36 protein-coding genes and 1 CRISPR repeat array are annotated in these 56,868 nt (G+C 65.5%); of the genes, 17 read left to right on the top strand and 19 right to left on the bottom strand.

What is annotated here, in order from left to right:
* Positions 1–251: 251 nt before the first annotated feature.
* Positions 252–1,508, bottom strand: a complete 1,257-nt coding sequence (locus HMPREF9006_RS03550; RefSeq protein WP_009212168.1) for an Nramp family divalent metal transporter — start codon at positions 1,506–1,508, stop codon at positions 252–254.
* 167 nt (positions 1,509–1,675) lie between these two features.
* Here HMPREF9006_RS03550 and argS point away from each other — a divergent pair, with 167 nt between their 5' ends.
* The 5 genes from argS (at position 1,676) to HMPREF9006_RS03520 (ending at position 12,509) form a co-directional block, all read left to right on the top strand.
* Positions 1,676–3,355: an arginine--tRNA ligase gene (gene argS, locus HMPREF9006_RS03545; protein ID WP_009212167.1), complete on the top strand. Its 1,680-nt coding sequence runs from the start codon at positions 1,676–1,678 to the stop codon at positions 3,353–3,355.
* Position 3,356: 1 nt separating this feature from the next.
* Positions 3,357–4,757 (top strand): diaminopimelate decarboxylase, encoded by a 1,401-nt coding sequence (lysA, locus tag HMPREF9006_RS03540; protein ID WP_009212166.1) that lies wholly within the window; start codon positions 3,357–3,359, stop codon positions 4,755–4,757.
* Between the two features lie 146 nt (positions 4,758–4,903).
* Complete coding sequence (locus HMPREF9006_RS03535; protein ID WP_034230999.1) at positions 4,904–7,285, top strand: S8 family serine peptidase; 2,382 nt, start codon at positions 4,904–4,906, stop codon at positions 7,283–7,285.
* Between the two features lie 167 nt (positions 7,286–7,452).
* Positions 7,453–11,805: a S8 family serine peptidase gene (locus tag HMPREF9006_RS03530; RefSeq protein WP_009212164.1), complete on the top strand. Its 4,353-nt coding sequence runs from the start codon at positions 7,453–7,455 to the stop codon at positions 11,803–11,805.
* Between the two features lie 434 nt (positions 11,806–12,239).
* Complete coding sequence (locus HMPREF9006_RS03520; RefSeq protein WP_009212162.1) at positions 12,240–12,509, top strand: CopG family transcriptional regulator; 270 nt, start codon at positions 12,240–12,242, stop codon at positions 12,507–12,509.
* Between the two features lie 129 nt (positions 12,510–12,638).
* Here the strand turns inward: HMPREF9006_RS03520 and HMPREF9006_RS03515 are convergent, their stop codons facing one another.
* Positions 12,639–13,673, bottom strand: a complete 1,035-nt coding sequence (locus HMPREF9006_RS03515) for a DUF5692 family protein (RefSeq protein WP_009212161.1) — start codon at positions 13,671–13,673, stop codon at positions 12,639–12,641.
* Complete coding sequence (locus HMPREF9006_RS03510) at positions 13,673–14,716, bottom strand: hypothetical protein (RefSeq protein ID WP_009212160.1); 1,044 nt, start codon at positions 14,714–14,716, stop codon at positions 13,673–13,675. Before HMPREF9006_RS03510 ends, HMPREF9006_RS03515 begins: the two co-directional genes overlap by 1 nt.
* A 164-nt stretch (positions 14,717–14,880) precedes the next feature.
* On the opposite strand from HMPREF9006_RS03510, the gene HMPREF9006_RS03505 reads away from it, so the two are divergent.
* The 5 genes from HMPREF9006_RS03505 to cas2 all read left to right on the top strand — a co-directional run bounded on the left by HMPREF9006_RS03505 (position 14,881) and on the right by cas2 (position 24,927).
* Positions 14,881–16,167: a DUF5692 family protein gene (locus HMPREF9006_RS03505; RefSeq protein ID WP_009212159.1), complete on the top strand. Its 1,287-nt coding sequence runs from the start codon at positions 14,881–14,883 to the stop codon at positions 16,165–16,167.
* A gap of 184 nt (positions 16,168–16,351) precedes the next feature.
* Positions 16,352–17,293 carry a DUF6318 family protein gene (locus HMPREF9006_RS03500; protein ID WP_009212158.1) on the top strand — a complete coding sequence of 314 codons (942 nt, stop codon included), beginning with the start codon at positions 16,352–16,354 and terminating at the stop codon, positions 17,291–17,293.
* Positions 17,294–17,351: 58 nt separating this feature from the next.
* Positions 17,352–18,209 (top strand): hypothetical protein, encoded by an 858-nt coding sequence (locus tag HMPREF9006_RS11065; RefSeq protein WP_009212157.1) that lies wholly within the window; start codon positions 17,352–17,354, stop codon positions 18,207–18,209.
* 336 nt (positions 18,210–18,545) lie between these two features.
* Positions 18,546–22,613: a CRISPR direct-repeat array (repeat unit 37 nt; unit sequence GTCTTAATGCACCTTATGGCGCTAGGTGCTTTCTGAC).
* A 254-nt stretch (positions 22,614–22,867) separates the two neighbouring features.
* Positions 22,868–24,649, top strand: coding sequence for a CRISPR-associated endonuclease Cas1 (cas1, locus tag HMPREF9006_RS03490; protein ID WP_232209816.1), 1,782 nt, complete (start codon positions 22,868–22,870; stop codon positions 24,647–24,649).
* Positions 24,646–24,927, top strand: a complete 282-nt coding sequence (gene cas2, locus HMPREF9006_RS03485; protein ID WP_009212155.1) for a CRISPR-associated endonuclease Cas2 — start codon at positions 24,646–24,648, stop codon at positions 24,925–24,927. The genes cas1 and cas2 overlap by 4 nt, the downstream gene beginning before the upstream one ends.
* 3 nt (positions 24,928–24,930) lie before the next feature.
* On the opposite strand, the gene HMPREF9006_RS10255 is transcribed toward cas2, so the two are convergent.
* From HMPREF9006_RS10255 to cas6, 8 genes are read right to left on the bottom strand one after another with little or no spacing between them, the layout of a single operon-like run.
* Positions 24,931–27,375, bottom strand: a complete 2,445-nt coding sequence (locus HMPREF9006_RS10255) for an RAMP superfamily CRISPR-associated protein (RefSeq protein WP_009212154.1) — start codon at positions 27,373–27,375, stop codon at positions 24,931–24,933.
* The gene (locus tag HMPREF9006_RS03480; RefSeq protein ID WP_009212153.1) at positions 27,372–27,956 is read right to left on the bottom strand and encodes a hypothetical protein; all 585 of its coding nucleotides are present in this window, start codon (positions 27,954–27,956) and stop codon (positions 27,372–27,374) included. The genes HMPREF9006_RS10255 and HMPREF9006_RS03480 overlap by 4 nt, the downstream gene beginning before the upstream one ends.
* Positions 27,953–30,742, bottom strand: a complete 2,790-nt coding sequence (locus HMPREF9006_RS03475; RefSeq protein WP_009212152.1) for an RAMP superfamily CRISPR-associated protein — start codon at positions 30,740–30,742, stop codon at positions 27,953–27,955. Before HMPREF9006_RS03475 ends, HMPREF9006_RS03480 begins: the two co-directional genes overlap by 4 nt.
* A complete protein-coding gene (locus HMPREF9006_RS03470; RefSeq protein WP_009212151.1) occupies positions 30,739–33,024 on the bottom strand; it encodes a CRISPR-associated protein in 2,286 nt (761 codons plus the stop codon). Before HMPREF9006_RS03470 ends, HMPREF9006_RS03475 begins: the two co-directional genes overlap by 4 nt.
* Positions 33,021–35,204, bottom strand: a complete 2,184-nt coding sequence (locus HMPREF9006_RS03465; RefSeq protein ID WP_009212150.1) for a hypothetical protein — start codon at positions 35,202–35,204, stop codon at positions 33,021–33,023. Before HMPREF9006_RS03465 ends, HMPREF9006_RS03470 begins: the two co-directional genes overlap by 4 nt.
* Positions 35,205–35,217: 13 nt before the next feature.
* Positions 35,218–35,871, bottom strand: a complete 654-nt coding sequence (locus tag HMPREF9006_RS03460; RefSeq protein WP_009212149.1) for a hypothetical protein — start codon at positions 35,869–35,871, stop codon at positions 35,218–35,220.
* Positions 35,868–36,176, bottom strand: a complete 309-nt coding sequence (locus tag HMPREF9006_RS10530; protein WP_156794385.1) for a hypothetical protein — start codon at positions 36,174–36,176, stop codon at positions 35,868–35,870. Before HMPREF9006_RS10530 ends, HMPREF9006_RS03460 begins: the two co-directional genes overlap by 4 nt.
* Before the next feature lie 18 nt (positions 36,177–36,194).
* Positions 36,195–36,998 carry a CRISPR system precrRNA processing endoribonuclease RAMP protein Cas6 gene (cas6, locus tag HMPREF9006_RS03455; RefSeq protein WP_009212148.1) on the bottom strand — a complete coding sequence of 268 codons (804 nt, stop codon included), beginning with the start codon at positions 36,996–36,998 and terminating at the stop codon, positions 36,195–36,197.
* A 460-nt stretch (positions 36,999–37,458) separates the two neighbouring features.
* Here cas6 and HMPREF9006_RS03450 point away from each other — a divergent pair, with 460 nt between their 5' ends.
* On the top strand, positions 37,459–39,888 hold the full coding sequence (locus HMPREF9006_RS03450; protein WP_009212147.1) for a S8 family serine peptidase: 2,430 nt from the start codon (positions 37,459–37,461) through the stop codon (positions 39,886–39,888).
* Positions 39,889–40,004: 116 nt separating this feature from the next.
* On the opposite strand, the gene HMPREF9006_RS03445 is transcribed toward HMPREF9006_RS03450, so the two are convergent.
* Entirely contained in the window at positions 40,005–41,405 is a 1,401-nt protein-coding gene (locus HMPREF9006_RS03445; RefSeq protein ID WP_009212146.1) for a dihydrolipoyl dehydrogenase family protein, read from the bottom strand.
* 199 nt (positions 41,406–41,604) lie between these two features.
* Here HMPREF9006_RS03445 and HMPREF9006_RS03440 point away from each other — a divergent pair, with 199 nt between their 5' ends.
* Positions 41,605–41,859, top strand: coding sequence for a type II toxin-antitoxin system Phd/YefM family antitoxin (locus HMPREF9006_RS03440; protein ID WP_009212145.1), 255 nt, complete (start codon positions 41,605–41,607; stop codon positions 41,857–41,859).
* A gap of 107 nt (positions 41,860–41,966) precedes the next feature.
* Here the strand turns inward: HMPREF9006_RS03440 and hrpB are convergent, their stop codons facing one another.
* The gene (gene hrpB / locus HMPREF9006_RS03435; RefSeq protein ID WP_034230990.1) at positions 41,967–44,561 is read right to left on the bottom strand and encodes an ATP-dependent helicase HrpB; all 2,595 of its coding nucleotides are present in this window, start codon (positions 44,559–44,561) and stop codon (positions 41,967–41,969) included.
* Between the two features lie 135 nt (positions 44,562–44,696).
* Here hrpB and HMPREF9006_RS03430 point away from each other — a divergent pair, with 135 nt between their 5' ends.
* From HMPREF9006_RS03430 to HMPREF9006_RS03410, 5 genes are read left to right on the top strand one after another with little or no spacing between them, the layout of a single operon-like run.
* A complete protein-coding gene (locus HMPREF9006_RS03430) occupies positions 44,697–45,749 on the top strand; it encodes a PhoH family protein (protein WP_009212143.1) in 1,053 nt (350 codons plus the stop codon).
* Positions 45,746–46,195: an rRNA maturation RNase YbeY gene (gene ybeY, locus HMPREF9006_RS03425; RefSeq protein WP_009212142.1), complete on the top strand. Its 450-nt coding sequence runs from the start codon at positions 45,746–45,748 to the stop codon at positions 46,193–46,195. Before HMPREF9006_RS03430 ends, ybeY begins: the two co-directional genes overlap by 4 nt.
* Positions 46,192–47,547 carry a hemolysin family protein gene (locus tag HMPREF9006_RS03420; protein WP_009212141.1) on the top strand — a complete coding sequence of 452 codons (1,356 nt, stop codon included), beginning with the start codon at positions 46,192–46,194 and terminating at the stop codon, positions 47,545–47,547. The genes ybeY and HMPREF9006_RS03420 overlap by 4 nt, the downstream gene beginning before the upstream one ends.
* 1 nt (position 47,548) lies before the next feature.
* On the top strand, positions 47,549–48,757 hold the full coding sequence (era, locus tag HMPREF9006_RS03415) for a GTPase Era (RefSeq protein ID WP_009212140.1): 1,209 nt from the start codon (positions 47,549–47,551) through the stop codon (positions 48,755–48,757).
* Between the two features lies 1 nt (position 48,758).
* Positions 48,759–51,224, top strand: a complete 2,466-nt coding sequence (locus tag HMPREF9006_RS03410) for an excinuclease ABC subunit UvrA (protein ID WP_009212139.1) — start codon at positions 48,759–48,761, stop codon at positions 51,222–51,224.
* Positions 51,225–51,651: 427 nt separating this feature from the next.
* Here HMPREF9006_RS03410 and HMPREF9006_RS03405 read toward each other — a convergent pair whose 3' ends face one another.
* From HMPREF9006_RS03405 to HMPREF9006_RS03380, 6 genes are all read right to left on the bottom strand, one after another.
* Complete coding sequence (locus HMPREF9006_RS03405; RefSeq protein ID WP_009212138.1) at positions 51,652–52,326, bottom strand: LutC/YkgG family protein; 675 nt, start codon at positions 52,324–52,326, stop codon at positions 51,652–51,654.
* A 1-nt stretch (position 52,327) separates the two neighbouring features.
* Positions 52,328–53,932 (bottom strand): LutB/LldF family L-lactate oxidation iron-sulfur protein, encoded by a 1,605-nt coding sequence (locus tag HMPREF9006_RS03400; RefSeq protein WP_009212137.1) that lies wholly within the window; start codon positions 53,930–53,932, stop codon positions 52,328–52,330.
* A 1-nt stretch (position 53,933) separates the two neighbouring features.
* Positions 53,934–54,731, bottom strand: a complete 798-nt coding sequence (locus HMPREF9006_RS03395; RefSeq protein ID WP_034230985.1) for a (Fe-S)-binding protein — start codon at positions 54,729–54,731, stop codon at positions 53,934–53,936.
* Positions 54,732–55,027: 296 nt separating this feature from the next.
* The gene (locus tag HMPREF9006_RS03390; RefSeq protein ID WP_009212135.1) at positions 55,028–55,507 is read right to left on the bottom strand and encodes a hypothetical protein; all 480 of its coding nucleotides are present in this window, start codon (positions 55,505–55,507) and stop codon (positions 55,028–55,030) included.
* The gene (locus HMPREF9006_RS03385; protein ID WP_009212134.1) at positions 55,504–55,797 is read right to left on the bottom strand and encodes a hypothetical protein; all 294 of its coding nucleotides are present in this window, start codon (positions 55,795–55,797) and stop codon (positions 55,504–55,506) included. The genes HMPREF9006_RS03390 and HMPREF9006_RS03385 overlap by 4 nt, the downstream gene beginning before the upstream one ends.
* A 296-nt stretch (positions 55,798–56,093) precedes the next feature.
* Positions 56,094–56,654: a hypothetical protein gene (locus HMPREF9006_RS03380; RefSeq protein WP_009212133.1), complete on the bottom strand. Its 561-nt coding sequence runs from the start codon at positions 56,652–56,654 to the stop codon at positions 56,094–56,096.
* Between the last annotated feature and the right edge of the window lie 214 nt (positions 56,655–56,868).

The raw sequence follows: 56,868 nt of genomic DNA, 5'->3' as shown, positions 1-56,868 counted from the left end.
GGTTATGAGCATGTGGATAGGTTATGAGCATGCGGATAGGCAAATAACCTATCCGCGAACGACCTAGCCTATCCACGAGTGGCTAACCTATCCGTGAACGTGCGGCTACGGACAGCAATTTCGACGAGCTCAAACGAGCCGTCGAAACCTATCCGCGAATGCGCGGCCATGGCGTTTCGTCCCCGAGTGCTCACCGTCATGCCGCGCCCGAAGGATGGCAGCGATGACGTCCCGGCCTCGTCCCCGAGTGCCTACCCCTGGCCGGTTAGGGTCAGGTAGACCAGGAAGAGGTTGAGGGCCACGATGACCGCGGCGATGAGGAAGCCGCACACCCGCAGGGCGGTGGTGTTTGCGTACTCGCCCATGACCTCGCGCTTCGCGGTCAGCGACATGAGGGGAATGATCGCGAAAGGAATGCCGAAGGAGAGAGCCACCTGCGAGACGACGAGGGACCACGTGGGTTCGGCGCCCGCCCCGAGGATGACGAGCGCGGGGATCAGGGAGACGAGCCGACGCACCAGGAGCGGCACCCTGACGTGGAGCAGGCCGCTCATGATCTCGCTTCCCGCGTAGGCTCCCACTGACGTGGAGGCCAGGCCCGAGGCCAGCAGCCCGACTGCGAAGACCGTGCCGACGAGGGGACCGAGGGTCGCGGAGATCGCGGCGTGCGCCCCCTCGATCGTGTCGGTGCCGCTCTGCCCGGCCAGGGCCGCCGCGGCCAGGAGCAACAGGCCGATGTTGACCAGCCCCGCGACGCCGAGCGCCCAGTAGATGTCGATGCGGGTCGCGCGCAGCAGGCGTGCGAGGTGCCCGTGGGAATGCCGGGCGTCGGAGGTGGAGGGGAGTGCGGGGCCCGCCTCGTGGTCGTTGACCAGCGACGAGTGCAGGTAGACCGCGTGGGGCATGACCGTGGCGCCCAGCATCGACGCGGCAACCAGCACGGAATCGGTGCCGCGGAAGCGGGGGAGGAGGCCCGAGGCGACCCCCGCGCCGCTCGGAGGAGCGACGACCAGTCCCGCCAGGAACCCCAGCGTGATGATGGCGAGCAGCGCGACGATGATGGCCTCGAAGCGGCGTTGGCGCCCACCACCTTGGACGAGGAGGAGCCCCATCGATACGACGCCGATGATGACCCCGCCCCACAGGAGGGGCAGGCCGAAGAGGAGGTGGAGGGCGAGGGCACCCCCGATGACCTCGGCGAGATCGGTCGCCGCGGCCACGATCTCGGCCTGCAGCCAGAAGGCGATGCGCCCGGGGGGTGTCATGCGTTCTCCGAGCAGGGTGGGCAGGGACTTGCCGGTGACCAGGCCGAGCTTGGCGGAGAGATACTGGATCACCATCGCGAAGATGTTGGAGGCGAGGAGCACCCAGACTAGGAGGTAGCCGTAGCGTGCGCCGGCCGTGATGTTGGCGGCGACGTTTCCGGGGTCGACGTAGGCGACGGCTGCGACGAATGCGGGGCCGAGGAGGGGGATGAGTGTGCGGTGGTGGGTGTCCGAGGTGGTCATGGGTTCCTCGCAGACGACGGATGCGATTCGGCTACCCGAAATTCTACGCGCGTCGCGGGAGATCCGGGTGCTTCCCGGGTGCGATTGTGGCCACGTGTGGCCAGGTTTTCATTCCCGCGCGGGACAAGAGCTCGCGGTCACAAGCCAAAACCCCGTAGTCTTGGGGTGTGACTCCTGAAGAACTTGCTTGCCTCATCCGCTCGACGCTGCTGGACGCTGCCGCCGCCGGGCGCATCTCCATCGACCCCGCGCTGGTTCCCGACCCCGTGACCGTGGAGCGCCCCCGCATTCGCGAGCACGGCGACTGGGCCACCAACGTCGCCATGCAGCTGGGCAAGAAGGCCGGGATGGCCCCGCGCGACTTCGCCCAGATCCTCGCCGAAGACCTGAGCGGAGCCGAGGATATCGACTCCGTCGAGGTCGCGGGCCCCGGCTTCATCAACATCCGACTGGGAGCGGGGGCCGCGGGCGAGCTGGCCCGCACCATCGTCGAGGCCGGTGCCGCCTACGGCCGCAACGAGACCCTGGCGGGCCGCTCGATCAACCTCGAGTACGTCTCCGCCAACCCGACCGGCCCCGTGCACCTGGGTAGCGTCCGCTGGGCGGCCGTCGGCGACTCTCTGGCCCGCCTCATGGCGGCCTCCGGCGCCGCCGTGACCCGCGAGTACTACTTCAACGACCACGGCTCGCAGATCGACCACTTCTCCCACTCCCTCTACGCGCGCGCCATGGGCCGGGAGGTGCCCGAGGACGGCTACGGCGGCCAGTACATCGCCGACATCGCCGAACAGGTGCGCGCCGACGCGCGCGCCGCGGGAGAGCCGGACCCGATCACCCTGCCCGAGGAGGAGGCCATCGAGGTCTTCCGCGCTCGCGGCGTGGAGCTGATGTTTGCGGAGATCAAGGAGCGCCTGCACTCCTTCCGCGTGGACTTCGACGTGTTCTTCCACGAGGACTCGCTGCACTCCTCCGGCGCGGTGGCCGACGCCATCGCTCGCCTGCGCGAGCGCGGGGAGATCTTCGACGAGGGGGGTGCGGTGTGGTTGCGCACCACCACCTACGGCGACGACAAGGATCGCGTCCTCATCAAGTCCGACGGCCAGGCCGCCTACTTCGCGGGAGACGTCGCCTACTACCTGAACAAGCGTGAGCGCGGCGCCGATGCGGCCATCTACCTGCTGGGCGCGGACCACCACGGCTACATCGGACGCATGATGGCCATGTGCGCGGCCTTCGGGGATAAGCCGGGCGTCAACCTGCAGATCCTCATCGGCCAGCTGGTCAACCTCGTCAAGGACGGCGAGCCCGTGCGCATGTCCAAGCGCGCTGGCACGATCGTCACGCTCGACGACCTGGTCGACGCGGTGGGCGTGGACGCCGCCCGTTACGCCCTCGTGCGCGTGTCGATGGACACCCAGGTCGACATCGACCTGGACCTGCTCTCGCAGCACTCCAACGATAACCCGGTGTATTACGTGCAGTACGCGCACGTGCGCACCTGCAACGTTGCGCGCAACGCCGCCGCCCACGGGGTGAGCCGCGACGCCGGATTCGACCCCGCCGCCCTGGACACCGAGGCCGACTCGGCCCTGCTGGGTGCCCTCGCCCAGTTCCCCGCACAGGTCGCCCAGGCCACGGAGTTGCGCGAGCCGCACCGCATCGCCCGCTACCTGGAATCCCTGGCCGCCACCTACCACGCCTGGTACGGCCAGTGCCGCGTCACCCCCCGCAGTGACGACCCGGTCGAGGCCGGTCACGTCGCCCGCCTGTGGCTCAACGATGCGGTCACCCAGGTTCTGCGCACGGGCCTTGGCCTGCTGGGCGTGAGCGCCCCCGAGAGGATGTGACATGAACGAGGCCGACTCCGTCCCGGTTGGCTCCCTCGTCTGCCCCGGCCCCGAGGAGCGCCCCGACCTGTGGCCGTGGAGCGCCGCGCGCACGGGCGGCGTGCTACACGTGGGCGGCGTCGACCTGACGCGGATCGCCTCGGACTATGGCACTCCCACCTTCGTCCTTGACGTCGCCTCGCTGCGGGGGCGCGCCCGCGTGTGGGCCTCGGCGATGGCCGAGGAGTTCTGGGAGGGCTACGGCATGAGCGGCGGCGACGCCTTCTACGCGGGCAAGGCCTTCCTGAGCGCCGACGTCGCCCGCATCGTGGCGGAGGAGGGGCTGGGCGTCGACACCGCCTCCCTGGGGGAGCTCACGCTCGCGCTGCGCGCCGGCGTGGACCCCTCGCGCATCGGCCTGCACGGCAACAACAAGTCGGACCGTGAGATCCGTCTGGCCTTGGAGGCAGGCATCCACCGGATCTTCATCGACTCGATGGACGAGGTTCGCCAGGTTGAGCGCATCGCCGCCGACATGGGGGTCAGCGCCCCCGTCATGGTGCGCCTGAAGTCCGGCATCCACGCCGGCGGCAACGAGTACATCGCCACCGCCCACGAGGATCAGAAGTTCGGCCTGTCCCTGGCCAGCGGCCAGGCCCTTGAGGCCGTGAGGGCCATCCAGCGCGCCCCCCACCTGGACCTTCGCGGCCTGCACAGCCACATCGGCTCGCAGATCTTCGGCACGGCTGCCTTTGTCGAGGCCGCGCGAAAGGTCATCGACTTCGCCGCCCTCGTGCGCGAGCGCCTTGGCCTGGAGGTGTCCGCGATCGACCTGGGTGGGGGAGTGGGCATCGCCTACACCGCCCAGGACCCGGTGCCGACCTCGCCGGTGGAGGTGGCTCGCGCTCTGGCGGGCGTCGTGCGCGAGCGCTGCGCCCATCACGGCCTGCCCATCCCGCGCGTGACGGTCGAGCCCGGGCGCTCGATCGCCGGGCCGTCGATGGTGATGCTCTACCGCGTGGGCGTCGTCAAGGACGTGTCGCTTGAGGGCGGGGGAGTGCGCCGCTACGTGGCGATCGACGGGGGGATGTCGGATAACATTCGGCCGGTCCTGTACGGCGCTGCCTACACGGCGACCCTGGCCAACCGCGACGGGTCCACCGCGCTCGCCCGCTGTCGTGTCGTGGGCAAGCACTGCGAGAGTGGGGACATCGTCGTCCGTGACGTTGACCTTCCGGCCGACATTGCGGGCGGTGACCTGCTGGCGGTGCCCGCGGTGGGCGCCTACGGGTATTCCATGGCGTCGAACTACAATATGGCGACCAAGCCGGGCGTCCTGGCCGTCGAGGACGGCGAGGCCCACTGGTTCCTGCGCCCCCAGAGCGTCGATCACCTGCTCGCCCTCGACGCGGGCCTGGAGTAGCGGGCGCGTCGGGGGTGGAGGGGCAGATCTTGAGGAGTGAGCTTAGGTAAGCCTTGGTTTTGTTGTTACTGACAAAGTCTTGGATGATGGGCTGGGCTGCGAAAGCCGCCGACATCCTGACAGTGACACACGAAAGCCGAGGAATCATGCGCCGCACCGCCGCACGCATCGGGATCATCGCCGCTCTCGCCCTGTCCATGGGCGTGGCCACGGCGACCGCTCCTCCCACCCACGCCGACGCCCCCGCCCCCCTCGTCTCCGCGCCTCGCGCCAATGACGACGAGATGAACTACGCGATCAACCTCGCGAGCGCCGCCAGCGCCGAGGATTTTGAGCGCGCGCTCGCCCTCGTTCCCTCCGTCGGCGGGGCAGCGCTCGCCTCCTACCCCGAGATCGGCACGTTCTTCGCCCAGAGCGCCACGCCTTCCTTCGCCCCCGACCTGGCGGCCGCCCTGAAGAAGGCGGGGGTGGGCGTCCATTCCATTGGCCCGACCCGCGTGGCCCCGGTCCTCTACTACGAGCGCGTCCAGCTGCCCGCCCCGGCAGGCGCCCAGCCGCCGACCCAGGGCACCGAACCCGCGACGGCGAGCGGCGCGACTCCCGCCCAGGCGAGCGGCGCGGGCTCGGCCCAGACGAGCGGCGCGGCTCCCGCCGGCGGCCTGAGCACGGTTGGAGATGAAACCGTCACCGAGGCCGACTCCGGCACCGGGGAGGCCATCTTCAACTGGGGGGCCACGGAGATGAAGGCCGCCGAGGCCGCGGCGGTGGACGTGAGGCGCGCGCCCGTGAGCGTGGCCGTCGTGGACTCCGGCGTCGAGGACACCCACCCGGACCTGGAAGGGCGCGTCGACACGACTCGTTCCGTGAAGTGCTCGGTCAATGGCATGGCCACGCAGGAGGTCAACGGGTGGCGCGACGAGTTCTACCACGGCACGCACGTCGCCGGCATCATCGCCGCCAACCACAACGGCGTCGGCATCGATGGGATCGCCCCCAACGCGAGCATCGTGGCCATTCAGGCGACCAACGACAACCGCCTCATCTACCCCGAATACGTGGCCTGCGCGTTCATGTGGGCGGCCAGCCACGGCGTGGACATCGTCAACAACTCCTACTCGATGGACCCCTGGGTGTACTGGAACCCGACCGACCCCGAGCAGGCGGCCGGCCTGGAGGGCGCGACGCGGGCCATCAGATACGCCCAGGGCAAGGGGCTGGCGGTCATCGCCGCCGCCGGCAACGAGGGCGTCGACATCGACAACCCGAGCATCGACAACGCGTCTCCGACGGATGTCCCCGCTCCCATCAAGAACCGTCCGGTGGCCGGTTCCATCCGCGTTCCCTCCATGCTCGACGGGGTCGCCCAGGTCAGCGCCGTCAAGCAGGCCTACGGGGTCGTGCCCGGGCGCGTGTCCCTGATGCGCGCCGACTTCTCCAACTACGGAACGACCATCGACTTCGCCGCCCCGGGCGACCAGATCTACTCGACCGCTCCGCTGCTCTTCTACCGCAGCGGGTACGCCGTCGCGGATGGAACGTCCATGGCGACCCCGCACGTGTCCGGCGTCGCCGCCCTCATCAAGTCGATCCACCCCGAGTACACGGGCGCACAGGTCATCGACCTAATGCGCAAGCAGGCGGCCGCCAACTACGGCCTCCTCAACGCCCCGACCGACTCCCACGAATACCGGGGCGCCGGCCTGCCGATCGCCCTGGACGCGGTCCTGAAGGACCAGCCTCAGCCAGTCATCGGCCCGCTCGAGTATTCAAGCGACGGCCGCACCTGGCGCAGCCTCGACGGCGCTACGCTCGCCGGAACCGTGTCCGTTCGCGCCACCGTATCCGGCCCCGTGACCGCAGCCCGCATGGTGGCGGGGGAGCGCGAGCTCGCCTCCGCGCAGGGGGACGGGGCTGCGTCTGACACATCGGTGACGCTGCAGGCCGACGGCGTGGACGCGGCCAGTCTGCGCTCCCCACTGGAGGAGGGGCCGTTGAGCGTGCGGGTCGAGGCATCGGGCCGCAACAACGACCCTCGCGCGGACGACGACACCTCCGCTCAGGTGTCCTTCACGGTCGCCTCCGACGAGGACCAGGCCGGGCGCTGGGTGCGCGACGCGCTCGGCTGGTGGTGGCGCTTCGAGGACGGAACATACCCCGTCTCCACCGTGAGGCGCATCGACGGGCAGCTCTACCGATTCGACGCGCGTGGCTACATGGTGACCGGATGGGTGAAGAACGGGGGTTCGTGGTACTACCACGGTGTCGGCGGAGCCCAGGCGACCGGATGGGTGCAGGACGCGGGTTCCTGGTACTACCTGGACGACTCGGGCGCCATGGTCACGGGCTGGCTCCCCTACGCGGGCTCCTGGTACTACCTGGACGGCTCGGGCGCCATGGTCACGGGCTGGCTCCCCTACGCGGGCTCCTGGTACTACCTGGACGGCTCGGGCGCGATGGTGACGGGCACCCGCGTGATCGAGGGACGCGAGTACTCCTTCGACGCCGCCGGGCGCCTGCGCGAGCGGTAGGGTGACGAGGCGGGCCGCGCTCCTTCGGGTGCGCGGCCCGCGCCGAGCCAGCTGAACGTCCGCTTAAGCGACGCTGAATTTGTGCTTGGTGACAAACTCTAGGATCATGATCACACGCATGCACGCCGCAGTGCACGCACCAGTGAGTACCCGAAAGTTGAGGAATCATGCGCCGCACCGCCGCACGCATCGGAACTGTCGCGGCTCTCGCCCTGTCCATGGGCGTGGCCGCCGCGAGCGCCCCGCCAGCCTGGGCCGACAACCCCGGCCCCCTCGTCTCATCCACCCGCGCCACCGACGGCGTCATGAACTACGCCGTCAATCTCGCTGGCACCGCCGACGCCGAGGATGTTGAGCGTGCGCTCGCGCTCGTTCCCTCCCTCGGTGGGGCTGCGCTCGCCTCCTACCCGGAGATCGGCACGTTCTTCGCCCAAAGCTCCTCGGCCTCGTTCGCCCCCGACCTGGCCGCGGCGCTGTCCAAGGCCGGGGTGGGTGTCCATTCCATTGGCCCGACCCGCGTGGCCCCCGTCCCCGATTCCGAGCGCGTCGACCTGCCCGCCCCGGCGCCGCAGACGAATCCGGCCCACGCCACCAATCCGGAGGTCCAGGCGGACCCTGCGGAGAGCGAGGGGCAGGGCGGCGATCCTGAGACCTCTCCCGCAGGCGGCGGCACGGAGTCGGTGCGCGACGAGGACGCTGCCGAGGCCAGCGCCGAGGAGGCGGTCTCCAACTGGGGAGCGCAGGCCATGAGCGCGTCGGATGCCGCGGCCGTGCCGATGGCGCACGCCCCCGTGCGCGTCGGGGTCATCGACTCCGGTATCGATGACACCCACCCCGACCTCGTGGGCCGCGTGGATCAGTCGAGCTCCGTGTCCTGCAGTGTCAACGGCATCGCCTCCCAGGCCTACGGCTCCTGGAGGGACCCCTACTTCCACGGTACGCACGTCGCAGGCGTCATCGCCGCCAACCACAACGGCATCGGCATCGACGGCATCGCGCCCACGGCGACCCTCGTGTCCATCAAGGCCGCGGGCGCCGAAGGGCTCATCTACCCCGAGTACGTGACGTGCGCGTTCATGTGGGCCTCCAGCCACGACATCGACATCGTCAACAACTCCTACTCCATGGACCCGTGGCTGTACTGGAGCGCCACCGACCCGGAGCAGGCCGCCGGACTGGAGGGGGCGACCCGCGCCATCAAGCACGCCCAGGCCAAGGGCCTGGCGGTCATCGCCTCGGCGGGAAACAACGCGGCCGACAACGACAACCCCACAGTCGATAGCTCCTCGCCGACCGACACGGACAACCCCATCAAGGACCGTCCCGTCAAGGGCTCCATCCGGGTCCCCGGCATGGTCGCCGGGGTCAGCCAGGTCAGCGCCCTCCGCCAGGTCGGCTCCGGGGAGAACCCCGCGTGGTCGACCCTGGAGCGCGCCGCCTTCTCCAACTACGGCACGACCATTGACTTCGCGGCCCCCGGCGACGGCATCTACTCCACGGTGCCCACCTCCCTCTACGCCTCGGGCTACGCCAAGGCCAGCGGGACATCCATGGCGACCCCGCACGTGACGGGCATCGCCGCCCTGATCAAGTCCATCCACCCGACTTACACGGGCGCCCAGGTGATCGGCCTCATGCGTAAGCAGGCCGCCATGGAGTACACGCGCCTGGCCGCGCCCGAGGACGGCAAGGAGTACCGCGGCTACGGCTTCATCAACGCCCTGACCGTCATGCGCCGCGACCAGCCCCAGCCGACCGTGACCTCCATCCAGTACCGGGTGGGCAAGGGCGAGTGGAAGGACCTCGACGGGGCGACCCTGCCCGCCGGCCCCGTTTCCTTCTACGCGCAGGCCGACGCTCCGATCAGCCACCTCCACATGGACGTGGCCGGGCTGGCCAGCGTGGACCGCCCCGGCTCCGGCAAGTACGTGGACGAGCCGCTGGGCGTCTCCGCGGAGAACGTGGACCTGTCCTCGCTGATCCCGTCGGGCGCTGAGGCCGCGACCGCGCGCGTCCAGGTCAGCGCCAGCGGCATCAACCTCGACCGCCAGGCCGACGACGACACGGGCCGCGAGGCGGTCTTCACGCTCACCCGCGACCCGCAGGCCGTTCCCCAGCCCGACCCCGCGCCCGGCGAGGACAACCCCGCCCCGGGCGGCACGCCGATCGCCGGGATCACCGCACCGGCTCGCAGCGCCGACCAGCTTCCCGCCAACTACGCGGTCAACCTGCCCAAGGGGACGGATCGGGCCACCTTCCAGCGGGCCGTCGCCCAGGCCTCGTACCTGAGCGGCCTCGTGCTGGCCCAGTACCCGGCGTTCGGGACGTTCTTCGTCCAGGCGGCATCCCCGACCTTCTCACCCGACCTGGGCGCCGCGCTGGTCAAGGAGGGCATCAGCTACGACTCCATCGGCCCGACCCGCCAGGCCCCGGTCGGCGGCAACGAGGCCGTGGTTCCCATCGACTACGCGACCCGAGCCGCCGCGAATGCCGCGCTGGCGGCCGCGCCCACGTCGGACGCCGCCCAGGGCGAACAGGACGTGACTCCGGATCCGCAGACCGGCAACGGCTGGCACCTCCAGGCACTGCACGCCCTGGAGGCTCAGGGCGTGGACGTGATGCGCGAGCCGGTCACGGTGGGCGTCATGGACCAGTCCGTCGACGACACGGTGCCGGACCTGGCCGGACAGGTGGATCACTCCAAGTCGGTGTCCTGCTCGGTCAACGGCATCCCGAACCGGGACCCCGAGGCGTGGCGCTGGGACGACGCGACCCACGGCACGCACGTCGCCGGGTCGATCGCCGCCAAGCACGACGGCGTGGGCGTGGACGGCGTGAACCCGACGCTGCGCATCGCCGCCATCAACGTTGCCTCGCGCAACGGGGGATACTTCTACCCCGAGTACATCGCCTGCGGATTCGTGTGGGCCGCCGACCACGGCATCTCGGTGACCAACGGCTCCTACTTCGTCAACCCGTGGAAGTACTGGATGCCGGGCGACCCGGAGCAGGCGGCGGGCCTGGAGGCCGTGCAGCGCGCCGCCGACTACGCCGCCTCCAAGGACGTCATCAACGTGGTGGCGGCCGGGAACTGGACGACCGACCTGGACAACCCGCCCACCACCGACGACTCCTCGCCGGGGGACACGTGGGGCGCGTACCAGCGCGACGTGACGGGCGGGGTGTACATGCCCTCCATGCTGCGCTCCACCCTCGCGGTGTCTGCCCTGCAGCTGCCCGAGGGACAGGACCCGGCGACCGGCATGCTGGAGCCGACGTCCTGGTCGAACTGGGGCGCGACCTCGATCGACTTCGCCGCTCCGGGCGCGAAGATCTACGCGCCGCTGACCTCCTGGTATGGCAAGGCCTACGGCAACCTGTACGGGACATCGCAGGCCGCGCCCCTCGCGGCGGCCGTGATCGCGACGCTGCGCCAGGTACACCCCGAGATGACGGCCGAACAGATCGTGGCCCTGGCGAAGAAGCAGGCGAGCGAGCCGGCGAACCGGGGGCGCCTGAAACCGGTCGAGGGCCACGAGTACCGGGGCGCCGGCCTGCCGAACGCCCTGGATGCGGTCTTGAAGGACCAGGCCAAGCCCACCATCGGCCAGGTTGAGTACTCGAGCGACGGTGCGACGTGGAAGCCCCTGGCCGGGGAGAGCGTCTCCGGGCGCGTCTCGGTGCGCGTGACCGTGAGCGGCCCGGTGACCTCGGCCCGCCTGCTCGTGGGCGAGCGCGAGGTCGCCTCGGGTGCGGGTAACGGCGCGTTTGCGGGCAACTCGGTGACCCTCCAGGCCGACGGGGTGGACGTGTCCCACCCGGACGGCGCGGCGCGCTACGCGGGCGCCTCCCTGGCCACGGTCGAGGCCAGCGGGCGCAACAACGATGCGCGCGCGGACGACGACGCGACGACGACGGTGGCCTTCACGGTGAGCCCCACCCACGAGGGACCCGACGAGGCCGCGGCCGGACGCTGGGTGTCCGGGGCGCTCGGATGGTGGTGGCGTTTCGAGGACGGCACCTACCCCACGTCGACGCAGCTGCGCATCGACGGGGCGATCTACCGCTTCGACGCGCGCGGCTACATGGTGACCGGCTGGGCGTCTGAGGATGGCCGCTGGTACTACTACGGCCCCTCGGGCGGGCAGGCCAGCGGGTGGACGAAGGCGGGAGGCTCCTGGTACTACCTGGATCCCCTGACCGGCGCGATGGCCAGTGGATGGACGAAGGTGCGCGGCACCTGGTACCACCTGTCTTCCTCGGGGGCCATGACCACGGGCTGGCTGCGCGAGGGATCCACGTGGTTCTACCTGTCGCCTTCGGGGGCCATGGTGACGGGCTGGGCGCGCATCGGGTCCACCTGGTACCACTTCGGTGACGGTGGCGCCATGAGCACCGGCTGGCTGGAGGAGGGCGGCTCCTGGTACTACCTGTCCTCCTCCGGGGCCATGGTGACGGGCAGCCGGTGGATCAACGGCACGCGCTACGTGTTCGACGACCAGGGGCACCTGCTGCAGTAGCCTCCACGAGGCCGGGGCTCGCTCCCGGTTGAGTGTCAGAGAGGGGCCGCGCACTGTGCCGTGCGCGGCCCCTCTTGCGTGTCGCGCCTGCGCGGGAGAGATGTCGTGGGAGTCCCGTTCCCTTGGGACCTATTTCGTACTACACTGATGTCTATACGAAACTATGGAGGTGATCGCGTGCGAGTCCGGGTTCATCCTCGCGTCCATCGACGTCATAGTGACGTTGAGGATGACGATGTCATAGTGGCCTTCGAGGGTACGTTGCGTTCGCGTGCGCGCGATACGCATCCGATCCAGTGGGTCGGAGTTGGCCTCGACCGCAAGGGTCGGCTTCTGGAGTATATTGCGGTTGAGGACGAGCCTGATGGATGGCTTGTTTTCCATGCGATGCTGGTAACGCGAGCGGTGCTCGCAGAGGTTGGTTTAAGGAGGTAATGATGGCGACGTATACGTCAGCTGATGGTGCGACCTTCACTGATGAGGATCTGGAGCGTTGGGGGAACCAGGCCGAGAACGGTGTGCCTTACGACGGGAAGCATCTCGGTTCGTCTGTGGCCGGACGCCCGATTAGCGTTGGTGTTGGTGCTAAGCCGTTTACCCTCCGTCTTGATCGTTCTCGTCGTGCCAAGCTCGCTGAGGTGGCTCAGGAGCGCGGTACGACGCCGTCGCAGCTTGTGCGCGATTTGATTGATTCGCTCGAGTAGGGCCGCCTGCTGCAGTAACCTCCACGAGGCCGGGGCTCGCTCCCGGTTGAGTGTCGGAGAGGGGCCGCGCACCGTGCCGTGCGCGGCCCCTCGTGCGTGTCGGTATCGTCGCGCTCGCGGGTCAGGCTGCTACGCGGTGGGCGCCGTGAATCCCGCCCTCTCGGGCGTGGTGCCCAGGCGCGCCGCGATCAGCTCCTTGTCCGTCTCGGAGGCCAGGTCGCGCACCCAGGACGCGTAGATGGCCTCGTCGCCGTGGACCTCCTGCGTGAAGGGGTTGCGCCGCTTGGAGATGATCGCATGCGCGTGCCTGCCGAAGACCCACAGGTTCGCCGCCAGGGCGGCGGCGGAGATGAGGACCATCGCCGCGGGGTTGTGGGCGCTGCGGTGGGCGAACATCGAGTCCTGCATGAAGTGTGGGAAGGTCAGCACCACGGCCGACCAGAAGGTAAGCGTGTAGGCCCGGTACTGGATCCACGCGCCCCTCCCGAACCGCATGAGGGCGGGGATCGTGCACGCGGCCAGCAGCGCAACGCCCGAGTACCAGGCGCGGTCGGCCAGGCAGTTGTACACGTAGGCGAAGTTCCACAGGTCGTAGGCGATGATCCACCCGATCGTCAGGTCGCCCCACACGAGCGCGCGTTCCTTGCCCTTGGACACGAAGATCCCCACCCACCCGGAGATCGTCAGGAGGTTCAAGATCCCGGCGATCCCGTTCATGATGTTCCACGGCCCACCCCACGTGACCATCCCCTGGGAGGGGTCCACGCCGTGGATGCCGTAGCACTGGAAGTCCCGCACCACGGCCTCGGCGATGTTGAGCGCGAGGATCGTCGGGGGGATCAGCAGGTACCAGCGGTTGTGGCGGAGCCTGGGGAAGACCTGCAGGGCGACGAGGCACAGGGAACCGGCCAGCGCCGAGTACTGCTTGACGATGGGGAACCAGCCGGCCGAGGCCGTCCCCCGCGTCGAGGTCGGCCACCAGAAGATTGTCAGGGCGATGGGGATGAGGACGAAGAAGGCCAGGACCACCCACATGTTGCGTTGGGCGAGCCACGCGGTGACGGCCAGGGCCACGACGACCAGGAGGAGCATCGCGTAGTCCCACCACTGGCCGACCTCGAAGAAGAAGAGCGTCGGATAGTCCGGGGGAGTGATGCCGTCCATCAGCGCTGCTCCTTCCCCCAATCGGGCAGGTAGGTGCGCTCCATCTTCTGGCGGATCTGCTCCTCCCAGGAGAACTCCGGCTCGCTCCACCCCTCGAAGTAGGAGGCGTCGACCTCGCCCGCCCACGGGGTGCCCGGGCCTGTCGGCGGCCACGACGGGTCGTCGGTGACGGGCGGGCGGATCTCGGCGACCGCCGGGGCGGAGCGCCCGTAGCGGAACCACTGGGTGAAGGTGTCCTCGAACAGGGGAGTGCCGTCGTAGCGTCCCGCCGGTGTGCCCGAGTTGAAGAAGCGGCCGCCGAGCATGCCGCGCATAAAGCGCCCCGTCAGGTGCTGCTTCTTCTTGAACTCGAGGACGCGCTTGACGTAGAGGTTTTGCATGTGGGTCATGCAGCCGCCGATGAACTCGATGTTGACCCAGTTCAGGGCGGTCATGGCGGGGCTGGGCGGCTCGTAGCCGATGCGCCAGTGGTTGATGAGGCGCGTGCGATGGCCCGACAGGGGCACCATGTAGAAGCACCAGGCGGCCGCGAAGTGCCTCATGCCGGGGAAGCGGAAGGCGTAGGAGCCGGGGGCCTTGGGCGGGTTCTTCGTGTCGACCCACTGCACCATGTACTTGCCGGGCACGATGTCGGCCCACTCCATGGACATGCCGTGGAAGTCGAAGGCGGCGATGTCGCCGGGCATCATGGAGTCTTGTTGCTGGAACTCCTCCTGGATCTCGTAGGAGTTGAAGAAGGGCAGGCGCGCGAAGGTTCTTTCGAGGAACTCCGAGGAGAAGGAGCCGGACTTTTCGGCGCCGATCTGCTTGAAGAGGCGCCACACGGCGTAGGCGGGGGCGTCGATGGTGATGGCGTAGGTCGAGGAGTATCCGTTGTCGTAGTTGGCGTCGATGAGGTCGTCGCCGGGGTAGCGCCAGGCCTGCTCCTCGGGCGTTGCCTTGCCGGTGAGCTGGCTGAACGCGTACATGCCGCCCAGGATGGCGGCGCCTCCCGCCGCGGCGATGCGGCAGAGGCGGCGGGCGCGTGTGGCGTGTCGTGTCATGAGTCCTCCTCCTTGAGGATCGGGCGAGGGGCGGCTCCGCTGGTGCGGATCGTGGGGCCCCGGAGCGATCGGGATTCAGCGTTGAACCCTGCACGCTAGGTTAGTGTTTCGGACTATGATAGCCGACAACCATTAGCTTGGATGCAGTTTCAAAGGAGAACACTGTGGAGACTCTTTTCCTGTGGGAGATCGGAACCCCCAAGGTCTACGCGATCTGGCTGGTCGTCCTGGCCGCCCAGATCATCGTCGCCGAGATCAACCGGCGGTGGAACTGGACGATCTTCGCCGTGTGGACCGTCGGCGGCATCGCCCTCATGCCCTACGCGTGGATCCACGGCACCCCGATGGTGGGCTGGTTCCCCTTCGGCAAGTACGCGATCATGATCCTCACCGCCACCATGACCGGCACCGTCCTCGTCTACGCCAAGCGCAACCCCGCCAAGGCCCACAAGTACGCGATATGGCTGGGCGTGGCCCTGTGGGCCGGCCTGGCCGTCAACATCATGGAGGCCAACATCCGCGACCTGACGATCTACCTCAACGCGGACACCTACTACGCGTGCGGAGCGGACTGGCAGTGCCTGAAGCACGTGAACGACTCGCACACGATCGACATGATCGCTGGCCTGCCCGAGGCCCGGGGAGTGAGCGCCGAGCTGCACTCCGCGCAGTGGTACCAGGAGGTCGCCGCGAACCTCGCCGCCCGCCACGTCGGCATCGACCCCGAGACGGGATTCCGCACGATCGGCGGATACTGGAACCTCCTGTCCGCCGGTGCCGGGCTGCTCAACATCATTACCATCACGGGCCTGGGTAAGATCATCGTCACCTCGCCCGGCAAACGCACGGTGCGCGGCCTCATCTGGGTGGACATGGTGTGGCCGTGGGTGATCGCCTACGACCTGTGGAACCACGCGTTCTTGTACAACTCGCTGGCCGACTACACGTGGTACTGCACGCTCGCCCTGCTGCTGGCCTGCACGATCCCCACGTTCACGTGGGCGAAGGGCCAGTGGATCTGGTTCCGCTGCTTCACCCTGGTCTTCTGGATCTCCATGAACACCCTCCTGCCCGAGGTCCTGGTGCCCCCCTCGGACATCTTCAACTTCGCCACCATGGACCCGCGCGCCAACATCGCCTGCGCGGCCCTCGCGCTCGCGGCCAACGTCGCGCTGTTTGCCTACTGGCTGTACAAGATCGCGGTGTTCAGGCGCAACCCGATCACGGGGGTCCTGTACTGCGAGCTGGCCGAGTTCCGCACCATCGTGCGCGAGCACTGCGACGATCGCGACAAGTACTTCCTGGTGGATCGCATCCCCGAGACTCCGGAGGAGCTCGGCTTCGAGCCCGACTCGCCCACGCCCCCGCAGGACGGGTACCGCGCGTGGATGCCCTGGTGGCGGGGCGAGGACCGGCGGCATCCCTCCAAGAGGATGCCCGCGGGCGACTAGCGTCCGGTTTGTGTTGGTCGTTCGCGAGGCCTCCCTGGTCATTGGTGGGGAGGCCCCGATCGCGCGACGGTTACAGCGTATTGTTATTGTTTCGTGTCGGTTCTTGGCGTATGGTGGTGTGTAAGGGCGCGGTCCCTGTGGTGGGGGCGCGTTGGAGGAGACCTCAGTGTGGAGGGCACACGCCATGGAGATACCACCCCTGTCCGAGCGACCCGTGAGCCAGGAGGAGGAAGAGGCCTTCCTGCGTTCCATTCAACCCCGGCGAGGCCTCTTTGGTCGTCGCTTCATCGGGCCGAGGAGATGGCGGCCGGGCTGGGCCTGGCTCCCGCGCGTACACCACCGTGGGGAGGGTGGGCCTGGTGAGGGTGGCGCCGCCTTCAGCGGCGGCACCTCGGGTGTGGCGGCGTGGTTGCGGGCTGACCTGGTGGATTGGGGTATCCGCATCGCCGTCGTCGTGTTGATCGTCGCGGGCTGCTACGCCGTCTACATCAACGGTGTCGCCGAGGGCTGGTGGCGCGCCTGGGGCGAGAAGCCCACCGCTATTCCCACGCGGTCTGCCATGTCGGGCCGGGCTCCCACTCCCACAGCGACCGGTTCGAGTCGGGCCCCCATGTCGGGCGGTTACCAGGTCGGCCCCGACGGCGTCCTGGTGCGGCCCGCCGAACACGCCGCCTCCACCTACACACTGCCCGAACTCCCCCAAGCCGCCACAGAAAACAGTGAGCGAGGAGCAGAAGCCGCAGCCGAACACTACCTCGCCCTCCTGGTCTACGCATGGAACACCGGAGACACCACACCACTAGCTGACATGTCCGACCCCAGCTCCGAATTCGCGAATACGTATATCACGAACATCGGCGACCTCTACGACGGTGGCTGGTCCTATGGAACATCATCTAGGGTTACGGACGTTCTTCGAGTTGAACCGGTCCCTGCAAATGGGACCGATGTACCCGAGAATTCTATTCTCGTTAAGTTCCATATCACTTCCGTTGATGGAATCAAGTGTCACGGACTCCGCACCAAAGAACAGACGGACGAGTACGGATCAACGCTGTCCATAATTCTCACGTGGAGAAACGGAGGGTGGAAGGAGATTCAAGGGAGAGTGATCCGCGATGAGTAGACGACACAGCCTCTTCCTATCCATCCCAACCCTAGCTCTGACTGTCACACTCGCACTCATGCCACGAATCGCGCACGCAGAGCTACCGTGGGATTCAAACTTCGATGCAGCGATTGAAGATGGTAACGCCACCGTGAGCGGCTCAATCGGCGGACGCGAATCCACGCCCGGCAATGGGTCGGGTAATCATGTTCCTTCTGATGACATTCCTGCTCTCACGAACTCTGCTGAGGCGAGTCCTGAGGCGCAGGTGTATGCGGCGGATGACAAGTGTGATGGGAAGACGATGCACACGGTCACGTTGCCGGATGGGACGGAGTCGGCGCCTTTCGCGTGCGCGCACATCACCCGCAGTGGCACGCCCGAGTCTGCAGGAGCAGTGCCCACGACACGGGAGATCCTCTACTACGCGGCCGCCACGATCCACGCCGACGGTGCGGGGCTGCGTAAGCGTCCCGAGGGGGTGTCCTACACGAACCGGCGCATCCCCACCCTGGTCAACGTCACCCACCCCACCCAAACCCACACCGTCACCTTGCTGGGGAGAGAGGTCACCGTGACCCTCACAGCCCAGGAATACACGTGGGACTGGGGAGACGACACCCCGGGCACAGTCACCTCCTCACCAGGAGCAGCGTGGGAGGAGGGTATGGACCCCAACACCGACCCGACCCTGATACGCCACTACTACAAGGCGCCAGGCGGATGGAAGTCCTTCCTCGACGGCCCCTACCCCAAGGCCACACGCACCATCACCCTGACCACCACATGGGCGGGCACTGCCACCAACCCCTTCACCGGAGACACACAAACCATCAACGGCCTGGTCACCACCACCGAAACAACCGACCCCTTCCGCCTTGACCACCTCATCATCAACAACACCGACACCGCAGAAGAAAAACAAGGCCACTAAACACGGCAGGCACCACACCCCAGACCAGGTGGGAACCCAGGGCCACGCTGCCGCACCTTCTTGGGCGTCGCGTGAAACCCAGACCGCCCCCGCCACCCCTTGTCTGGCGCCGCGTGAAACCCAGACCACCCCCGCCTGAAGAAAAACACCAATATCCGGCGATTCACGCGAAGCAGGGGCGGTCATGGTTTCACTAGCCCATCCAACACCGCAGACAGGGGTGGCTCGGGTTTCACTACTGGCCTGTGCGCGAGTTGTTGGCGGTTTGTTTCTGCGGGGCGCGTCTTCGCCGAAGAGTTCGCGCTCCTGCGGCTGGACCCAAACCAACAACCATCCGTCCTAATACACCTTATGGCGCTAGCTGCTTTCTGACGGAGCCAGGGCGTGAGCGCGCGGGGCGAAGCTGGCATGTCTTAATGCACCTTATGGCGCAAGGTGCTTTCTGACGTGTCGGCAAGACCACCATGGGTGTCGTGGTAGACGGGTCTTAATGCGCCTTATGGCGCTAGGTGCTTTCTGACTTCAAGCCAAGACGATCTTCCAGCAGGCTCGCTTGAGTCTTAATGCACCTTATGGCGCTAGGTGCTTTCTGACAATCCCGCTGACAGTATAGTTAGCCCTCCGTACAACAAGTCTTAATGCGCCTTATGGCGCTAGGTGCTTTCTGACTCAAGGACAAGTACAAGACTGCGGGCGTAGCTTCCGAGTCTTAATGCACCTTATGCCGCTCGGTGCTTTCTGACCGAAATAAACGACTGGGGGCTCTACCCCCTGACTTTCGAGTCTTAATGCACCTTATGGCGCTAGGTGCTTTCTGACCGCTAAGAGCCAGTCGCAGGTTCACATCATGCTCAATGAGTCTTAATGCACCTTATGGCGCTAGGTGCTTTCTGACGACAAGCTATATGGTGTCACTACTGGTGGCGGCGATACAGGTCTTAATGCACCTTATGGCGCTAGGTGCTTTCTGACCGGTGACCCGACGATGACCGCGCATCTACTCAACGGTCTTAATGCACCTTATGGCGCTAAGTGCTTTCTGACGAGTTCAACCAGGCTCTCCTGCAGCTGGGTTTTGAGTCTTAATGCACCTTATGGCGCTCGGTGCTTTCTGACGTCTTCATCCGCGCATACGCATTCCGCGTTGACTGGGGTCTTAATGCACCTTATGGCGCTAGGTGCTTTCTGCCCCGACTACGCCGACTGCGTGAACGAACCGATCATGTCTTAATGCACCTTATGGCGCTAGGTGCTTTCCGACCGCCCAGGCAACCGCCTCCACCCGCGCGTACAACACCGAGTCTTAATGCGCCTTATGGTGCTAGGTGCTCTCTGACTTGAGGAAAACGGCGACAAGGAGTCCACCACCGGCAGGTCTTAAAGCACCTTATGGCGCTAGGTTCTTTCTGACCATATTCTCACATTGCTCGCAAAATTCCGTTTTGTCCCCGTGTCTTAATGCACCTTATGGCGCTAGGTGCTTTCTGACGCTGTTGAACGAGATGCAACACTGGTTGCCGCAGAATAAGTCTTAATGCGCCTTATGGCGCTAGGTGCTTCCTGGCAGAAGGGGGCGAAGCATCAGCACCGGGACGCCGAAGAATCGTCTTAATGCACCTTATGGTGCTAGGTGCTTTCTGACTCAGGCAAACACAAGGCGTATGCGTCGATGATGGTGTCTTAATGCGCCTTATGGCGCTAGGTGCTTTCTGACTTGTTCGATCCCGACAGACAGGGACAATCTATTCGGTCGTCTTAATGCACCTTATGGCGCTAGGTGCTTTCTGACGAACAAGATCATCCCCCAGGTGGTCGGCATTATCCAGCGGTCTTAATGCACCTTATGGCGCTAGGTGCTTTCTGACATCAAAACCTATACGTTTGGGAAATCAGACAACTTAGGTCTTAATGCACCTTATGGCGCTAGGTGCTTTCTGACAATCATAACTACCCACACGTTTGTCGGTAATCTCGCCGCGTCTTGATGCACCTTATGGCGCTAGGTGCTTTCTGACGAGCTGAGCTTGACGCCCTCTGGGAAGCCGTCGAAGTCCGTCTTAATGCGCCTTATGGTGCTAGGTGCTGTCTGACCGAGAGTTCCGCGAGATGCGGCGCCGTCTGCTGCTGTCTTAATGCACCTTATGGCGCTCGGTGCTTTCTGACTTGCTAACGCGCGTATTAGTGTAATGGCAGAATTGGTTGGTCTTAATGCACCTTATGGCGCTCGGTGCTTTCTGACGAGGAGGCGGGCATGAACGAGTGCCGCGTCTGTGGAATGTCTTAATGCACCTTATGGCGCTAGGTGCTTTCTGACGCGACAGTGGGAAAAGGTCAGTACCGGCGTCGGACTCTGCGTCTTAATGCACCTTATGGCGCTAGGTGCTTTCTGACTCAAGAATGCTACTGCTAAGTTCGTAGACTGGCTTTCGTCTTAATGCACCTTATGGCGCTAGGTGCTTTCTGACACAATGTCTACCGTTACCTACATCACCGACAGCAACGCCGAGTCTTAATGCACCTTATGGCGCTAGGTGCTTTCTGACACGCGAAGGGCAGGGTGTGCACCGGGTCCTTCTCGTGTCTTAATGCGCCTTATGGCGCTAGGTGCTTTCTGACGGAAACGCAGAACCCCCACCGGTGGATCGCACCGAGTCTTAATGCACCTTATGGCGCTAGGTGCTTTCTGACTTGACCGAGTAGATCACGATTATAGTGGATCGTTCGAAGGTCTTAATGCACCTTATGGCGCTAGGTGCTTTCTGACTGCAACAGCGATGTACACGCAGTCGTTTACGACCTCTGTCTTAATGCACCTTATGGCGCTAGGTGCTTTCTGACTCGGTGACGGCTGGGATCAGCGTCCACCGGATGGGCGGTCTTAATGCACCTTATGGCGCTAGGTGCTTTCTGACTTCAAGACGGCGTTCAATAGCGCGGGCCTGATTCGTCTTAATGCACCTTATGGCGCTCGGTGCTTTCTGACCTGTCCAGGGAACAGCGTCCAGGTACGCGGCGTTCACGTCTTAATGCACCTTATGGCGCTCGGTGCTTTCTGACCTCCAGCCAGGCCGCCGTCATGCGCGACGACCTCCCCGTCTTAATGCACCTTATGGCGCTCGGTGCTTTCTGACACGCACGTCTGGCTGGCGTCCGATGGTCATTTGTACTTCGTCTTAATGCACCTTATGGCGCTCGGTGCTTTCTGACGACCTTGCCTCAGTATGGGACGAGATCGAATTCGTTTGGTCTTAATGCACCTTATGGCGCTAGGTGCTTTCTGACGTGGAGACGCCTCACCGCAGTCACCTTCTGGACCGTCATCGTCTTAATGCACCTTATGGCGCTAGGTGCTTTCTGACGCGCGTAACGGCCCCGCGCGGGTTGGGCGGCACTGTCTTAATGCACCTTATGGCGGTAGGTGCTTTCTGACCCCAGAGGCGTGATGAACGGGCGCGACGGTGGATCGCGGGTCTTAATGCACCTTATGGCGCTAGGTGCTTTCTGACCCGCAACCGGTAAGTTCCTGAAGGTCACCACTGACCAACGTCTTAATGCACCTTATGGCGCTAGGTGCTTTCTGACAAAGGGTATGTTACATCAAAAATCCTTAGTGGAAGTTCGTCTTAATGCACCTTATGGCGCTAGGTGCTTTCTGACTCAAGGAGAACGAGCTCTACGCGATCCACAAGGTCCGTCTTAATGCACCTTATGGCGCTAGGTGCTTTCTGACCGACATCGTCAAGGCGATGTCACTCAACCTGCAGGGCACGTCTTAATGCACCTTATGGCGCTAGGTGCTTTCTGACAAAGTAGCGCAACGCCTTTCGGGTGCTGACTTTGACGGGTCTTAATGCACCTTATGGCGCTAGGTGCTTTCTGACTCGATCCATTGGAACAACGAACCTGGTCCAGACGCGTCTTAATGCACCTTATGGCGCTAGGTGCTTTCTGACATCGTCAATGGGTTGACGCTAAATCCAACGAAATAGTTGTCTTAATGCACCTTATGGCGCTAGGTGCTTTCTGACCCGAGGACCTCGTGCTCGACACCCTCCAGAAGGTGTGGGAGGTCTTAATGCACCTTATGGCGCTAGGTGCTTTCTGACGCAGGAAAGTCCCGACATGTGATGCGCAAGAAAATCTAGGGGCCTTAATGCACCTTATGGCGCTAGGTGCTTTCTGACGCCGAGGAAGTCGCTAACGCACTCTACAGTGTTGTTGAGTCTTAATGCACCTTATGGCGCTAGGTGCTTTCTGACGGAATTCGACGATTCTGAAGATCGCAATCTGATGTCTTAATGCACCTTATGGCGCTAGGTGCTTTCTGACTCGGCGGCCTCGATCGTGCCGTCGGCTGCGAAGTCGCGGTCTTAATGCACCTTATGGCGCTAGGTGCTTTCTGACTGCCCGGCGTGTCGCACCCCCTGTGACCAGCAGAAACGCCACCCCGGATCGCCAGGGGCCGAGAAAGCACCCGCCCGACCCGCAAGCACACGGCCAGAATAGCAGGGTTTTCGTTGCAAATCCTCACATCGCCACGGACGCGCCAAGAAGCCGAACCCGCCCCGGAAAAACCGATCGACATCGGCGTGTCGCGGCTTGAGCGACCTAAATGCTTGTACGGTAACCCTAAAGTTGATGCTCCGGAAGGTATGACAATGACGCAACCTGCCACGGCCTCGTTCATGAGGGACGCAAGCACCCCCGACGCGCTCACCCGCGCACGCCGACGCGTTCTCACCAACAGCCCGGGAGACGCCGACCAGCACGCTCTCACCGACGAAGAGCTCCGCGAACTGGCCGATCCCGATTGGACCCCGCCCCGCATCGACCGCCTCGACGCCCAATCCCTCGAGTGCGCAGCCCCGCCGCTCCGGGCGCTCCTCGCCGAGGCAGTCACCGATCCGCTTGGCCGCCTCCTCGCCCTCGAACGCCCGCACGGCAGCTACGACGACACGCCCGATGGCCACGAGGCCTTTACCCGACGCGTCACCGCCGACTACGACCACGGCAACCATCACCTCGCCCGCGCCACCATCCGCCACGCACACCCCGAGCAGGCGACGCGCGCGGGGCTGGAATGCCTCGGACTGCCCGCAGACGCCCTCCCGATCATCGGCGAGCTCGCCGACGCCTCGAACCCCGCCGATCCCATCACCCGCACGCTCACCGACGCGGCCCTCCTCGACCTCGACAGGCACGCCACCTGCCGAGGCATCCTCTACTCCCGCGTCGCATCCACCCTCATCCTCGCCGCCCCCAGCGAAGGGCGCCTGGGCGAGGCCATCGATGCCGTGGCCAGCGCGGCCGTGATGCTCGGGATGTGCATCTGCGACCTCGCGACCCAGCACGTCGATGCCGACGCGACCCTCGCCAGCATCGGCATCGACCACGTTCCTCCGCCCGAGAAGAACCAGCCCTCGGACCTGGCCGACCGCATCCTCTACGTCGGACGCGACGGGGCACGCGTCCACGTCAAAGCCGGGAGGCTCCTCGTCGACGGACCCGCAGGTATCCCCGCCACGAGCCTGCCGAAAAACAACGTCAGTAGAATCGTCCTGTCGGGAAACGTCGGCCTCTCCGCGGGCGCGCGCTCCTGGGCCATGCGCAGTGGCATCGACGTCGTCTGCCTGTCACGCCGCGGCGCCTACCAAGGCGCCCTGGTAGGAGCGGGGAGGGGAACGCACGCGGCTCGCCTCCTCGCTCAGAGCGACCTCACGCGCGACGAGGAGCGGCGCGTTGGCCTGGCGGCCGCCCTCATCGGCTCGAAGATCCGCGGACAAATCCACGTGCTCACCCGCATCGCCAGGCGCGACCCGGGCCTCCACCTCGCCGACAGGACCGCCCACATGCACCACTGGCGGCGCAGCCTCGCAGGCGCACGCACCATCAACGACATCATGGGCATCGAAGGAGCCTGCTCCACCGCCTACTTCGACGCCCTCGCCGCGTGCGTCCCCGCCGACATCCCCTTCGACGGGCGCAGCCGACGCCCGCCGCGCGACCTGCCCAACGCTGCGCTGTCATACGGGTACGCGATCCTCCTGTCCGAATGCGTCGGAGCGCTCCACGCCGCCGGACTCGAACCCTGCCTCGGCATCGCCCACGCGCCCACCGACAAACGCCCGAGCCTCGCCCTGGACCTCATGGAGGAGTTCCGCCCCCTCCTTGTTGACCAAACCGTCCTGGCACTCCTGCGCACGCGGAAGCTCCGCCCCGAGCACGGCGCCATCGAACCCGAGAGCGGAGGAGTGTGGCTGGGCGCGGAAGGAAAGAAGATCCTCGTCGACGCGTACGAGGCCGCCTCCCAGCGCAGCGTCACCGGAGCCCTCCCCGGGTACTCGGGGTCGTGGCGCAGACACATCACGCACGAGGCGCAACTCCTGGCCCGCGCCATCACCGAGCCCGACTACCAGTGGAGAGGAATCGCGTGGCGATGATCTACGTCATCGCCTACGATATCGCCAACAACCGGCGACGGCTCAAAGTCGCCAAGATCCTGGAATCCTGGGGATACCGCATCCAAGAATCCGTGTTCGAGCTGCGCCTCGACGCCGACTCACTGGCCCGCGTGCGACACCTGCTCTCCGCCACCATCACAGACGCCGAAGACGTCATCCACATCTACCCCATCTGCGCCTCCTGCGCCGACCGCGCCGACATACTCGGCGCGGCCGTAGCGCTCGACGACGTGGGGTTGTGTCGCGGGGTGTGGTGAGGGTTAGCGAGTGTGAGGTCTGAACATCCCAGGGCCTGGCTTGGGGGCCTTCGGTCGTGCAGCTTGTGTCAAAGAGCCGTCTGAAGTCACCGTTGGGCTGGAACCTTGAGATGGAAGTGACCCGCCCTTGGGTGCGCACGAAGACTGTGGAAGACTATCCTTGCTATCCTCTTCGAGGGTGAGCATCTCGAAGTTGAAATCCTCATCTCTAATTCGACTCTTCTCATACTCAGTGAAGTAACTGATAATGGGTGATAGGCCTCGCCTCTCGGGGCGGAAAGTGGAAGGGCTGTAGGCAACAGGGTCCTTCGTTGCGCCCTCGTCGCACTTCCATCCATACGCAGAACGGACGAATGCGCGCACAGCCAGCGACTTCTGCTTCGAAATAGCTAAGGGAAGCGCCCGTTTGATGAGAGCCAGCTCGGCAGCGAGACTCTTCTGCTCTTCGTTGGAACGTGTGGTCTCCTCAAGGCTTAGCACACCCTTTAGGTCTCTATAGCTGCTTGCCAACGACCTAGAAGTCGCGAGCGTGAGAACCTCAGCGCGAATGCAGACCGCCCCGAGCCCCAGCGGCTTCCCTAATCCCAGATGGAAGAAACCGTACTCTCCCTCCGCTCTTTGGGGGATTGGGACAATCATCTCAGGATTCAGAAGCCAGAGGATAACAGACAGTTCCTTCGCGCTGAGTCCTTCGAAACGTAACGTGGATTCAAAGTTCGCTCCCGACTCTATGAACGAGCCGACAAGTACTTGAGAGCTACTCAATGAGCTGCTCGGCTGTTTGTCGCCCAGAATGCCTGCTCCCCCGCGTGCTAGAAGGAAACGGTGGGTCGGATAGGTCTTTCTGATAAGAGAATGTTGTTCAGTGAAGCACTCAGATCGTTCTATTTCGAAGACTCCTGAGCCGTCCACATGCCGTAGGTATGGCTGAGCTGTCCACGGCTTTGGTTCCGCTAATATGGCCGGAATCCAACCCTCACCGCCTTTTGAGCGTTGAAGATATGTTGTTCCGTTTTGGGGCAGTAAGTGGGCGTTAGCCAAGTAGACTCTTCCTTTAAATGCTGACGAAACAGTATCGCCTGGATCCTGCGCAGCAAACCCCCACAGGCGGTCAGCGGCAGACGTTTCCGCAAGTGACCGCGCAGGGTTGATGTTTCCGTTCTCTGCTAGCCGTGATGGGGAGAGGCTTCCCGGAGTGGCTGAGCGGCCCAACTGGGAGAATGCTACTTCCCACTCTCCGTTCGAGCGCTTTCGTACAAAGACAGGCACGCCGGGTTCTTGTCCGGCCTCATCAAGTAGAAACTCGTAGACATTTTCAGGAGTTAGGTTCGCGCGTAGGTCTTCTTTCTTCGCCTTGCGCTCAATGTACTGAATTGCCCTATTGATGAGGGTATGGTGAGCACCCTTACTTGTGGCGGGATTGTTCGCAATACGTGCTGCTTCCAGTATTGTGGCAACGAATGGACTGCTGGCGTCAAGCTGAATGTGTTTGGGGTTGGGAGTTCCTTTATCTGTGTAAAAGATGTACTCGTTGTACTTTGTGGTCATGAGCCTGTCTTTGGGCTTCAATTCGCCGGTATCGGGAACTGTTGTTAAGCGGACGACATATCCTTCACATTCAATAGGCTTTGAACTATTTGGTTCTAACGACTTTGAGGTGCACAGGTTGGTGTTATTGATCTTGGATACGATCAGCTTATCTCCGTCTGGACGTTTCTGTTCGAAAGCTTCGAAGAAGCTCACCTTGCTGAGGTGAGGAGTGTCTATTCGGAGAGATTTCAGTAGTTCGTTGACGGCTTGCTTTTCCTCGGGTGTGTGCTCGATTTTCTGTCTCTTTGTGACTGGATTGTTCTTCTTGTCCAGCTTAAGCCTACCGTTCCTATCGTGCTGCTCTACCACCTGGAATCCCCCGAGAATTGGTCGTTCGGCGCCGGGGGGCGTGAAGGCTACTCCCGCATCGATCGAATCAGGGAGGAGGGCGCACTGCTGCAAGTGAATGCTCCACTGGTGACCATTGTCTCCAGGCGTTACTCGCAGGAATCCGGTTTTCCAGGGCGGAAGCTTATGTTTCTGCCACCTTTGAGGGTGGTCAGTCGTGTAACGGAACTGGGCCTGTCGATGATCGTCGCCAAACACCCTGAAGCGAGACTGAGTTACTTCTTCGTAGGCGGAAGATAGGACGCCTTTGAGTGAGGTTGCAGGAATGATCGCGTCCGCATCACTGGTCGCTCCCTGAGAGTTGCCGCTGGCAGAAGGAACGACAAGCCTACCAGTCTCATCGCGCCAGGCGGTTATCAAAGGTGTCTTGGTTTCAATTGTGAGCTTGAGCGTCCCGGAGTAGGAATCCTTGCCAAGATGGTCAAGGCACGGCGCGCCTCCATCTGCGAAGAATGACTCGCCGCTTCGCAGGGTCGGAATGCCATTGTAAGCGTGATGAAAGCGGCTCATTTTTTCCACTCTCCCGTGAATAGTTGATCGGTGACTGTCGTGTTTCCGTATGTGCTTTCCTCGGTGATGAACTCGATCGCGTGCATCATTGGAGGTTTCGCATCTTCTTCGAGCGGGCCGCGGCGCGGATCGTGTTGCATGTAGGTGATTCTGTGGGCGTATCCGATGGGGGAGAACGCTTCGTCTGCCGATACCCCGCTCTCGGAGCCTGCAGGAGAATCCGGTGTCACTGACAGGAGCGTCAGCTCACAGGACCCCACGCCGTTCACCCAACGGAACTCGTGTGCGAGCCGATCGGCGGCGACGTCGTCGGTGATGACCTCCCACACGCGTGCCTCGTACACTCGGGAAAGGTCAAAACCCTCCGGGGGGGAGACCACCAGTGTTGCGTTGTCGATCTTCAGGACGCGCCACGTCCCGTTTGTTGCCCACGCGATCCCTGCGACCGTGGCCTCTTCGAAAACCTCCTTCAGGACCTCAGGCAGTTTGGAGGCGTTAGGGACCTCGTTTTGGCTACTCTCCAGGCGGCAGGGGCTCGCGCTGGGCGCGCGGTCACAATTCTTCGGATCGTTCTCGGTCATTGGTTCTCACCTTCCACATCAGCAGGGACACCATTTGTCGCGACTGCAGGCTCTCGGAGATACTCGGCCCATCCCGTGTATCCCTCTCGACCGCCGGGTTCACCTCGCAGATATGCCAGGAGAGCGTGCGCCGCGTTCTGTGGAACGGCAGGGCCCTCAGCGTCGTGCGTCGGCCACAGCGTCTCACTCGCTGGAGCGGTGATGATCGTGCCGTCGGCACCAGACACACTGATGCCGGTGACCTCGACCTGGCCGAGGCCTCGCGTCGTCTTACCGCCGAGGGGGAGCGTACCCGCGCTGAGTTCCGCCAACGCGAGACCCAGGAGGCACCACGAAGCCCGGGTGCGCCCCTTCATCGCTTCCTCCGACAAGCCTGTTCCCGCACAGTCAGTGCGCACGTTGCGCAGCAGCTGGGCCGGATCAACCTCAATGATGATGTCATTCCACTGAGCGTGCGGGTAAACGATTTCGAAGAACAACCCGCCGTTGATCACCCCGCCCGTCCAACGGTCAATCGCATTGTGGGGGATCTTGAGCCGGTCGCCGAGATCGATTGTCGTGCAGTCAAGGACCCTGATCGCACCCCGATACTCGGTCGTGCCAAACATGTAACGCACGAGGCCCGGATCATGGGCAAGCTGCTCGTGAATATCCCTGGAAAACCTGCCCCCGCCCGACCCTGGAGCACCTGCATCCTCGGTTGCCTCCGCATGGAAACTATCGCTCTCTGTTGCCTGACCCGTCGCGTACAGGACCGTTCGCGCGATCCTTGAGCAGCGTGCGCGCAAGGCACCCCGAATTGACGTGCCCGGCAACAGGAGCGGATCGCTGCAATTCTCGTCATTCAACGTTGACGTCTTTGCGCGGAGTGGCAAAAGTACGTTGCTGTCGTCCGTTGCCTGCACATCGTGCACGAACACTCCCGTCGGAGAGCCCCATTCAATCGTGAGGCGCGTCGGGTGAATCCCGTTGGTGGAACGGGAGGACTCCGGTTGACCCGTCTGCGGGGAGGACACGCAATTGTCCCGGATGAAGGAAATCGCCTTCTCCTCCAGTGTGCTCCTGCCCGTCCCGCTAGAAACTTCGACGCCCAGCTTGCGTAGGACTTCCCACAGGATGTCTCTGGCGTACGTCGCCCGTTCCCTCCGCTCGGTTGCGCAGTCGCCTCCGGACACTGCGGGGGCATAGATCGCATCAACACCGGGTGCCCCATCTGGCAACCCGCCGAAGGATACCCGCGAAACCTCGATCGAGCCGAGGCCTCCTCCCGATCCGCCTCCAAGCGGCAGAACTCCCTCGCACAGGTCAACGACGGACAAAGCTAGGAGAAGCAGAGCTGCGCGTAATCTCCCCTTAACAGCCTCAGACTCGCATGGGGAAGCATCGTTCTGCTTCTCCGCTAGAGTAGCTACCTCCGAGTCGCGCAGAATGTTCCGACACAGCTGAGGGTGATCGACCTCGATCCTGATTGGTTTCCACTTCGCGTGCGGGTACAGCAGTTCGGCGTAGAGCGCTCCATGAGCCGCGCTGCCTGTCACCCGGTCGATGGCGTTACGCGTCAGCTTCAGGGGGCTGTTGCCTCCGGACTCGGACAGGTCACCTTCACAGTCATCTACCCGGACAGCCCCTCGGTACTCTGTCGTCCCAAACAGGTATTGGGAGAGGGGTGTTTCTTCGGAGTTCGGAGCACTCTGCGCGTTGCTTTCGATGCGTGCACACCTGGAGCGGAGCACGCCTCGGATCGAGGTGCCGGGAAGCATCAAAGCAGCGGTATCCCCTTCCGCCTGAATTGGGTAGGAGACTTCGCCATGGGTTGTTAGAAACGCGTCGTCTTCTTTCGGCCCGATGTTCTTGCGCCAGTTGCGCAACGGCGCAGCAGCAATGGTCTCCTTCTCGTCAGAACGGATTCCCTTGGGTCTGTGCATTCCGACAAATAGCCCCGACGGAGCGTCCCACTCAATCTTGATAGATGTCAAAGCGTGGTTGTGGGTGAAACTACGCGGTGGCTCCAGTTGAGCAACTTCTGGTTTTCCGACGAGCGAGGACAGAACACGTGTTGGTTCATTGCCTTTCGACGTCCTAGCGGGGATGGAAACCTTCTCGTAGGCTATTTCTTCCTCGCGGAGTTCGACGCGTCCCCACCCGGACCCGGTCCTGCCCCCCAAGCTGATCATGTCATGCTTGATGAGAGTCAGGATTGCCTTTAAGGCTCGCACAACCAGGTCGGGGCTCGCAGGCTTGGTGCCGCCCCCGCTGCCCCCCGTACCGTCATCCGTGGCCTCGGCGCTGATACGAATGTCGAAGGAGGTGCCCACCGGAAGGTACTCGTATGCGAAGAGCGCGCCGTCCTTGACGCATCCGGTTGCCGGGTCAATGGCGGTGCTCATGCGGTGGGGGAGTTCGCCGTCTATTCGCTCCCACACCACCGCGTGGTGGAAAGCGAGAGCGCTTGCCCGAAGGGACAGGGGATCATCGTTTTCTTTCTCGTGTTTTTTCTTGGAAGTACCGACTTCCCGGCGCATTTCCCCGCCCCACAGCCTCTTCAACTCCTCCTTCTTGAACCTCAGGGCTTCGGCGTGCTCCTCGAAAGCCGTGCGAATGACCCCTTTGATCGACCGTCCGGGGAGGATCGCCTCGCCGATACCGTTGCGTGCGAAAGCGTTGGGCTGAGCAGTGCGCCCGTCATCGTCGGTGATCGGTCGTTCGGGCACACTGTCGATGCCACCGGAGTGGAGGACCGATGCCACGCGAACGGGGATTGTCATGTCGTAGCGGTAGATGGTCATTGGCGGGTCTCCGATCCGCTATCCGTGAAGCACTTACTCACGGTCTTAATCAGTGGTAGTTTCGGCTTTCTCAGGGCATGAGAATCCACTTTGAATCGCCCATAGCCCTGCGGGGTGAGTTCGCCGACGCCCACGTGTCCAAGGGCCTTCAGCGTATCCAATTGCTCGGATGCGACACTGATGCGGATCACGGAACCCGCCTGGATCGCCAGTCGAGTAGCCCGAGGCACGTTGTCCGCCGGTGACCACGAGTCCACGCGGCGGTGCCGTATTGCCGTGACGATGTGCTTGCGGTTTCGGGGATCTGTGCCATCGTCGGTTCCTGATGGGCAGGGTTCCTCGTCTTGCTCAGGGCACGGAAGTCGCGAATCGCCGCCACTGCTCTCTTGAACTGCCTGAAGAGAGATCCCGGCGCGCCGGAATGCGAGTTCCAGGTCCTTAACGGTGCCGCCCGGTCCTAGTGCGCTTGAGCGAGCCAACACGTCGGAAATGAACCACAGAGACACTTCGATCAGGTCACGGGATGATACCGATGCATCGCCGGACTTCGTCGATCCTTGAAGCGGAGACGGAGTGCTTCCCACACGTCTGAATTCTTTGCTCAAGGTGCAGCGGGCGCGCCCGAAGGTACCCGTCAGTTTCCGGGATCCGAGCAGCGCTTTCTCTTGGGTGATTTCAAGGTCGAGCTCGACGGTCTGTGTCGAACCCGAAGAAATGGCATCTTCTCCGGTCACGGTGGGTCGAAGGACTGCCAATAGTCGCGCGGACACGACAACCGAGCAACGCAGACGCAGGCCAGCGGGGAGGGCGCGTACCAGGAACAGACTGGCGTCCTTGGCGGCCCCGGTGCTCGAATCGATGGCAGTGGATTGCCGCCCGATAAGCGTGGGCTTACCCACCCATCCTGTTACCGATACGTCCGCCCCATCGTGTTCGTCAGGCTCGTCGCTGGAGAGGGGGAGGAATACGTAGCGATTGCGTAAGGGGACTGTGTTGCGCCCGCACTCCTGGGCAGCGATGGGAATGTGTCGGTTAAACAGGGTACAAGGCTTCTTCTTGCTCGATTTGTCTTCAGGATCAACGTCTGTAGGAACCTTCTCCTCCTCAAAAACAAAGGGAATCGGAAGACCCGGTGTATCCCGGTAAACCGGCAGGGCATCGCCTATGCGCAGATCGCCGCTGACGATCGCAGAACCGACAAGGTCATCGTCGGGGAACTTCCTGCGTAGCAGCCCGTGCAGCCAGGGGACCAACACCGTTCCGCGCAGGAAATCCAGGGATCGGACCTCGTTGGAGAAGGGGACCTCGTAGGAGACGACGGGGGAGTCAAGCACGATGTCCAGGGTTGCCTCGTACCAGGTCGCCCCTGCCTCGTCGCCGTCGCCCGAGGGCATCGTGACGTCCAGGCGTTTGCGCTCCTTCGCTGTCAGCGGCAGGGGCGGGACCTGAGACAGCGGCTTTCGAGCGAGGCCACGCAAAGCGCTCGCAACGGCCACGACATCCGCCGTCGTGTACGTGAAGTCCTGCGAGGACGCGCCGCTCTCGCGCGCAACACTCTCCTTGATCCTCGCGAGAGCGTCAGCGGCTTCGCCATCAAGCTGGCCATCCGCCATATTGTCTCTATCGGCGACCGCGACCGTGCACTCGCCGTCGCCTCCGCTGCGGCCCGAGCCGATGCCTCGGACCATGAGGCCTGCGACCCCCAGGAGGAAGCGCGCGGCGTTGACCGTCGCCGGATCGGAACACACAGCGCCGGCCTCGTCAATGAGAGTGAACGAACCCGTGAGGATGCCGGCCGCCGCACGCTCCGTGAAGCGCAGGAACTGGTCGCGCGCCGTCCCCGTGGTGGGGTCGATGGACAGGGAGACCGTGTCGTGGACGGGCAGGTACGCGATGGGTGAGGCGTCCGTGAAGACGACGTGGCGCGGGTGGGAGTGCGGACCCGGGGAGAGGTCTGGGTGTTGGCCAAACAGCCACTCGGTGAAGCTCTCCCACGGCCCCTTCTGAATGTCAGGCCCTCCGGAAGCGTCACGCGAGCCGGAAGCGTCGGGAGTTCCCGCCGCGCTGTCGAGCGCTCGGGCGGCGATGAATGCCTGCTCGCGCAGGACTCCCGCGATGACGGTGCCGCGCACGACCGGCTGGCCGTCGCTGCCGCGCTCGACCGTGGAGTGGGTGCGGCCCGCCTGGCCCACCCCCGTGGACACACCCCAGTCGGAGGTGAACACGATGGTGACGTGGCCGCTTGCGGCTGTGTTGTTACTCGTCGTGGTTTCAGCGCTCACTTGGCACCTCCTGCGGTGGTCGCGCCTGACGCCTCGTCGGAAGTGCTCTGGCCGTCGGCGTCCTGGGCTATCCGGTGAGCGGCATACCCGTCAGGCAAGTTCTCGGACAGGTCGATCAGGTCCAGGAGCCACCGCACCTGCTCGACGCAGTCCTCGGTTGGCTCAACGGAATTGGCGAGGCGCGCCTGGGAGGGCAGCGCCGTCAAGCGCTTGACGAGGCCTTTAGCGCCAGATGCGTTCTCCTGGGCGTCCGACCACTCTGCGAGGATCGTGCAGATTGGATGCTTGCAGCGCTTGGTCTTCCTATCCTTGTCCTCCCGGGACTCATCCGCTTCGATCTCTTCGCGCGGCGCGAGCACCCTCTCATCGGCTTTGAGGACATACCCCAGGCATGCGCGCGGCGTCTTATCCGCCTTGTCCGCTCCGGCTTCTTGCGCGAGGAGCTTGACGATGCGATTGGCGCGTGCGCGCGGGAACGGTTCTGAGCGCGCCACGTCGGGGGAGTCTGGATCCCTGCCGTTGAAGGCGGCGACCGCTCGGAGGATCCTTTTCCACGGGTCCCGCGTCTGTGGCACCCCGTCGGAAGCCGAGGCCGTGGTTGCGTCCCCGATCCGCTCCGGCGCGTAGTGGCCGACCAGGAAGGGGCGCTGCGTGCGGCCCTCGTACTCGTCCAGCGTGTCCTGCGGGTCGAGGACCGTCGTGTCGCGCAGCACGTGGAAGTCGATCGTCGAACAGGGGGATGCCCCCGGCTTCTTGCCGAGCTTCTTTCCGCGCGACACCAGGCCCTCCGCCAGGTCGTAGGCGATGTGAAAGGGGAAGTTGCGTCCCACGATGGCCGCACCCGCCGAGGCCGTGAGGGGACCAGGTTCTTGAACGATGTAGTCTTCAAGCCTGAAGCAGTCCCGCTCAGGTGCATCGGTCTTCTTCCCGCCTGCAACGATGGCGAGAACCGACAAGAGACTATCGTCCTTCGTGAGCTCCTCGTAATGGCGAATATAGGCCTCAGCGAAGGGAATCGCATAGCGCCCGTCCGTGTAGACCGTGACGTCATCGCCGCCCACGAGAACGGGCGCGATGGGAACGACTGTATCTGGGGTCAGTTCCTGAACGTCATACCTCGACAGTTCCTGAACGTCGTACCACGACAGTGCGATGGCTTCCTTCACGACATCGTCGAGTCTGCGATTCACCTCCATGATGAATGATTGCAAACCACTGTTTTGCTCAGTTGTTACTTCATCAGAGATCGTGCTGACTCCAATTTTCTGTACCGCACGATGGGCAGTGCCGAGATCACGCATGATCGCGCCCACGCCATTGCCGTCGATGTGGATGACACCGACGGAGGACAGCTCCGGGAGAGGCTTCGTGGCCCCGTCCTCGTCAGACACATCCTGAAAGGCCCTCTCGAGCTGAAAAGGGTCCTCGTTCAGGTCCGCGATTCGATCTCTGACTTCCTCGTCGCTCAGAGTTGAATCCTGGCGCTCGATAACCTCTTTGAGCTGCAATTGGCGCGCCGAACGTGACCACGCGCGCTTGACTCGCGACGGAAGCGACAGGGACCGATCCTTGTCCTTTCCTGTCTGCGTTGGGACCTGACCCTCGTCGTCCGAAAGAACCGGAACCTTGAGTGAGCGACTCGCGTATTCGCGGATCCTGTCGAGTTCCTCATCCGAGAGTGGTGCTGAGGCGGGGAGCGCCGACTCGTCCGCCCTTTCCAGGAACGGGAACTGTGGGAAGCGTGCCGCCGCTGGGCGGCGGTTCAGCGAGTACGCGCTGAACTCGCGATCGAGCCTGTCCAGGTCGGTGGCCACGACCCGCTCCTGGTCCGTGGGGATGAACACCCCCGTCACGTCGAGGCCTGGGGCATCGGTCAGCGCCCGGAGCGTCACCTCCCTGATCAGGGTCCGCGCAAGGGCTTCGGGGACGCCGTCGTCCTGTGTGAATCGGACGATCACCTTACCCGAGGAATCCGAGACCCAGAAGGAGGAGGGGAGAACCTTCTTTCCCTTCTCGTCGGTCTTGACGGAGGGAACCTTCAGGTCGAAAGCGGCCTCCTCGACCCAGCGTGAGAGGAGCGTGATTTCGAAGGAGGCCCCGATCTGCTCGCGCAGTCGAGGCGAGGAGAAGATGAAGGGCTGATTGCTGTTCGTCTGCAGCATGACGAGGGCGTTGGTCATGGCGTGTTACCTCCTAGCGGTTGTTCCGCGGTGGCAGCGTCGTCAGGAGTGAGTGAATGTCGCTGAGGACGCGTCCCTGGGCATTGACGATGGTGCTAAATCGCCTCTCCTTGAGGTGCTTCGTGATCGCAGCAGAATCATCGAGCTTTCCGACGGTGAGCACAATGAGTGCCTGAGAATCATCAATGTCTTGAATAATCTGTGTGAGTTCCTGCTCGGCGCGATTAAGCTTGGTCGCTGTCTCTAGATCAAGTTCCTTCCGGGGTTTGTTATACCAGTTGAGATCGAGCGAGACCACGACAAGATCCGCTTCGCGAGAGACGGTGGACTGATCTAGAACAATTTTGTTCTGTATGAGTGCGGATCTTTGTAGATCCTCTTGAATTCTGTGAGAGAAATCCGGGTATCCGAGTAGCTGAATGACGCGTTTGGAAAGGCCATGTGAAAGGCGCTCGTTGTAGTTTTCGAGTACTCTGTCTGCGATTGTTGTTCCGACCAGTGCAACGACGATAGCTCCGATTATTGTATAGATGAACGGAAAGATGAATGTCGTTGCCACGTCATGCCAGGTTGGATCGTTGAATTGAGTGAATAGAACTAATGTCATGACGAGGGTCATCGTTAGGGTGATGATGATCCCGATGTAGATGTGCCGTTCTTTGTTCATGACGTTTGCTCTTCCTTATCGCTTTGTTCTGTATCTTCAGTTGCTTCGTTTGCGTCTTGATGAGGAGTTTCCATGATGAGGAAAGTGTACGTCGTTGACGCTTTGCTGTGTGTGCACATGCATGGCGAGAAGATGAAGCCGGCGACAGAAACTGTAATCAGCAGGGCTAGCAGGGGAAACAGAAAGAAGCATGCTATGCCGTGCCAAGTTTGGTTATCAAATTGGATGAACTCGATAATAGTGATCGCTGTGAAAAAAGCGACAACAATACTGGTGGTAATTGAGTGTCTGCGTTGATTAGTCATAGAAATCTCCGAATGGTCTTACGCCGCGACCGCGTCTATGACGCCCATGCCGTAGCTGGTGTGTGAGCCGACGTTCGTGTAGGCCGAGAGGGCCATGAGGCGCGAGAAGACGCGGGTGGCCTCGGCCCCCTCGACGCCGCTGATGCGCAGGCGACCCTCGTGGGCCGGGATCCTGCGGGAGGACAGGCGCCCCTGCTCAGCGCTGCGAGGCATCCCCAGGGTGACCATCGAACTGCGCGTAAAATCCTGCGTCGCCAGCACGCTCGCCATCTCGTCCCGGTCAATCCGTGGGGGAGCGAGCCTCCTATTCCACGCCCACCACCGCTGCTGCAGGCTCGTCGCAATCGTGGCCGGAGTCAGGCCCGGCACGTGCTGACCTCGCGACGAAAACGTCGTCGGCGTCACCAGTCGCACCTCCCACGCCGTGTCCTCGTCGCGCCCGGCCAGCTCCTCCCACGAGGCCTGGGCCACGATCTGCCCATCCATCGCGATCAGCGTCGCGTCCTCATGCGTGCCAGCCCCGATCCGCATGACGCCGCCCCACGACAACCACGCGTCCAGCGTGTCGAGAAGGCGATCGTCCAACAGGCGCACCTCCACCCCAAATGTCGACTCGGAGCAGCTCAACTCACCCAGCGAATAGGGCTTCGGTACCCCGGCCCCGTGCGCCGGGCGGCACGCCAGATTCGCGAAGCGCGCCGCGCGCCCGGGACTCACCCCCGGCGGCAGGTCCAGCACAGACGCCAGGGCGGCATGCAGGCGGCGCGGCGTCGCGGGCACCCCATCCGGCGCGTCGAAGCTCAGGAAAATGGATGATGGCATCGATGCCTCCCACCACTGGTGTGTGACTGACGTTACTGACCGTAGCACACATGATTCGTTGTTTCATCCGCAAATGTCAAGCTCAACATCCGGTGTGACAACCGGAGAAATGCCCATGGTTGCAACGTTGAGCAACGAGATTACCCTCAGTAACTTTTCAGTTTTGAATCAGTGTCTAATGATCTGGTCGGTAGGTTCCGGCACCCGGCGCCGCCGCCCGCGAAGCCCCACCATGACAGCTTTTCGACCGACGCTGTCGGGGTGCCCCGCGAGTTCGCGTCGCCGTGGCGCCGCCTGGCCGCGGTTGACGGTCAAGCATTTCCGACCCGCGGGTCAAGATTTCTTAAAATGTGAAACCGTCTGGCAGGTTTGTCGCAATCCTTGACACGATAGGAAGACGGCGCACTGTGCGGATCGGCCCAACGGCGCGCCCCTATCAGTACAGAAACGAGGATTGATAATGCATCAACGCTCATGGAAGACCCTCATCGCAGGGGGAGCCGCCCTCGCGGCAGGCCTGACGATGACCGCGCTCGGCGCCCCCGCCCACGCGGCCGGCGTCCCCGGCATCACCTCCGAGGCACGCGCCCGCGACGAGGTCATGAACTACGCGGTCAACCTGCCCGCCGACGCCTCGCGCTACACCTTCAACGCGGCCGTCTCCAAGGCCTCGGAAAACGGCGTGGTCCTGGCCCAGTACCCCGAATTCAACGCCTTCTTCGTCCAATCCGTGAAGGCATCCTTCGCCCCCGACCTCGGCAAGAGCCTGGTTGACGCCGGCATCTCCTACCACTCCATCGGCCCCACCCGATACAAGACCGTCACCGGCGACGAGGTCCGCACCGAACAGCCGCAGAACACCCCCGCTGAGGCCGCAGCCGTCTCCGAGGCAGCCAGCACTCGCACGACCGGCCTGTCCGCCGACTCCCAGCTCGCCGACTTCACCCCCGACGAGGGCGACGCCAACGCCTGGGGCCTGACCGCCATCGGCTCCATCGAGGCCCAGCAGGTCGACGTGCCCCGCGAGAAGGTCACCGTCGCCGTCATGGACACCGGCCTCGACCCCGACCACAAGGACCTCAAGGACCGCATCGACGCGTCCCTGTCGGTGGGCTGCCAGGTCAACGGCATCCCCAACCAGGACCCCTCGGCCTGGAAGGATGACCACTACCACGGCACCCACGTCGCCGGAACGATCGCCGCCTCCCACAACGCCTACGGCGTGGACGGCGTCGCACCCGACGCCACCCTGGTCGGCATCAAGGTCTCCAACCTCGCCGGCTCCTTCTACCCCGAGTACGTGGCCTGCGGCTTCGACTGGGCGGCCGATCACGGCATCGACGTCACCAACTCCAGCTACTACATGGACCCCTACGCCTTCTGGATGCCCAGCGAGGGCTCCCAGGCCGCGGGACTCGAGGCCGCCTCGCGCGCCATCCGCTACGCGAAAAACCACGGCGTAGTGAACGTCGCCGCCGAAGGTAACGACAACGACGACCACGACAACCCGACCATCGACGCGGCATCCCCCAACGACGTTGAGGGAGCCGCCCACGAGCGCGACGTCCACGGTGGCATCGACGTTCCCGCCATGCTCAACGACTCGGTCGTCTCCGTCGCCGCCCTCGCACTGCCCACCGGCACCAACCCGGCGACCGACCCCCTGGAGCGCTCCAACTTCTCCAACTACGGCAAGAACTCCGTCGACGTGGCCGCCCCGGGCTCGCGCATCTGGTCGACCATTCCCACGTGGAAGAGGGAACCCCCCTTCGCCTACCTGTCGGGAACCTCGATGGCCTCCCCGCATGCCGCCGGTGTCGCCGCGCTGATCAAGGAGATCCACCCGGACTACACGGCCGACGAAACCATCGACCTGCTCAAGAAGCAGGCCGGCTACACCTACGACCGCCTCGCTGCCCCCACGGACGGCAAGGAATACCGCGGCGCGGGCCTCGTGAACGCGCTGGCAGCTGTCCTCAAGGACCAGCCCAAGCCGACCCTCGGAGCGATTGAGTACTCGCGCGACGGCGCCACCGACTGGAAGCCCCTGGCCGACGCGCGCGTGTCCGGCACCATCTACGTGCGCGCCACCGTCACCGGCCCCGTCACCAACGTGACCCTTGACGTGGCCGGCCTGGCCACCGCGCAGGGCAGCGCCGACGGCTCCTTCAACGGCGCCGTCACCGTCGCGACCGGCCCCGTCAACGTTTCCTCCCTGGCCGGGGCCTCCGCCCAGGAGAGCGCCACCCTGACCGCCGAAGGCCGCAACAAGGATCCGCGCGCCGACGACGACGTCACCTCACCCGTCCACTTCCACGTTGACGAGTACGTGCGCGAGGGCGGCGCCTGGTCCAACGGAGCCAACGGCTGGAGCTACTGCTACGCCGACGGCTACTGCGAGCACAGCGGCCACGCCACCATCGGCGACGCCGACTACTACTTCAACGAGGCCGGCATCATGGTCACCGGCTGGGTTCAGTACGACGGAGCCTGGCACTGGATGAGCGCCTCCGGCCGCGCCGGAAGCGGCTGGCTCAACGACCGCGGCACCTGGTACTACCTCAACGCCGGCGGCGTCATGGCCACCGGCTGGGTCAACGACGGCACCGCCCGCTACTACCTGGACGACTCCGGCCACATCGTGACCGGATGGGTCAAGGACGGCGGCACCTGGTACTACCTGAAGGCCAACGGCCAGGCCGCCACCGGCTGGACCTACGTCGGCGGCTGGTACCACCTGGGCGCCGACGGTGCGATGACCACCGGCTGGTTCAAGGACGGGGACACCTGGTACTACCTGGACACCGCGTCCGGGAAGATGGCCACCGGATGGGTCCGCATCAACGGATCCTGGTTCCACTTCAGCTCCTCGGGCGCCTGGCTTGGCTGATCGCCCCACACGTCGCCGGCCCCGCGCACCAAGCGCGGGGGCGGCCCCGTCAAGGCGGGTGGGTCCGAACGAACGTTCGGACCCACCCGCCCCGCTATGCCCGTAACTCCCGCGGCTCAGCCCAGCGAATCGAAGAGAACCTGCAGGCCCTCCGCCATCGTCGGGTGAGCAACCGGGAGGAAACGCAGCTGCTCGTAGGTGAGGTGCCCGGCCATCGCCACCTGGACCGCGGTGATCACCTCGGACACGTTCGGGCCGATCAGCGTCGCGCCCAGGATCTCGTGTGTGCGCGCATCCACGACGGCCTTCCAGAAACCCTCGCCCGCGTAGCGCAGCGTCTTCGCCCGCGGGATCGCCGCCGTGGGAACGCGTGCCACCAGCACGTCCAGGCCGCGCTCGCGCGCCTCCTCCTCGTTCACGCCGATGCGAGCCAGCTCCGGGGTAGCAAACACCGCGTAGGGGATCGTGCGCCCGGCCGTGGACGTGGCCGGATCATCCTCGGCGGCACCCGTCAGCTGGAGGCGAATGATGCGGAAGTCCGACCACGAGGCGTGGGTGAACATCGGCGTGCCGGCGCAGTCGCCGGCCGCCCACACGTTCGCGGCGCTCGTGCGCAGGTGCTCATCGACCGCGACGAAACCGCGCGCATCCAGGGCGACCCCGGCCTCGTCCAGGCCGATGCCATCAGTGTTGGGCACGCGACCGGCCGCCACCAGGACCGCCTCGGCGGCGACCGAGGAGCCATCCGAAAGCACCAGGGTCGTCTCGTTGCCGGAGCGAGACGCCGACTGCGCGCGCACCCCGCGCACGATCCGCACGCCCGCCGCCTCCAGGCCTGCCTCGACGACGCGGGCCGCGTCCTCCTCCTCGCGCGGCAGCACGTGCTCTCCCGAGGAAATGAGAGTGACATCCACGCCGAAGGTCGCCATCATCGACGCAAACTCCACGCCGATGTAGCTGGCCCCGATGATCGCCAGGGAAGAAGGCAGCTCCTCCAGGCGCAGGATCTCCTCGTTCGTCCACGCGCCCGACTCCCACAGGCCCGGGATCGCGGGGCGGGCCGGGCGAGACCCGAGGTTGATGAGGACGCGCTCGCCGCGGATCGTCCGCTCTCCGCCGTCTTCCAGGGCGACGCTCACCGTGCGCTCGCCCACGAAACGGGCCTCTCCGCGCACAAAATCCAGGCCGGGGGCAGCGAACATCTTCTCGTGGGCGCCAACCATCGCCCCCACGATTCCCTCCTTGTGGGCGCGCAGCTTCCCCAGGTCAACGCGAGCACCGTCCGTGCCCACGACACCGAAAGCCTCGTCGCTGCGAGCATCCGCGAGGCGCCGCGCCGAGTTCACCAGCGCCTTCGTCGGAATGCAGGCGACGTTGATGCAGGTGCCGCCCACGAAGCGACGCTCCACCATCGCCACGCGCCAGCCCGCCTTCGCGCGCTCCATCGCCAGCGACTTGCCGGCCTTGCCGCCTCCGACGACCAGCAGGTCGACGTCTTCGATCGGATTCGTGGACATGTTGCTCCTTACGTTCGGAAAAGTCTCTTTCCTCAACGCGCGCGGTGCCGAGCTATTCCACCAGGCGAACACTCGGCGCGTGGTGATTGTCACTGCCACGGGTTCGTGTGACGCTCGTTTGGCCGGTGTATCGGTGCCATGTGTCATATGGTGACCGCGCGGCTGGTTTCAAGGCCCCCCGGCGTGCTTAGATAGTCCCATGAGGGCTCTAGATATTGGTGATTTCAAGCAGGATGTGGGGGCCGCGCTCGCGCGGGCCTCATCCGGGGAAGTCGTCACGCTCACGCAGGAGGGCCAGCCCGTCGCCGAGCTCGGCCCCGTGCGCATGTCGACCTACGCGCAGCTGCGCGAACTGGGCCTCGAGCGCCCCGCAATCGCGGACCTCGACGCCTACCAGATGCCGTCCAAGAACCTGCCCGACGGGCGTGGAGTGGTCGGCAAGATCAGCGAATGACCGCGCCGCGGGCGCCTCTCCGCGCCCGCGAGTTCGCGCGGTGCGAGGCGCCGTCCGCCCGCGCTATACCAGCCCTCCCGCGTCGCGCGGGAGGGTTTTGGCGCGCGCTAGCGCCTCCTCTTGGCCCTATTCGTCGGCTCCGCGCTGAGCGGATCCTCCGGCCACGGGTGCTTGGGATAGCGGCCGCGCAGCTGGGCGCGCACCTCCCGATACGGCCCCGCCCAAAAGGACGTGAGGTCCGAGGTTACCGCCGCCGGGCGCCCCGCCGGATCCGTCAAGTGCAGCACCAGGGGAACGCGCCCGCCCAAAAGCCGGGGCGTGTCCCTCCACCCGAAGGCCTGCTGGACGCGCAGGGTGAGGACCGGGTGCGCTCCGGCCCAATCCACCGGCCGGGTGCCCCCGGCGGGAATCTCGAGCCTCTCGGGAGCCAACTCATCCAGGCGCGCCGCCTCGGGCCACGGCAGCAGGGAACGCAGCACCTCGAGCATCGACACCGACGACAGGGGCGCTCCCTCGGCCAGGCGCCGCCCCCACGGGGCCAGCCAGGCCCCCGCACTCGAGGCCAGGGCCGCCTCGGACACGTCCGGCCACGGATCCCCCAGAGCGGCGCGCACCGCCGCCATCCTCTCGCGCAGCGACGAGGCTTCCTTCCCCCAGCCCAGCTCGCCCAGCCCGCGCGTCGCCAGATGCTCGGCCGCCAGCGCGGTAGCCTCCTCGGCGCCGAGGGACGCGGGGGAGGAGGACAGCGGGATCGCCCCCAGGGAACGCGTGCGCGTGGCCCGCAGTGCCCCGCGCTCGACCGACGCCCGCGTGTCCTCGCGGCTCAGCGCCGCGCCCGCCGCCAGCGCGTCCTCCTCCGATAGGGCAACGGCGGCCAGGATGCGCGCGTGGCGGGACGTGGGCGCCCGATCGATCGACGCGACGGCCAGCCACTCCTGCCCCTCGAGAGGGGAGGAACCCGGAAGCTCAGCCCCCACCCCGCCCGCCAGCACGTAGGCGGCCGAACCCGGGCGCTTGCGCGCGATCCACTGCGGATTCGCCAGCGCGCACGTGAGCGCCAGCTCGTCCTCGCGGGTCCGAGGCATGCCCCGCCGCTTGGGGAAACCCGCCGTGGCCTCGCCCTCCCACGCCTCGACGCCCGGCAGGTGCGAGGCCAGGCGCCGCAGCCGAGCCTCCGTCTCCCTCACGCGCGCCGCCAGGGGCCCGCCCGCCTCACCCCCGCGGCCCAGGCGGCGCTCGAAGCCCCCCAGGTCCGCGCCCGGGGCACGCACATCCTCGGCCAGCACGGCCACGAAACGCGCCGCCTTCGACGCACCCAGTGCGCCGCTGGCCACCAGGAGCGCCCTGCCGAGCGGCGGATCCAGGGGCAGGGACGCGAGCGTGCGCCCTAAAGCGGTCGGGACCCCGGCCTCGTCGATCGCCCCGAGGGAGGCCAGACGGGAGCGGGCGGCCTCCCACGTCCCCGACGGTGGAGCGTCCACCAGGGCGAGCTCCTCCACCGGAGTGCCCCACGAGGCCACCTGCAGGCGCGCGTCCGTGAGTTCCTGCGTGGCGATGCCCGGAGCCGACTGGGTGGGCCTGCGCGCCACGTCCACCGGGTCCATGACCCGCACCGCCACCCCGGGACCCATGCGCGCCGCACGCCCCGCCCTCTGCTCCAGTCGGGCCAGCGACGCCGGCACCGTCACCAGGGAGGACAGGGATCGCCCCGCGTCGAAACGCGGCTCGCGTGCCAGGCCGGAATCCACCACGACGGACACGCCCGGGACCGTCAGGGATGACTCCGCGATCGACGTGGAGAGGATGACGCGGCGCCCCGAGGCGGGGGACAGGGCGCGGTCCTGCTCGGCGGCGCTCAGCTGTCCGTGCAGGGTGAGAATCGGGACGCCGGGCAGGCTCAGGCCCCGGCGCACGGCCTCGATCTCGCCGACGCCCGGCAGGAACGCCAGGAGGGACCCGGACGTGGCAGCCACCGTGTCCTCGATCACGCGCACCACGTGCGCCAGGTACTCCCGGCGCACCCCCACGCGCTCCGACCCCAGCGCGCCCACGGCCTCCACGCCGCGCGGGGCCGGGGCGTAACGCACCTGGAGGGGGTGGATCTCCCCCGGGATGTCGACGGTCGCCGGATCGATGCCCGTGGCGTCGCGCAGCAGGGCGGTGGCGGAGGAGGCCTCCAACGTGGCCGAGGTCAGGGCGATGAACAGGTCCTCGCGCAGGGCCGCGCGCGCGTCCAACGCGAACGCCAACGCCAGGTCCGTGTCCAGGTCGCGCTCGTGAAACTCGTCGACGACGAGGGCCGCCACGCCCGGAAGCTCCGGGTCCCGCTGAAGGCGTCGCAGGGCCACGCCCGGGGTCACCATCTCCACCCGGGTCGCCTCGCTCACCCGCGAGTCCCCGCGCACCGAGTAGCCGACCTGGCCGCCCACCTCCTCACCGAGGAGGCGAGCGATCCTGCGGGCCGCCGCCCGCGCGGCGACGCGCCTCGGCTGGGTGACCAGGACCCTCGACGGCCCCTGCCCGCCACCGCGCCCTGCCAGGGCAACCGCGACGGCCACGGGCAGCATCGTCGTCTTTCCCGTGCCTGGGGGAGCCGTGACGAGCGCGCATCCGCCCGGACGCGCCGCTTGCGCGATGTCGCCCAGCGCGCGCGTCACCGGCAGGTCGGGCGGGCTGGCGAGAAGATCCTCCAGGGTAGGCATGCCCTCATTGTGCGTTGCGGCGCCTCCCGGCCGCATCCGCTCGCCCCACCTCGCAAGCGTATGCGGCCGGGGTCACTGCGCCGGGCGGCCCCACGGCCCCACCTCGCACCGAGGGCGGCGTAAACTGGAGCCAGTATGACTACGGAGAACACTGAGCCGACGCTCGCGGCGGTCACCCTCGCGCACACGACGGGCCGCGTCACCATCCCCGCAGACATGGACCCCATCACGGTCCTCGGCGTGGCCGACCAGGTGCTGCGCGCCCTGGAGCGGGGCTTCCCGCACGTGCGCTTCCTCGTCACCGGCAGGGAGATCTCCCTGGCGGGCGCACAGGCCGACATTGACGTGGCAGCCGGGCTCCTCGAAGAACTCATCGGGATGGCCAGGCGCGGCACCGCCCTGGACGCGACGGCCGTCGAACAGGCCATCGGGCTGCTGGGGCGCCTGGCCTCGGGCGAGGCCCCCACCGAGGAGATTCTCTCGGCGCGCGGGCGATCCATCCGCCCCAAGACACCCGGGCAGAAGGCCTACGCCGACGCGATCGACCGCGCCACCATCGTCTTCGGTATCGGCCCGGCAGGCACGGGCAAGACCTACCTGGCGATGGCCCAGGCCGTGCGCCGCCTCCTCTCGGGCGAGGTGCGCCGCATCGTCCTGACCCGCCCGGCCGTCGAAGCGGGCGAGAACCTGGGCTTCCTGCCCGGCTCCCTGACCGACAAGATCGACCCCTACCTGCGCCCCCTCTACGACGCCCTGGGCGACATGCTCGACCCCGAGGCCCTCCCCAAGCTCATGGCCGCCGGAACCATCGAAGTGGCGCCGCTGGCCTACATGCGCGGGCGCACCCTCAACGACTCCTTCATCATCTTGGACGAGGCCCAGAACACGACTCTCGGCCAGATGAAGATGTTCCTCACCCGCCTGGGCTTCGGATCGAAGGTCGTCGTCACGGGCGACGCCTCCCAGGTGGACCTGCCCGGCAGCCAGACCAGCGGCCTGGCCCTCATCGAGTCCATTCTCGGCGGCATCGACGACATCGAATTCTGCCACCTGACCAGCGCCGACGTCGTCCGCCACGAACTCGTGGGCGCCATCATCGACGCCTACCAGCGCTTCGACGACCGCAGCGCTGCGCGCCGCGCGCGCTCGCGCAGCCACCACACAGCACGCAGGGAGTACACGCCATGACCGAGGTCATCAACGAAACCGACTACGACATCAACGTCGCCGAGTTTTCAGCGCTGGCCGACTACGTGCTCGACCAGATGCACGTGAGCTCGGACGCCGAGGTCAACATCATCTTCATCGAACCCGAGCCGATGGAGGAACTGCACGTGCGCTGGCTCGACCTGCCCGGCCCCACGGACGTCATGAGCTTCCCCATGGACGAGCTGAAGCCCGGAACGGCGGACCACCCCACGCCCCCCGGCATGCTCGGCGACATCTGCATCTGCCCGCAGGTTGCCGCCCGCCAGGCGGCCGAGTCCGGCCACAGCGTCGCCGAGGAGATGCTCCTGCTGGCGACCCACGGAATGCTCCACCTCCTGGGCTACGACCACGCCCACGACGCCGAGCGCGAGGTCATGTTTGCGCTCCAGCGCAAGCTCTTGCTGACCTTCCTGGCCACGCGATGACCCTTGTCCCCTCGGCCGCCTCGGCCGCCTCGCTCCCGGGCGTGCCCTCGCTGGCGTTGCTGCTCCTGGCGCTCCTCGCCCTCGTGGCCGCGTCGCTGGCCCAGTGCGTCGAACAGTCCGTCCAACGGCTGACCTTGGCGGGGGTGGAGGACCTCGTCGAGGAGGAACGCAAGAACGCGCGCACCCTCTACGCGCTCGTCGACCACCAGCGGCGAACCCTGCTGTCCCTGCGGGCATTCCGCACCTTCTGGCAGGTCGTCTATGCCGTCATGGTCACGATCGTCCTGGCGGGCACGGGCATGCCGTGGTGGGCGGTCGCGCTCATCGCGGTTTTCGCTACCGCCGCCCTCCAGCTCCTCTTCGTGTCCTTCATCCCCGCCCGCTCGGGCGCCCGCAACCCCGAGGGCATCGCCCTGGCGGGAGCGGGATTCGCCTGGCGCCTCTCGCGCCTCAGTCACCTGGCCGACCCGGTGCTGCGTCGGCTGCGTTCCGCGCGCCCCGCTCCCGTCCCCACCGAGGCTCAGGTGCGTGCCGAGCTGATCTCCGACCTGCGTGAGATTGTCGACGAGGTGGGCGAAACCGAGGGCTTCGAGGAGGAGGACCGCGACATGGTTCGCTCCGTCCTCGACCTCGGGCACACCCTCGTGCGCGAGGTCATGGTTCCGCGCACCGATATGGTTACCATTGACGCGGACGCGCCCGCCCGCTCGGCGCTGCGTCTTTTCGTGCGTTCCGGCTTTTCGCGCGTGCCCGTCGTCGGCGATGACGTCGATGACATCCGGGGCATCCTCTACTTCAAGGACGTGGTCTCCCGGTGGGAGGCCAACGGCGGCCAGCTGGACATGCGCGCCGAGCAGATGATGCGCGCCGCCGAGTACGCGGTCGAAATGAAGCCGGCCGACGACATGCTGCGCCAGATGCAGGCCCAGCGCTTCCACATGGCGATCGTCATCGACGAGTACGGGGGCGTCGCCGGCCTGGTGACCCTGGAGGACATCCTCGAGGAGGTCGTCGGAGAACTCACCGACGAGCACGACCGCCACAGCGCCGAACCCGAAGAGATCGAGCCCGGGACGTGGCGGGTTCCCTCCCGCTACCCGATCTCCGAGCTCGGGGAGCTCCTCGGGCGCGACATCGAAGACGAGGACGTGGACTCCGTCGGAGGACTCCTCGCCAAGGCGATCGGCAAGGTCCCCCTCCCCGGTGCCACCGGCACGCTTGCGGGTGTGACGATGAGTGCGGAGGAGGCGCGCGGGCGACGCCGCCAGGTCTCCACGATTCTCTGTCGCCTTGACCCCGATTATCCTGCCCTCACCCCCGACCAACACCCCGCCGACGACAAGGACAACTGACATGCGATTCCCCTCCGACGACGAACTCATGGCCGGCCCCAACGCCCTCGGGGACGCGCGCATCGAGGTGGCCGCTGATGCCGCGGACCCGGAAGCCGACGCTCGCGCGCAGATCGACGCCGGCCTCGGCGAGGCGAGCGAGACCGGGGGTGAGCGGGGCGACGACGCCGAGTTCGACGACGGCGGGGTGGACCCGCAGGACCTGGAGGACGAGGAGGACGCGGACCTGGACGCCTTCGAGGCGCTGACCTCGCTCGCATCCCTGCGTGAGGATGCGGCCGCGACCATTGAGGTCCCCGACTTCCCCGAGGACTTCCGCGCCGGCTTCGTCTCCATCGTCGGGCGTCCCAACGTCGGCAAGTCGACCCTGACGAACGCCCTGGTCGGGGCTAAGATCGCGATCACCTCTGGCCGCCCCGAGACGACGCGCCACAACATCCGCGGCATCGTGCACGGGGATAACTACCAGCTGGTGCTCGTCGACACCCCCGGATACCACCGTCCCCGCACGCTGCTGGGCAAGCGCCTCAACGATATGGTGCGCGAGGCCCTCTCCGAGGTCGACGTCGTGCTCTTCTGCCTGCCCGCCGACCAACGCATCGGTCCAGGCGACCAGTTCATCGCCCGCGAGCTGCGCTCCGTCAAGCGTCCGATCATCGCCGTGGCCACCAAGTGCGACGCGGTTGCGCGTGAGCGCGTCATGAAGCACCTGCTCGCGATCGAGAAGCTGGGGGAGTGGGCGGCCATCGTGCCCGTCTCCTCGGTGGAGGGCAAGGGCATCGACCACCTGCGCGACGTGCTGGCCCAGACCGTGCCGCTCTCGCCGCCCCTGTACCCCGACGGGGACGTCACCGACGAGTCCCGCGACACCCTCATCGCCGAGTTCATCCGCGAGGCCGCCCTGGAGGGGGTGCGCGACGAGCTGCCCCACTCCCTGGCCGTCCAGGTCGAGGAAATCATCGAACGCCCCCGCCGCGAGGGCGACGAGCGGCCGCCCATGCTCGACATCCACGTGAACGTCTACGTCGAGCGCGACTCCCAGAAGGCCATCATCATCGGCCGCAAAGGCTCGCGTCTCAAGCAGATCGGCACCCAGGCGCGCGCACACATCGAGGAGCTGCTGGGGCGGCGCGTCTACCTCGACCTGCACGTGCGCACCGCCAAGGACTGGCAGTCCGATCCCAAGATGCTGGGGCGCTTGGGGTTCTGACATGCCTAGCGTCATCCGCGTGCGCGGCGCCCGCGTCCACAACCTGAAGAACGTGGACGTTGACGTTCCCTTGAATGAGTTTGTCGCGGTTGCGGGAGTGTCCGGGTCGGGTAAGTCTTCTCTGGCCCTGGGGACGCTCTACGCGGAGGGGTCACGGCGCTATCTGGAGTCCCTTGCGACCTACACGCGCCGACGCATCTCCCAGACGGCCAAGGCCTCGGTGGACGAGGTCGCGCATGTACCCGCCGCGCTCGCGCTGCGTCAGCGCCCGGGCGTGCCCGACGTGCGCTCCACTTTCGGCACGGCGACAGAACTCCTCAACCACCTGCGGCTCCTGTTCTCGCGTGCGGGCTCCTACTTGTGCCCCAACGGGCACCGTGTGCCGCCCTCGCGAGCCGTCGCCCTCGAGATTCCGCTCGTGTGCCCGACATGCGCGGAGTCCTTCTATGGGCTCGGAGCCGAGGAGATGGCCTTCAACTCTGGGGGCGCGTGTCCCGTGTGCGAGGGGACGGGCGTCCAGCGCCTCGTGAATCGTGACGCCCTCGTGCCCGATCAGTCTCTCACCATTGACGAAGGGGCCGTCTCCCCGTGGGGATCCCTCATGTGGAAACTCATGAAGGACGTCGCGAGGGAGATGGGCGTGCGTACCAACGTGCCTTTCCGAGACCTGACCGACGGAGAAAAGACGATCGTCTACGAGGGCCCGCCCGAGAAACGGCACATCGTCGTGGCCACCAAGACGGGAGGCACGGACCTGGACTTCACATACTTCAACGCGGTCGCCACCGTCGAAAACGCGCTGTCGAAGGCCAAGGACGAGAAGGCTCTCGCCCGCGTCTCCAAGTACCTCATCACCCGCACGTGTCCCGCCTGCGAGGGCACGCGGCTGGGGGAGCGGGTGCGCTCCACCCTCATCGACGGTATGGACCTGGGAGCGGCCTCCCGCCTGACCCTGACCGAACTGCGCGAGTGGGCCTCGCGGGTCCCGGGCCTTGTCCCGGATGAGGTCGCGCCCATGGCCCGCGTTATCGTCGACGAGATGACTGAGCCGATGGAACGCCTCGTCGAGTTGGGCCTGTCCTACCTGTCGCTGGACCGCGCCTCCTCGACCCTGTCCAACGGCGAACGCCAGCGCGTCCAGCTGGCCCGCGCGGTGCGCAATCGCACGACCGGGGTCCTCTACGTCCTCGACGAACCGACGATCGGCCTGCACCCCGCCAACGTCGACGGGGTCCTCGCGATTATCCGCGAGCTGATCGCCGACGGAAACAGCGCCGTCGTCGTCGACCACGACACGCGCGTCCTCGGGGCTGCCGACCACCTCATCGAGATCGGCCCGGGCGCTGGCGCGAACGGTGGCAGCGTCATCTTCCAGGGGTCCATCGACGAGGCCCGCGCCGCCCCCGCCTCCCGCATTGGCCCGTACATGGCGGGCTCGCGCAGGGTTGAACGGCAGACGGGGGAGTCGGAATCTGGCGCGGACACGGATGGGCGCGGCGCGATTCACCTGGAGACCTTGCGGATACACACGGTGGCACCGCTGAGCGTAGACATCCCCGTGGGGACGCTGACGGCGGTGACGGGCGTGAGCGGGTCCGGCAAGACGACGCTCGTGCTGGAATCGCTGGTTCCCGCGCTGCGCGCCCAGCTGGCGGGTGAGGCGCTGCCCGGGCACGTGCGCGACGTGGATGCCGCCGGGATGTCCCGCGTCAACCTGATCGACGCGACGCCCATCGGCGTCAACGTGCGCTCGACCGTTGCCACATATTCCGGGGTGCTGGACGAGCTGCGCCGCGCCTTCGCTCGCACCGAGGAGGCAACAGCCGCCGGGCTGAAGGCGGGCGCGTTCTCCTACAACACGGGCTCGCTGCGCTGCGCGACCTGCGACGGTACCGGGCAGATCACCCTGGACGTTCAGTTCCTGCCGGACGTGGACATCGAGTGCACGCAGTGCCGGGGGAGCCGCTACGGGACCCAGGCCAATGAGATCCGACGCGAGGGCCTGAGCCTGCCCGAGATCATGACGATGAGCGTGGACGAGGCCCGGGTGGCCGTGCGCGGACTCAAGAAAGCGGGTGCTCTCCTCGAGACGTTGTCCAGCCTCGGCCTGGGCTACCTGACGCTGGGGGAGGCCACGCCCGCCCTGTCCGGCGGTGAGGCGCAGAGACTTAAGCTGGCCTCGGAGATGGGACGCCGCCAAGACGGGACGCTGTTTGTCTTCGACGAGCCGACGATTGGCCTGCATCCGGACGACGTGCAGGTCCTCCTCGACGTGTTGCAGCGCCTCATTGACCGCGGCGCGACCGTCCTGGTCATCGAGCACGATGTGGACCTGATTCGCTGCGCCGACTGGGTGATCGACATGGGGCCGGGCGGCGGAATTGAGGGCGGCCGCATCGTCGCACAGGGGACGCCGACCGATATTGCAGCCAACGAGGCCTCGGTGACGGGCCGCTATCTGCGCTGACGGGGTCATCATTACCGGCTCGGCGCCCTGTGCCCGGGCTGGTTGTGGCGGGGAGGGGATGGGTTCTGTCAGTTCCGCGTTTGTTCTTGTGTGTTGGGGCGCTGCACCCGATCCGTAGGCAATGCACCTCTTCTGTTCGGGTGCACTGCCCCTGATCGGGTGCACTGCCCCTGATCGGGTGCACTGCCCCTGTGCTTCTGGCGGCTGGTGGCTGCCTGGGGTGTAGGGCTCAGCTGCGCATTGAGTGGTTCGGGGTGCAACCCGTCGTGGGGCCGGGCTGCGCATAGAGGGGCGCACGGCGCCACCCGTAGGGCCCAGTTGGCGAGGCCTCGGCGGCGGGCCGCTACCTGCGCTGAGGTCTTCGGGACAAAACGAGCGCCCGGCTGCGCAATGGCAGCCGGGCACAAGTGTTGTCAGAGCGAAACGCTCACTTGACGATGACGACCCGCAGGAAGCGGGGGCCGTGCACGCCGTTGACACGGACGAGCTCGATGTCGGAGGTCGCAGAACCACCGGCGATCCACGTCATGGGGCGCGTCGGGTTCTTGCCGAGGATATCGACCGCCTGAGGGACCGTGGGCACGATGTCCTCACGCCTGAGGACGACGACGTGTGTGTCGGGCACCAGGGAGATGGCGCGGCGCCCCTGGTCCGGCTCGCCATCCAGGACGATCGTTCCCGAAATGGAGATTGCGACGCGGCTGCGGGTGACCACGGCGTCGATCTCGTCCAGCTCCAGGGTGGGGATGGCCTTCTCGCGACTGTCTTCGCGCACCGTCCTGCCCTCGCGGGCGGCCGCCTTCTTGAAGGCCTCGTCCAGGCCGGTGGGGACGACGACCGAGGTCGCCTTCTGATCGACCAGGAACGAAGAGATGGCGTCGGCAGCCTCGTCCTCGCTGGAGACTACGACGACCTGCGCGGAGTAGTCCTCAAGCTTCTCGATCATCTCTTCCACGACGGCATCCGAGCCCGGAGCGTGCTCGGTGGAGCGGATGTAGTCGCGGGGAATGGGACGCACGGGGCGGCCCTGCTGGGAACGGGAAATGGCGTCGCGGGCGCGCGCTAGGATCGCGGTCTTCGCGTCCATCGTGATCTTGCTCATGTCACGCCTCCTCGGGGGTCGTGCTGGTGGTCATGCCGTGCTCGGAGGCGAGCGGGATGCCCGTGGCGGGCGCGTCCGTGCGCGGAGCGTTCGCATCGGAGTCCGCGTGCGTGCGCTTCCACCACTCGCGGAACGTCTCCTTGGGGGCGACGGGCAGGTCGCGTGCGCGCGTCCACAGCGAGGCCGGGAAGGGCAGCGCCCCGATCGACCCCTTCTTCGCGAAGAGCCGGGTGGCCTTGGCGGGCTTGCCCGCTGCCTTCCACAGCTTCGCGTTGGACATCATCGGTGTGGTCACGCCCATCGCCAGGTCCCACACGTCCGGCACGATGTTGCGCTTGATGTCAACCGTGCGGGCGCGCATGTGGATGAGGATGGTCGGAATGTCGATCTTGACGGGGCAGACCTCGCCGCAGGCGCCGCACAGGGAGGACGCGAAAGGCAGGGTGTGCACCGGGTCCTTCTCGTCCAGGCCCTGGGTGAGCTGCGGGGTGAGGATCGCGCCGATGGGGCCCGGGTAGACGGAGCCGTAGGCGTGACCCGAGGTGTGCTGGTACACCGGGCAGATGTTCATGCACGAGCCGCAGCGGATGCAGGCCAGGGCCTGGCGGCCGATTGGGTCGGCGAGGACCTTGGTGCGCCCGTTGTCCATGAGGATCAGGTGGAACTCCTGGGGGCCGTCGCCCGGGGTGACGCCCGTCCACATGGACGTGTAGGGGTTCATGCGCTCGCCGGTGGCGGAGCGGGGCAGCAGCTGGGAGAAGATCTCCACGTCCTGGAAGCGGGGGACCAGCTTCTCGATGCCCATCAGGGTGATGAGCGTGTCGGGCAGGGTCAAGCACATGCGGCCGTTGCCCTCGGACTCGAAGATGGAGACGGTTCCGGTTTCCGCGATGCCCATGTTGGTCCCGGAGACGGCGACCTTGGCGTGCAGGAACTTCTTGCGCAGGTGCGCGCGGGCGGCGCCCGTGAGCTCGGTGGGGTCGTCGGAGAGGTCGCGCGGTGCGTCCTCCATGCGATCGAGGAAGATACCGCGAACCTCGGAGCGGTTGCGGTGGATCGCCGGGACGACGATGTGGCTGGGCATGTCGTCGGCGAGCTGGACGATCATCTCGGCGAGGTCCGTCTCGCGGGCGTTGATGCCCTGAGCCTTGAGGTACTCGTTGAGGTTGGTCTCCTGGGTGGCCATGGACTTGACCTTGACGACCTCGTCGACGCCCTTGGACTTGATGATGGCCGCGACGATGCGGTTGGCCTCGTGCTTGTCGCGCGCCCAGTGGACGATGCCACCGCGGGCGGTGACGTTGCGCTCGAACTCCTCGAGGAGTTCGGGCATGCGGGACTCGACCTCGAACTTGACGGCCTCGGCGGCGTTGCGTAGGTCCTCCCAGTCCGGCATCTCGGCGACTCGCTGTCCGCGCTTGGTGCGAATCGTGCGCGTCGCGTGTCCGAGGTTGCGACGCATCTGGGTGTTGGCCAGGGTCTTGTGTGCGCCCTCGGGGAAGGAGGGGCCCCAGCGGAGGGTGTCCTCGGGGATGGTGACGGTGGTGCGCCAGCCGCCGGTGTGTGAGTCGGGGGCGGAGGGCATTCCGATGAACGTTGCGGTCATGTCAGATCACCTGTGCGCTTTCGGGTGCGAAGGAAATGTTGCCCTCGAAGGGCTGGTCCTTGGTGGAGGCCAGGATTTCGGCGAGGTGCATGGGGCGGATGCCGGAGTTGAGGCGGGAGAGGCCCCCGCCCACGTGCATGAGGCAGGAGTAGTCGCCCATGACGAGGACCTCGGCGCGCGTGGACATGACGTTGGTGACCTTGTCCGCGAGCATCGAGGTGGAGGTCTCGGAGTTCTTCATGGAGAAGGTGCCGCCGAAACCGCAGCAGACCTCGGCGTCGGGCAGGTCGATGAGGGTCAGGCCCTCGACGTTGCGCAGCAGGCGGTAGGGGCGGTCGCCGACCTTGGCGATGCGCAGGGAGTGGCAGGTCGGGTGGTAGGTGACGGTGTGGGGGAAGTATGCGCCCACGTCTTCGAGGCCCAGGACGTCGGTGATGAGTTCGGTCAGATCGTAGGTGTGCTGGGCGATGCGCTGGGACTGCTTGGCCAGCTGCTCATCGCCCACGTGTTCGGCGACGATCTTCTGCTCGTGGCGAGCTGCGCCGGTGCAGGAACCGGAGGGGACGACGATGGCGTCCCACTGTCCGTCCAGGACGGGTTCGAAGGCCTTGACGTGGTTGCGGGTGATCTTGGCTGCGTCTTCGAAGTAGCCGGTGTTGGCGTGCATCTGGCCGCAGCAGACCTGGTCTTCGGGGAACACGACTTCGTGGCCGAGGCGCTCAAGCAGGGTCACGGTGGCTTGCGCTGCCTGGGGGAACATGACGTCTGCTAGACAGGTGGAAAAGAGAGCGATGCGCACGGGGGATCCTTCCTCGTAGGTGCTGTCCAACTCAGGGTATGGCTGGGCCGGAGGTCCCAGCGACCGATATTGTCTGGACAACACTTGCAAGGTCGGTCTATCCGCTATTTTCCGCGGGAAAGTCCGTGGAGGTGATCGGCGAAAAATCGCCCCTCGCCGGGCGTTGTGGGACTTTCGGGGAGCGACTTAGCTCAGAGTGTGTTTTCGTTTTTCGTTTTTCGGTGGTGCCTGGTATGCCCGGACCCTCCGCTGCCTCGCAGATGGACGAGGCGAGGGCGGAAGCCCCGCCCGGTTGGCTACAGGTCGCCGATGGGGGCCTGGTGGTCGTAGTCCATGAATGCCTCCACGTACACCTGCAGGTTGTTCTGGTGCCTGGCCGCGTTCGGGCCCAGGTTCGGACCGCCCATGAGTCCGACAACCGGACTGACTATGACGTGCCAGTCCTCTGTGACCATGAAGAACCTCTCGGATGCAATGAGTTCCAGGTAGCTGATGACCGTGCGCTGGAGGTTCTCCTTGTTCGAGCAGTAGGTGTCGATGGCCTGGTCGACCGAAATAATGTCGTTGATGTGGTCAGTGATTCGCTGGTCGAGCCGCTGCAACCGGGCGATCGGCTGCTGCGAGGTGTCGCCCTGCCATCCCGCCTGGACGTGGCCCCTGGCCTCGTTGACCCCGCTGCGCCTGGCCTGGTTGTTGCTCTGGGACTGGCGCAATTCGCTTTGCACGGTGCGAAGCGACGACAGGTCCATGGACAGAAGCTGGCTCTTGGTGATCATGAATCCCCCTGGGAACGTTGGAGTTCGGCGATTGCCCGCGCAATGTCGCCCTGCGTCGTCTCGTAGACCCTGATCGTTTCCCGCAGGTCCTTCTGCGTCTTGTCGATGTCCTGGTCCAGCTTCTGGTCGTCATTGTTCAGCGTCGTGATCGAGGCGGTCAGCCTGCTGACGTACTCGCGGCAGCAGGGGTCCCCACCCGGCTGCGAGATTGTGACGCTGGAATGTGCGCCCTGGTCGAGGCTGGCTGCCGCCCGCTCAACCTCGTCGCTTGAGAAGCGTAAGTATGGCACGGTTGCTCTCCTTCAGTGAGGTTATATGTGCCAGGCTACTCGCGCCGGGAGGCTGGAGCAAGCGACTCCCACCACCCGGTCAGATTGCGATGTCGTGCGTTGGGCGGCTATTGAGGCGCGGAGGCACGGAGGCTTGGGGCAAACGGGGTGCATGCCGACGCGAGCGCCGCGACGGCGGGCGCGGGTGCGAGGAGTTGAAGAGTGGGCTTCGTGTGTTTCCTTAGGTGTGAAGTCTTCGATACGTTCATCAACGAGGCTGGGGTGGGCCTAGAGGATGAGGCGAAGCACCGTGGCGCTTAGGAGTGGCCGATGGCGGTCAACACGAGAAGGTGGCAATCTTCGGACATAGCCAGCGCCTCGAGGTTCATGGGACCGAAGTCGCGTGGGATCTTCTCCTTATCCGGTGCGAGGGCATTGTCCGCAAACTTCGGGTCGATGGTGGTGAACTGGCAGTCCTGGGGGACGTACTCGTAGAGATCGGGATAGATGCCGGGTAGGAGTGTGTCGGTGGTTGTCCCCTCCGTTAGGAGCTGCACCGTCTCGTTGGGAACGGTGGCAACAGCGGTGAGCCAGAATTCGGGGTCCTGTGCGGGAATAAAGGCAAGTGCCGGGGAATACTCGAGGACGACGTGCGCTTCGCTCGCCTCCATGTTCGGCCAACGCACGTTCACGGAGTCCGTCCGGGCCTTGACGGTCGGCTCTTCGTCGCTCTCGAAGACAAACTCAGAGAAGCGGGGATCCTGCGGGTATTGAGTCGGCGTGGCCCTCGGTGTGTCCTTGGGGGTGAACGGGTTGCAGGCAGCGGTGAGCGCCGCGACCACGAGCAGTGGTACGATGGTCTTAACAGTGAGTTTCATGTTTTCCTACGGCTGATCGTTCGGCTGTCATTGACGGAGCCTGCGGAGGAGTGGCAATCAGCTGCCGCGGTGGCCGAGGGCGGTAATGACCATCAAATGGCAGTCCTGTGACACGGCGAGATCCTGGATGATCATCGGATCAATTGTGGGCACGGTTGCGTGTGAAAATTGGGGGCGCTGGAGAGTTTTGTTCGCGTGTTCGAGATCAATGTGG

It is taken from the genome of Actinomyces sp. oral taxon 180 str. F0310 (genome assembly GCF_000185285.1).
GTDB lineage: Bacteria > Actinomycetota > Actinomycetes > Actinomycetales > Actinomycetaceae > Pauljensenia.
This window is presented reverse-complemented; position numbering and strand designations above follow the sequence as displayed.

Excerpts from the sequence above, each read along its gene's own strand:
- HMPREF9006_RS11065 (WP_009212157.1), top strand. The coding sequence starts at position 17,352 with ATGCCACGAATCGCGCACGCAGAGCTACCGTGGGATTCAAACTTCGAT.
- hrpB (WP_034230990.1), bottom strand. The coding sequence starts at position 44,561 with ATGCCTACCCTGGAGGATCTTCTCGCCAGCCCGCCCGACCTGCCGGTG.
- HMPREF9006_RS03445 (WP_009212146.1), bottom strand. The coding sequence starts at position 41,405 with ATGTCCACGAATCCGATCGAAGACGTCGACCTGCTGGTCGTCGGAGGC.
- HMPREF9006_RS03405 (WP_009212138.1), bottom strand. The coding sequence starts at position 52,326 with ATGAGCAAGATCACGATGGACGCGAAGACCGCGATCCTAGCGCGCGCC.
- HMPREF9006_RS03520 (WP_009212162.1), top strand. The coding sequence starts at position 12,240 with ATGATGGCGACGTATACGTCAGCTGATGGTGCGACCTTCACTGATGAG.
- HMPREF9006_RS03400 (WP_009212137.1), bottom strand. The coding sequence starts at position 53,932 with ATGACCGCAACGTTCATCGGAATGCCCTCCGCCCCCGACTCACACACC.
- HMPREF9006_RS03460 (WP_009212149.1), bottom strand. The coding sequence starts at position 35,871 with ATGAACAAAGAACGGCACATCTACATCGGGATCATCATCACCCTAACG.
- HMPREF9006_RS03515 (WP_009212161.1), bottom strand. The coding sequence starts at position 13,673 with ATGGACGGCATCACTCCCCCGGACTATCCGACGCTCTTCTTCTTCGAG.
- cas6 (WP_009212148.1), bottom strand. The coding sequence starts at position 36,998 with ATGCCATCATCCATTTTCCTGAGCTTCGACGCGCCGGATGGGGTGCCC.
- HMPREF9006_RS03500 (WP_009212158.1), top strand. The coding sequence starts at position 16,352 with ATGGAGATACCACCCCTGTCCGAGCGACCCGTGAGCCAGGAGGAGGAA.
- HMPREF9006_RS03420 (WP_009212141.1), top strand. The coding sequence starts at position 46,192 with ATGACCCTTGTCCCCTCGGCCGCCTCGGCCGCCTCGCTCCCGGGCGTG.
- HMPREF9006_RS10530 (WP_156794385.1), bottom strand. The coding sequence starts at position 36,176 with ATGACTAATCAACGCAGACACTCAATTACCACCAGTATTGTTGTCGCT.
- HMPREF9006_RS10255 (WP_009212154.1), bottom strand. The coding sequence starts at position 27,375 with ATGAGCCGCTTTCATCACGCTTACAATGGCATTCCGACCCTGCGAAGC.
- HMPREF9006_RS03465 (WP_009212150.1), bottom strand. The coding sequence starts at position 35,204 with ATGACCAACGCCCTCGTCATGCTGCAGACGAACAGCAATCAGCCCTTC.
- HMPREF9006_RS03530 (WP_009212164.1), top strand. The coding sequence starts at position 7,453 with ATGCGCCGCACCGCCGCACGCATCGGAACTGTCGCGGCTCTCGCCCTG.
- HMPREF9006_RS03475 (WP_009212152.1), bottom strand. The coding sequence starts at position 30,742 with ATGACCATCTACCGCTACGACATGACAATCCCCGTTCGCGTGGCATCG.
- HMPREF9006_RS03440 (WP_009212145.1), top strand. The coding sequence starts at position 41,605 with ATGAGGGCTCTAGATATTGGTGATTTCAAGCAGGATGTGGGGGCCGCG.
- HMPREF9006_RS03380 (WP_009212133.1), bottom strand. The coding sequence starts at position 56,654 with ATGAAACTCACTGTTAAGACCATCGTACCACTGCTCGTGGTCGCGGCG.
- HMPREF9006_RS03535 (WP_034230999.1), top strand. The coding sequence starts at position 4,904 with ATGCGCCGCACCGCCGCACGCATCGGGATCATCGCCGCTCTCGCCCTG.
- HMPREF9006_RS03450 (WP_009212147.1), top strand. The coding sequence starts at position 37,459 with ATGCATCAACGCTCATGGAAGACCCTCATCGCAGGGGGAGCCGCCCTC.
- HMPREF9006_RS03390 (WP_009212135.1), bottom strand. The coding sequence starts at position 55,507 with ATGATCACCAAGAGCCAGCTTCTGTCCATGGACCTGTCGTCGCTTCGC.
- cas1 (WP_232209816.1), top strand. The coding sequence starts at position 22,868 with ATGACGCAACCTGCCACGGCCTCGTTCATGAGGGACGCAAGCACCCCC.
- HMPREF9006_RS03550 (WP_009212168.1), bottom strand. The coding sequence starts at position 1,508 with ATGACCACCTCGGACACCCACCACCGCACACTCATCCCCCTCCTCGGC.
- lysA (WP_009212166.1), top strand. The coding sequence starts at position 3,357 with ATGAACGAGGCCGACTCCGTCCCGGTTGGCTCCCTCGTCTGCCCCGGC.
- HMPREF9006_RS03430 (WP_009212143.1), top strand. The coding sequence starts at position 44,697 with ATGACTACGGAGAACACTGAGCCGACGCTCGCGGCGGTCACCCTCGCG.
- HMPREF9006_RS03510 (WP_009212160.1), bottom strand. The coding sequence starts at position 14,716 with ATGACACGACACGCCACACGCGCCCGCCGCCTCTGCCGCATCGCCGCG.
- HMPREF9006_RS03410 (WP_009212139.1), top strand. The coding sequence starts at position 48,759 with ATGCCTAGCGTCATCCGCGTGCGCGGCGCCCGCGTCCACAACCTGAAG.
- HMPREF9006_RS03480 (WP_009212153.1), bottom strand. The coding sequence starts at position 27,956 with ATGACCGAGAACGATCCGAAGAATTGTGACCGCGCGCCCAGCGCGAGC.
- era (WP_009212140.1), top strand. The coding sequence starts at position 47,549 with ATGCGATTCCCCTCCGACGACGAACTCATGGCCGGCCCCAACGCCCTC.
- cas2 (WP_009212155.1), top strand. The coding sequence starts at position 24,646 with ATGATCTACGTCATCGCCTACGATATCGCCAACAACCGGCGACGGCTC.
- ybeY (WP_009212142.1), top strand. The coding sequence starts at position 45,746 with ATGACCGAGGTCATCAACGAAACCGACTACGACATCAACGTCGCCGAG.